General features: G+C 70.1%; 54 protein-coding genes and 1 riboswitch (2 of these 55 cut by a window edge). Of the genes, 33 read left to right on the top strand and 21 right to left on the bottom strand.

Going from position 1 to position 55740, the window contains the following annotated elements:
• Window positions 1–585, bottom strand: the 5' portion of a protein-coding gene (locus ACWD4J_RS04880; protein ID WP_451393865.1) for a M50 family metallopeptidase. 144 nt of this gene lie to the left of the window's left edge; 585 of the gene's 729 nt are visible here — the first part of the coding sequence; its start codon is at window positions 583–585; its stop codon lies beyond the left edge, outside the window.
• A gap of 75 nt (window positions 586–660) precedes the next feature.
• Here ACWD4J_RS04880 and ACWD4J_RS04875 point away from each other — a divergent pair, with 75 nt between their 5' ends.
• From ACWD4J_RS04875 to ACWD4J_RS04835, 9 genes are all read left to right on the top strand, one after another.
• A complete protein-coding gene (locus ACWD4J_RS04875) occupies window positions 661–1476 on the top strand; it encodes an SOS response-associated peptidase (protein ID WP_451393864.1) in 816 nt (271 codons plus the stop codon).
• A gap of 45 nt (window positions 1477–1521) precedes the next feature.
• Window positions 1522–2154 carry an alpha/beta hydrolase family protein gene (locus ACWD4J_RS04870; protein WP_451393863.1) on the top strand — a complete coding sequence of 211 codons (633 nt, stop codon included), beginning with the start codon at window positions 1522–1524 and terminating at the stop codon, window positions 2152–2154.
• 272 nt (window positions 2155–2426) lie between these two features.
• Window positions 2427–3098 carry an RNA polymerase sigma factor SigR gene (gene sigR / locus ACWD4J_RS04865; RefSeq protein WP_451393862.1) on the top strand — a complete coding sequence of 224 codons (672 nt, stop codon included), beginning with the start codon at window positions 2427–2429 and terminating at the stop codon, window positions 3096–3098.
• On the top strand, window positions 3095–3412 hold the full coding sequence (gene rsrA / locus ACWD4J_RS04860) for a mycothiol system anti-sigma-R factor (RefSeq protein WP_451393861.1): 318 nt from the start codon (window positions 3095–3097) through the stop codon (window positions 3410–3412). Before sigR ends, rsrA begins: the two co-directional genes overlap by 4 nt.
• 227 nt (window positions 3413–3639) lie before the next feature.
• Window positions 3640–5010 (top strand): HD-GYP domain-containing protein, encoded by a 1371-nt coding sequence (locus tag ACWD4J_RS04855; RefSeq protein WP_451393860.1) that lies wholly within the window; start codon window positions 3640–3642, stop codon window positions 5008–5010.
• A gap of 263 nt (window positions 5011–5273) precedes the next feature.
• Window positions 5274–6527 carry an HD-GYP domain-containing protein gene (locus ACWD4J_RS04850; RefSeq protein WP_451394018.1) on the top strand — a complete coding sequence of 418 codons (1254 nt, stop codon included), beginning with the start codon at window positions 5274–5276 and terminating at the stop codon, window positions 6525–6527.
• Between the two features lie 122 nt (window positions 6528–6649).
• Complete coding sequence (locus ACWD4J_RS04845; protein WP_451393859.1) at window positions 6650–7630, top strand: tetratricopeptide repeat protein; 981 nt, start codon at window positions 6650–6652, stop codon at window positions 7628–7630.
• 61 nt (window positions 7631–7691) lie between these two features.
• A complete protein-coding gene (def, locus tag ACWD4J_RS04840; protein WP_451393858.1) occupies window positions 7692–8351 on the top strand; it encodes a peptide deformylase in 660 nt (219 codons plus the stop codon).
• Window positions 8352–8841: 490 nt separating this feature from the next.
• Complete coding sequence (locus ACWD4J_RS04835) at window positions 8842–9894, top strand: terpene synthase family protein (protein ID WP_451393857.1); 1053 nt, start codon at window positions 8842–8844, stop codon at window positions 9892–9894.
• 63 nt (window positions 9895–9957) lie between these two features.
• Here the strand turns inward: ACWD4J_RS04835 and ACWD4J_RS04830 are convergent, their stop codons facing one another.
• Window positions 9958–10920, bottom strand: a complete 963-nt coding sequence (locus ACWD4J_RS04830; protein ID WP_451393856.1) for a helix-turn-helix domain-containing protein — start codon at window positions 10918–10920, stop codon at window positions 9958–9960.
• Window positions 10921–11013: 93 nt separating this feature from the next.
• Here ACWD4J_RS04830 and ACWD4J_RS04825 point away from each other — a divergent pair, with 93 nt between their 5' ends.
• Together ACWD4J_RS04825 and ACWD4J_RS04820 are read left to right on the top strand one after the other, a co-directional pair.
• Entirely contained in the window at window positions 11014–11208 is a 195-nt protein-coding gene (locus tag ACWD4J_RS04825; protein WP_451393855.1) for a hypothetical protein, read from the top strand.
• Between the two features lie 110 nt (window positions 11209–11318).
• Window positions 11319–12116 (top strand): hypothetical protein, encoded by a 798-nt coding sequence (locus tag ACWD4J_RS04820; protein WP_451393854.1) that lies wholly within the window; start codon window positions 11319–11321, stop codon window positions 12114–12116.
• Window positions 12117–12191: 75 nt separating this feature from the next.
• Here the strand turns inward: ACWD4J_RS04820 and ACWD4J_RS04815 are convergent, their stop codons facing one another.
• From ACWD4J_RS04815 to ACWD4J_RS04790, 6 genes are all read right to left on the bottom strand, one after another.
• Window positions 12192–13211, bottom strand: coding sequence for a ribonucleotide-diphosphate reductase subunit beta (locus ACWD4J_RS04815; RefSeq protein ID WP_451393853.1), 1020 nt, complete (start codon window positions 13209–13211; stop codon window positions 12192–12194).
• Window positions 13211–15610 (bottom strand): ribonucleoside-diphosphate reductase subunit alpha, encoded by a 2400-nt coding sequence (locus ACWD4J_RS04810; protein ID WP_451393852.1) that lies wholly within the window; start codon window positions 15608–15610, stop codon window positions 13211–13213. The genes ACWD4J_RS04815 and ACWD4J_RS04810 overlap by 1 nt, the downstream gene beginning before the upstream one ends.
• A gap of 133 nt (window positions 15611–15743) precedes the next feature.
• Window positions 15744–15901: riboswitch (cobalamin riboswitch) on the bottom strand.
• Entirely contained in the window at window positions 15896–16435 is a 540-nt protein-coding gene (locus ACWD4J_RS04805) for a GNAT family N-acetyltransferase (RefSeq protein WP_451393851.1), read from the bottom strand. (Overlaps the previous riboswitch by 6 nt.)
• An 87-nt stretch (window positions 16436–16522) precedes the next feature.
• Window positions 16523–18151 (bottom strand): monocarboxylate uptake permease MctP, encoded by a 1629-nt coding sequence (gene mctP, locus ACWD4J_RS04800; RefSeq protein ID WP_451393850.1) that lies wholly within the window; start codon window positions 18149–18151, stop codon window positions 16523–16525.
• Window positions 18148–18414, bottom strand: coding sequence for a DUF3311 domain-containing protein (locus ACWD4J_RS04795; RefSeq protein WP_451393849.1), 267 nt, complete (start codon window positions 18412–18414; stop codon window positions 18148–18150). Before ACWD4J_RS04795 ends, mctP begins: the two co-directional genes overlap by 4 nt.
• 166 nt (window positions 18415–18580) lie before the next feature.
• Window positions 18581–19369 (bottom strand): GntR family transcriptional regulator, encoded by a 789-nt coding sequence (locus tag ACWD4J_RS04790; RefSeq protein ID WP_451394017.1) that lies wholly within the window; start codon window positions 19367–19369, stop codon window positions 18581–18583.
• A 324-nt stretch (window positions 19370–19693) separates the two neighbouring features.
• Between ACWD4J_RS04790 and ACWD4J_RS04785 the strand changes: the two genes are divergently transcribed.
• From ACWD4J_RS04785 to ACWD4J_RS04760, 6 genes are all read left to right on the top strand, one after another.
• Window positions 19694–20995, top strand: coding sequence for a sugar ABC transporter substrate-binding protein (locus tag ACWD4J_RS04785; protein WP_451393848.1), 1302 nt, complete (start codon window positions 19694–19696; stop codon window positions 20993–20995).
• Window positions 20996–21137: 142 nt separating this feature from the next.
• Window positions 21138–22151 (top strand): carbohydrate ABC transporter permease, encoded by a 1014-nt coding sequence (locus ACWD4J_RS04780; protein WP_451393847.1) that lies wholly within the window; start codon window positions 21138–21140, stop codon window positions 22149–22151.
• A complete protein-coding gene (locus tag ACWD4J_RS04775; RefSeq protein ID WP_451393846.1) occupies window positions 22148–23026 on the top strand; it encodes a carbohydrate ABC transporter permease in 879 nt (292 codons plus the stop codon). Before ACWD4J_RS04780 ends, ACWD4J_RS04775 begins: the two co-directional genes overlap by 4 nt.
• Before the next feature lie 7 nt (window positions 23027–23033).
• Window positions 23034–24506, top strand: a complete 1473-nt coding sequence (locus ACWD4J_RS04770) for a glycoside hydrolase family 3 protein (protein WP_451393845.1) — start codon at window positions 23034–23036, stop codon at window positions 24504–24506.
• A gap of 427 nt (window positions 24507–24933) precedes the next feature.
• Window positions 24934–26007 carry an SIS domain-containing protein gene (locus ACWD4J_RS04765; protein ID WP_451393844.1) on the top strand — a complete coding sequence of 358 codons (1074 nt, stop codon included), beginning with the start codon at window positions 24934–24936 and terminating at the stop codon, window positions 26005–26007.
• Between the two features lie 390 nt (window positions 26008–26397).
• A complete protein-coding gene (locus ACWD4J_RS04760) occupies window positions 26398–27906 on the top strand; it encodes a sensor histidine kinase (RefSeq protein WP_451393843.1) in 1509 nt (502 codons plus the stop codon).
• 219 nt (window positions 27907–28125) lie between these two features.
• Here the strand turns inward: ACWD4J_RS04760 and ACWD4J_RS04755 are convergent, their stop codons facing one another.
• Both ACWD4J_RS04755 and ACWD4J_RS04750 read right to left on the bottom strand, forming a co-directional pair.
• Window positions 28126–28383, bottom strand: coding sequence for a WhiB family transcriptional regulator (locus ACWD4J_RS04755; protein WP_040248489.1), 258 nt, complete (start codon window positions 28381–28383; stop codon window positions 28126–28128).
• A 315-nt stretch (window positions 28384–28698) separates the two neighbouring features.
• The gene (locus ACWD4J_RS04750) at window positions 28699–29667 is read right to left on the bottom strand and encodes a diacylglycerol/lipid kinase family protein (protein ID WP_451393842.1); all 969 of its coding nucleotides are present in this window, start codon (window positions 29665–29667) and stop codon (window positions 28699–28701) included.
• A 93-nt stretch (window positions 29668–29760) separates the two neighbouring features.
• Here ACWD4J_RS04750 and ACWD4J_RS04745 point away from each other — a divergent pair, with 93 nt between their 5' ends.
• Window positions 29761–30228: a hypothetical protein gene (locus tag ACWD4J_RS04745; protein WP_451393841.1), complete on the top strand. Its 468-nt coding sequence runs from the start codon at window positions 29761–29763 to the stop codon at window positions 30226–30228.
• An 83-nt stretch (window positions 30229–30311) separates the two neighbouring features.
• Here the strand turns inward: ACWD4J_RS04745 and ACWD4J_RS04740 are convergent, their stop codons facing one another.
• The 3 genes from ACWD4J_RS04740 to ACWD4J_RS04730 form a co-directional block, all read right to left on the bottom strand.
• Window positions 30312–31478, bottom strand: coding sequence for an RNA polymerase sigma factor SigF (locus ACWD4J_RS04740; protein ID WP_451393840.1), 1167 nt, complete (start codon window positions 31476–31478; stop codon window positions 30312–30314).
• A complete protein-coding gene (locus ACWD4J_RS04735) occupies window positions 31475–31888 on the bottom strand; it encodes an anti-sigma regulatory factor (protein ID WP_451393839.1) in 414 nt (137 codons plus the stop codon). The genes ACWD4J_RS04740 and ACWD4J_RS04735 overlap by 4 nt, the downstream gene beginning before the upstream one ends.
• Before the next feature lie 482 nt (window positions 31889–32370).
• Entirely contained in the window at window positions 32371–33393 is a 1023-nt protein-coding gene (locus ACWD4J_RS04730; RefSeq protein WP_451393838.1) for a 1-aminocyclopropane-1-carboxylate deaminase/D-cysteine desulfhydrase, read from the bottom strand.
• A gap of 203 nt (window positions 33394–33596) precedes the next feature.
• Here ACWD4J_RS04730 and ACWD4J_RS04725 point away from each other — a divergent pair, with 203 nt between their 5' ends.
• Both ACWD4J_RS04725 and ACWD4J_RS04720 read left to right on the top strand, forming a co-directional pair.
• The gene (locus ACWD4J_RS04725) at window positions 33597–35000 is read left to right on the top strand and encodes a family 2B encapsulin nanocompartment shell protein (RefSeq protein WP_451393837.1); all 1404 of its coding nucleotides are present in this window, start codon (window positions 33597–33599) and stop codon (window positions 34998–35000) included.
• A 175-nt stretch (window positions 35001–35175) separates the two neighbouring features.
• Entirely contained in the window at window positions 35176–35793 is a 618-nt protein-coding gene (locus tag ACWD4J_RS04720; protein ID WP_451393836.1) for a GNAT family N-acetyltransferase, read from the top strand.
• 646 nt (window positions 35794–36439) lie between these two features.
• On the opposite strand, the gene sodN is transcribed toward ACWD4J_RS04720, so the two are convergent.
• Entirely contained in the window at window positions 36440–36835 is a 396-nt protein-coding gene (sodN, locus tag ACWD4J_RS04715; protein ID WP_181655426.1) for a superoxide dismutase, Ni, read from the bottom strand.
• Between the two features lie 176 nt (window positions 36836–37011).
• Here sodN and sodX point away from each other — a divergent pair, with 176 nt between their 5' ends.
• Complete coding sequence (gene sodX / locus ACWD4J_RS04710) at window positions 37012–37455, top strand: nickel-type superoxide dismutase maturation protease (RefSeq protein ID WP_451393835.1); 444 nt, start codon at window positions 37012–37014, stop codon at window positions 37453–37455.
• Here sodX and ACWD4J_RS04705 read toward each other — a convergent pair.
• Window positions 37359–37988 carry a CGNR zinc finger domain-containing protein gene (locus tag ACWD4J_RS04705; RefSeq protein ID WP_451393834.1) on the bottom strand — a complete coding sequence of 210 codons (630 nt, stop codon included), beginning with the start codon at window positions 37986–37988 and terminating at the stop codon, window positions 37359–37361. The two genes, sodX and ACWD4J_RS04705, sit on opposite strands and share 97 nt — an antisense overlap.
• 90 nt (window positions 37989–38078) lie before the next feature.
• Between ACWD4J_RS04705 and ACWD4J_RS04700 the strand changes: the two genes are divergently transcribed.
• The 3 genes from ACWD4J_RS04700 to ACWD4J_RS04690 all read left to right on the top strand — a co-directional run bounded on the left by ACWD4J_RS04700 (window position 38079) and on the right by ACWD4J_RS04690 (window position 40213).
• Window positions 38079–38840 (top strand): class I SAM-dependent methyltransferase, encoded by a 762-nt coding sequence (locus ACWD4J_RS04700; RefSeq protein ID WP_451393833.1) that lies wholly within the window; start codon window positions 38079–38081, stop codon window positions 38838–38840.
• A 138-nt stretch (window positions 38841–38978) separates the two neighbouring features.
• Window positions 38979–39467: a SigE family RNA polymerase sigma factor gene (locus ACWD4J_RS04695; RefSeq protein ID WP_451393832.1), complete on the top strand. Its 489-nt coding sequence runs from the start codon at window positions 38979–38981 to the stop codon at window positions 39465–39467.
• Complete coding sequence (locus ACWD4J_RS04690; protein ID WP_451393831.1) at window positions 39464–40213, top strand: hypothetical protein; 750 nt, start codon at window positions 39464–39466, stop codon at window positions 40211–40213. Before ACWD4J_RS04695 ends, ACWD4J_RS04690 begins: the two co-directional genes overlap by 4 nt.
• 76 nt (window positions 40214–40289) lie before the next feature.
• Here the strand turns inward: ACWD4J_RS04690 and ACWD4J_RS04685 are convergent, their stop codons facing one another.
• From ACWD4J_RS04685 to ACWD4J_RS04675, 3 genes are read right to left on the bottom strand one after another with little or no spacing between them, the layout of a single operon-like run.
• Window positions 40290–41051 (bottom strand): amino acid ABC transporter ATP-binding protein, encoded by a 762-nt coding sequence (locus ACWD4J_RS04685; RefSeq protein WP_451393830.1) that lies wholly within the window; start codon window positions 41049–41051, stop codon window positions 40290–40292.
• The gene (locus tag ACWD4J_RS04680) at window positions 41048–41995 is read right to left on the bottom strand and encodes an amino acid ABC transporter permease (protein ID WP_451393829.1); all 948 of its coding nucleotides are present in this window, start codon (window positions 41993–41995) and stop codon (window positions 41048–41050) included. The genes ACWD4J_RS04685 and ACWD4J_RS04680 overlap by 4 nt, the downstream gene beginning before the upstream one ends.
• 32 nt (window positions 41996–42027) lie before the next feature.
• Window positions 42028–42990: an ABC transporter substrate-binding protein gene (locus tag ACWD4J_RS04675; protein ID WP_451393828.1), complete on the bottom strand. Its 963-nt coding sequence runs from the start codon at window positions 42988–42990 to the stop codon at window positions 42028–42030.
• Window positions 42991–43516: 526 nt separating this feature from the next.
• On the opposite strand from ACWD4J_RS04675, the gene ACWD4J_RS04670 reads away from it, so the two are divergent.
• The 4 genes from ACWD4J_RS04670 to ACWD4J_RS04655 all read left to right on the top strand — a co-directional run bounded on the left by ACWD4J_RS04670 (window position 43517) and on the right by ACWD4J_RS04655 (window position 46838).
• A complete protein-coding gene (locus ACWD4J_RS04670) occupies window positions 43517–44740 on the top strand; it encodes an NAD(P)-dependent malic enzyme (protein WP_451393827.1) in 1224 nt (407 codons plus the stop codon).
• Window positions 44741–44934: 194 nt separating this feature from the next.
• Window positions 44935–45897 (top strand): zinc-binding dehydrogenase, encoded by a 963-nt coding sequence (locus ACWD4J_RS04665; protein ID WP_451393826.1) that lies wholly within the window; start codon window positions 44935–44937, stop codon window positions 45895–45897.
• A 153-nt stretch (window positions 45898–46050) separates the two neighbouring features.
• Entirely contained in the window at window positions 46051–46260 is a 210-nt protein-coding gene (locus ACWD4J_RS04660) for a helix-turn-helix domain-containing protein (protein ID WP_003997975.1), read from the top strand.
• The gene (locus ACWD4J_RS04655; protein ID WP_451393825.1) at window positions 46260–46838 is read left to right on the top strand and encodes a Clp protease N-terminal domain-containing protein; all 579 of its coding nucleotides are present in this window, start codon (window positions 46260–46262) and stop codon (window positions 46836–46838) included. The genes ACWD4J_RS04660 and ACWD4J_RS04655 overlap by 1 nt, the downstream gene beginning before the upstream one ends.
• A 282-nt stretch (window positions 46839–47120) precedes the next feature.
• Here ACWD4J_RS04655 and ACWD4J_RS04650 read toward each other — a convergent pair whose 3' ends face one another.
• Window positions 47121–48197, bottom strand: coding sequence for a helix-turn-helix transcriptional regulator (locus ACWD4J_RS04650; protein WP_451393824.1), 1077 nt, complete (start codon window positions 48195–48197; stop codon window positions 47121–47123).
• Between the two features lies 1 nt (window position 48198).
• Entirely contained in the window at window positions 48199–49143 is a 945-nt protein-coding gene (locus tag ACWD4J_RS04645) for a DUF4097 family beta strand repeat-containing protein (RefSeq protein ID WP_451393823.1), read from the bottom strand.
• A gap of 222 nt (window positions 49144–49365) precedes the next feature.
• On the opposite strand from ACWD4J_RS04645, the gene ACWD4J_RS04640 reads away from it, so the two are divergent.
• Window positions 49366–50211, top strand: a complete 846-nt coding sequence (locus tag ACWD4J_RS04640; protein ID WP_451393822.1) for a hypothetical protein — start codon at window positions 49366–49368, stop codon at window positions 50209–50211.
• 106 nt (window positions 50212–50317) lie between these two features.
• On the opposite strand, the gene ACWD4J_RS04635 is transcribed toward ACWD4J_RS04640, so the two are convergent.
• Window positions 50318–50497, bottom strand: a complete 180-nt coding sequence (locus tag ACWD4J_RS04635) for a DUF6104 family protein (protein ID WP_028420339.1) — start codon at window positions 50495–50497, stop codon at window positions 50318–50320.
• Between the two features lie 184 nt (window positions 50498–50681).
• On the opposite strand from ACWD4J_RS04635, the gene ACWD4J_RS04630 reads away from it, so the two are divergent.
• The 4 genes from ACWD4J_RS04630 to ACWD4J_RS04615 all read left to right on the top strand — a co-directional run.
• Window positions 50682–51038: a CU044_2847 family protein gene (locus ACWD4J_RS04630; protein WP_451393821.1), complete on the top strand. Its 357-nt coding sequence runs from the start codon at window positions 50682–50684 to the stop codon at window positions 51036–51038.
• Window positions 51031–53025, top strand: coding sequence for a VMAP-C domain-containing protein (locus ACWD4J_RS04625; RefSeq protein ID WP_451393820.1), 1995 nt, complete (start codon window positions 51031–51033; stop codon window positions 53023–53025). Before ACWD4J_RS04630 ends, ACWD4J_RS04625 begins: the two co-directional genes overlap by 8 nt.
• Window positions 53026–53178: 153 nt before the next feature.
• Window positions 53179–54189 carry an AAA family ATPase gene (locus ACWD4J_RS04620; RefSeq protein WP_451393819.1) on the top strand — a complete coding sequence of 337 codons (1011 nt, stop codon included), beginning with the start codon at window positions 53179–53181 and terminating at the stop codon, window positions 54187–54189.
• 7 nt (window positions 54190–54196) lie between these two features.
• A protein-coding gene (locus tag ACWD4J_RS04615) for an SAV_2336 N-terminal domain-related protein (protein WP_451393818.1) crosses the window boundary here: on the top strand, window positions 54197–55740 show its beginning. 1843 nt of this gene lie beyond the right edge of the window; the window shows 1544 of its 3387 coding nt (coding positions 1–1544); its start codon is at window positions 54197–54199; the stop codon falls past the right edge of the window.

The raw sequence follows: 55740 nt of genomic DNA, 5'->3' as shown, positions 1-55740 counted from the left end.
CCTGCGCCGCTTGGCCTGCAGTTCGAAAGCCGGCCGTACGCCGCCGAGCAGCAGGAACCACACCACGACATACGCGAAGGCCGCCTGCACCTGCGGACCCGTGAGCCAGGAGACGAGCAGGAACGCGCCGCCGGTGACGATCACCGTCAGGGCGCCGTACGCGTTGCGGATCATCACCAGCATCGCGACGAGCAGGGCGGTGGCGAGCCACAGCAGGGCGGTGATGTGGCCCGCGGCGAGGAGCGCGGCGCCACCGAGGCCGAGCAGCGGGGGAGCGGTGTAGCCCGCGGCGGCGGTGAGGATCATGCCGAGGCCGGTGGGCCTGCCGCGGCTGACCGTGAGGCCGCTGGTGTCGGAGTGCAGACGTATGCCGTCCAGGCGGCGGCCGGTGAGCAGGGCGACCAGGCCGTGACCGCCCTCGTGGGCGATGGTGATCGCGTTGCGGGCGAGCCGCCACGGGCGGTACGGCACGACCACGGCGAGCGCGACGGCCGCTGTGGCGATCACCACCCACTGGTCGGGGTCCGGCTGGGTGCCGAAGACGCGGTCCCAGAGGGAGGTGAGGGATGCACTCGCGGTGCTCATTGCGCTCTCCATGTTTCGGGCGGGCTCCTCTCTCGGTCCTGGTGGGAGACGGACGGGGCTGGCAGTGTGGCACGTATGTGCGGACGGTATGCATCGAGTCGTAGGCCCGAGGATCTCGCAGGAATCTTTGAGATCGAGAAGTGGGACGCCAAGGAGGCGCTGGCGCCCGACTACAACGTGGCTCCCACCAAGGACGTCTACGCCGTGCTGGACCGCCCTCTGAAAGACGCCGACAGCCCCCGACCGGTTCGCCAGCTGCGCACGCTTACGTGGGGCCTCGTACCGTCGTGGGCGAAGTCACCCGAGGGCGGGGCGCGGATGATCAACGCCCGTGCGGAGACGGTGCACGAGAAGCCCTCGTACCGGCGCGCCTTCGCGTCGCGGCGCTGCATCATCCCCGCCGATGGCTACTACGAGTGGGTGACCGGGGTCGCCGAGCGTGATCTGGAAGTCCAGGGCAAGAAGAAGCGGCCGCGCAAGCAGCCGTACTTCGTGACGCCCGCGGACGGGTCCGTCTTCGCGATGGCCGGGCTTTACGAGTTCTGGCGGGACCGGACGCTGCCGGACGATCATCCGCGGGCGTGGTGGGTGACGTGTTCCGTCATCACGACCGAGGCGGAGACGGGGCCGCTGGCCGTCGCGCCGGCGGAGGGGCCGGGGTCGCTTGCGGAGATTCATCCGCGGATGCCGTTGATGCTGACGCCTGATCGGTGGGATGCGTGGCTCGATCCGTCCCGGACGGATCCTGACGATGTGCGGGGGCTGCTTGCCCCGCCCCCCGAGGGGCTCATGCGGGCGTATCCCGTTTCCACGGCGGTGAGCGATGTGCGGAACAACGGGCCTGAGCTGGTGAAGGAGCTGGAGGGGCCTGAGGTGGGGACGCTGTTCTGACCGGGGCACCCTCCCCCCTGGCAGTAGCGGCAGTATGGGGCTGTGATGCGTACTGAGGACGTCGAGACCGATGCCGGGGTTGCCCGGATCAGCTGGTTTCCCGCCGCGGTGAAGGCGCGGGTCGTGGTCGCTCTCGGGCATGGGGCCGGGGGCGGGATCGAGGCGCGGGATCTGCGGGCGCTGGCCGGGGTGCTGCCGGCGCACGGGGTGACCGTCGCGCTCGTCGAGCAGCCCTGGCGGGTGGCAGGGAAGAAGGTGGCGCCCGCGCCGAAGACGCTGGACGTCGGGTGGCGGGGGGTGTGGCCCGCGCTCGAGAAGCCCGGGCTGCCGGTCGTCTCCGGTGGCCGCAGCGCCGGGGCCCGGGTCGCCTGCCGTACGGCGTCCGAGCTGGGCGCCCACGCCGTGCTCGCCCTCAGCTTTCCGCTGCACCCGCCCGGCAAGCCGGAGAAGTCCCGCGCCGGCGAGCTGCTCGGCGCCGGCGTGCCCACGCTGGTCGTCCAGGGCGGCAACGACCCCTTCGGGAAGCCGGAGGAGTTCCCGGAGGGTGACTACCGGCTTGTCGAGGTGGCGTACGGCGATCATGGGTTCGCCGTGCCGAAGAGGGGGGAGATCGGCCAGGAGGAGGCGCTGGAGATCATCACCGGCGGTGTCGTGGAGTGGCTTGTGTCACTCGAATGACGCCACTGTTGCCTGCCGGGAATGTTCGAGGCTCGAACCACTGTTGTGGCGGACAGACGGTACCGACATCGGGTACCGGACCGTTCGTAGGAGAGGAAGTCCGCCGCATGGGTTCGACCATCTGCCCGAGCCGCCGCAGCGCCACTGACCTGGACTGGACGGTGCTGAGCGCGGTCAAAAACGCCCCCATTAGGGCGGCGGGCGGACCGGATCGTCGTCTATCCTCCGATTCGAGTGGGGTCCGACCCGGCCCCGCTGCAGCTCCGGAGGAGGTGGGTCCGGTCACTGGGACCGACGCAGGGACCGACAACGGCCAGGCGGATCAGCCCAAGGGCGCGGAGACGGCTGCCGAGCGCAGCGCGCGCTTCGAGAGGGATGCCCTGGAGTTCCTCGACCAGATGTACTCGGCCGCGCTGCGTATGACGCGCAACCCCGCCGACGCCGAGGACCTGGTGCAGGAGACGTATGCCAAGGCGTATGCGTCGTTCCACCAGTTCCGCGAGGGCACCAACCTCAAGGCGTGGCTGTACCGCATCCTCACGAACACGTTCATCAACAGCTACCGCAAGAAGCAGCGCGAGCCGCAGCGCAGTGCCGCCGAGGAGATCGAGGACTGGCAGCTGGCGCGCGCCGAGTCGCACATGTCGACGGGTCTGCGCTCCGCCGAGTCGCAGGCGCTCGACCACCTGCCCGACTCGGATGTGAAGGCCGCGCTGCAGACGATCCCCGAAGAGTTCCGTATCGCCGTGTATCTCGCGGACGTTGAGGGCTTTGCGTACAAGGAGATCGCGGACATCATGGGTACCCCCATCGGTACTGTGATGTCGCGGCTTCACCGGGGCCGCCGCCAGCTGAGGGGCATGCTGGAGGACTACGCCCGTGACCGCGGCCTCGTCCCGGCCGGCGCCGGAGAGTCGGACGAAGCGAAAGGGTCGGGCTCATGAGCTGCGGAAAGCCGCACGAGACTGACTGCAGTGAGGTACTCGACCACCTCTACGAGTATCTGGACCACGAGATGCCGGACGCCGACTGCAGCAAGTTCGAGCACCACTTCGAGGAGTGCTCGCCGTGCCTGGAGAAGTACGGTCTGGAGCAGGCCGTGAAGAAGCTGGTCAAGCGGTGCTGCGGCCATGACGACGTACCCGCCGGGCTGCGGGCGAAGGTCATGGGACGCATCGAACTGATCCGGTCCGGCCAGGCGGTTCCCGACCATGACGTGACGGTCTCGGATCTGCCGGCGGGAGCCCAGGAGGGCTGACACACCAGGCCCCACACGGCCCGGCACGCACACACGAACAGGCCGCGACGTTTCGTCGCGGCCTGTTCTGCTCTGTACGCAAGAGCGTCACCCGAATGTGCTAATCCGTGGCCGTGGCGCCACGGGAATCACCCATTGCCGCCCCCCTGCCCTGCCCGCCGATCTATTCTCCGGAGCCTTGACGGGCTTGCCCGGCCACACGGCCCGGGCCACGCGAGGGGAGCGCCATGCGGTCGGTTCCGCCGTGTGCCCGCGTCTTCATCGCCTGCGTCGCCGTGGGCGCCGCCGCCTGTGTGGCTCCCGCTCTGACGTCGCGCACCCCGTGGCTCGCGGTCGCGCTGCTCGCACTGCTGTACGCCGGGTGTGAGCAGGCGCCGCGGTTGCGTATCGCAGGGCGCCGAGCTCCCGAGGGTATGGGCACCTTCTTCCCGGTCCTGCTTGCCGGAGCCTTTCTGCTGCCGCCCGCGGCCGCCGCGCTGGTCGCCCTCCCGGGTGGCCTGCTCGCCCACGTCGAGCAGCGGCCCCAGTGGTTGCGCCGGGTCTGGCGCGCTGCCCAGCTCGCCCTGAGCGCCTCGGCGGCGGCCGCGGTGCACGCGGCACTGGGCGGGCGCGACGCCGTGACGGCCGCGGACTTCCCGTACGTCCTCGTGCCCGTCGGGGCCGCCGTGCTGGCGTTCTGCTGTGTGCTGTCCTACCTGGACAGCGGCATCCTCGCGGCGGCGCGGGGAGTGCCTCCCGTGCCCTTCAGGCGGAGGGGAGGGGCGGCGGCGCCGGCCGGGTGGCGGGGGCTGCTTCTGCGCTCGCTCGCGCCCGTGGGGGTGCACGGGCTCGCCGGGCTGATGATGGCCGTCCTGTGGCGCAGCCCGTACGGGCCGCTCGCCGCGCTGCTTGTACTGCTGCCGATGTACGTCTCCTGCTGGGTGTTCGCGCAGTACCACCACGAGCGCACAGCCCACCGGGCCACCATCCGGGCCCTGGTGCAGGCGGTCGACATCAAGGACGAGTACACGCGGGGGCACAGCGAGCGTGTCGGACAGGCGTCGATGATGATCGCGCGGGAGCTGGGGATGGACGACGAGCGGGTGGAGGTGCTGCGGTTCGCCGGCATCCTGCACGACGTCGGGAAACTCGGCGTACCGACACGGCTGCTCAGGAAGGACGGGCCGCTGACCCCTCAGGAGCGGCGCGTCATCGAACTGCATCCGGAGTACGGCCACGAGATGGTGCGCGGGATCGGGTTCCTCGGGGAGGCGCGGACGGCGATCCTGCACCACCACGAGCGGCTGGACGGCAGCGGCTATCCGTACGGGCTCGTGGGCTCCCAGATCCCCGAGTGCGCGCGGGTGGTGGCGGTCGCGGACGCCTTCGACGCGATGACGTCGACGCGGTCGTACCGGAGGGCACGGCCGGTGGCGGTCGCGGTGGAGGAGCTGGAGCGGTGCGCGGGAGCCCAGTTCGACCCGCAGATGGTACGGGCACTGGTGCGCGCCCTCGACCGCCACGGCTGGCACCCGGCGGTCACGGCGGACGAGCCCGGCCCCGGTGGGGCGGTGCCGGCCACGCGTCGGGCACCCGTCCGTGCGGACAACGCGTCGTGACCGGGCGCGGGATCCCGGACCCGGAGGCTTCGGGCCGCTCCGCGGCAAAGGCTCCGCGCCGCTCCACACCGAAGATCTCCGACGGCCCTGCGTCGAGGGCCTTGCCCGACTCCGCGCCGACGGCCCCACACCGCTCCACCCCACACCGCTCCACCCCACACCGCTCCACCCCACGCAAACCCCGTCACGCCGGCCCGCAGAAACCCCGTCACTCCGCGTCCGCACCGAGCCGAGGCCGCATCGCCACCGGCGTCCCCCGCCGCATCCCCACCGGCATCCCCGCCCTCGTCCACTTCTCCGCCGCCCTGGTCGTCCTCGGCGCGCTCGTCTGGACCCTCTGGCACGGGCTCGACGGCCGTGGGACCGCTCTGGCGTTCGGGGTGCTCATCCTCGTCGGGGAGCTGGCGCGGTGGAGCGGTGGTGGGGCCGCCGTCGACCGGGAGCCCGCGCCGCTCGCGACCGCCGGGGCGCTGGCGTACGCGCTGCTCGGCGACACCGCGGGGGAGCCCACGCACCACGGTGTCCACCAGGTGGTCACCGTCGCCGTCGCGGCCGCGCTCGTCGGGTGCGTGCCGCATGTGGCGCTGGGCCGCGGGCCCTCGCTCGACGACATGGCGCGGCGCGTGCTGACGGTCGTCTTCGCCGCGGTCTGCGTCCAGCCGCTGTACAACTCGGGGAAGCTCCAGGAGTGGGTGGGCAGCGGGCCGTACCACGCGCTGTGGGTCGTCGGCGTCCTCGCGCTCACTGCGCTCTGCGACGCCGTGCTCGCCGCGGCCATGGCGCACGCCCGCACCGGCTGGCCGTTCGGGCCCCTGCTGCGGGACGAACTGCGCGCCATGCTCGGCATCGGCTCCGCGGTCTGCGCGACGGGAGCGGTGATGTCGCTGGCGGTCGCCGTCGCCGGACTGTGGGCACTGCCGGTCTTCTCGCTGCCCCTGCTGCTCACGCAGCTCGCCTACCGCCGCTATGCCGCGGTGCGCACCACCTACCGGCAGACCATCGCCTCGCTCGCCCGGGCCACCGAGATCGCCGGGTACACGCCGGCCGGCCACGCCCGGCGCGTCGCCGCGATCAGCCGTGCGGTGGGCCGCGAGCTGGGCCTGTCCGAACCGGACCTCACCGTCCTCGAGTACGCGGCCCTGATGCACGACATCGGGCAGCTGTCGCTGGTCGACCCCGTCCCGGCCGGGGCCACCGCGGTGCTGCCTTCCGAGGAGCAGCGGCGCATCGCCCTGCTCGGCGGCGCCGTGGTGCGCCAGACCGGGGTGCCCGCCGAGGTCGCCGTCGTCGTGGAGCGGCAGGCCGATCCGTACCGCGACCAGCCCTTGCCGGCCCGCATCGTGCGGGCGGCGAACGCGTATGACGAACTGGTGCGGGAGGAGGGCCCCGGCGGGTCGCTCACCGCGCTGGAGCGGCTGCGGCTGGCCACCGGCCACGACTATGCGCCGGAGGTGGTGGAATCGCTCGTCCGGGTGCTGTCGCGGGGGACCTCGGTCCTGTGGCAGCGGGCCGTCTGACCATGCCCTAGGCCGGGTAACCGATGGGTAATGAGCGCCCGTCCGACCGTACGTGGTTGGATGCGAACAACAGGGGCAGGTCGGAGGCTGCACTGTCTTCTCAACACTGGCAGGCGGGAATCGTGAGGATCTTCGGCAAGGGACGGCATCGGCCCTCCGCCTCATGGCGGCAGGCCACCGACCGGGCATTCACGCTCATCGGGGACGGCAGGTACGAGGACGCGGGCGCGCTCCTGACGCGCGCGGCGGACCTGGAGCCGTGGCTGTCCGAGTCCTGGTTCAACCTCGCCCTTCTCCACAAGTTCCGGCACGACTGGGAGCAGGCGCGGGCCGCGGGGCTGCGCGCGGTGGCCCTGCTGGACCGGGACGCGGGCGCCCCGGACTGGTGGAACGTCGGCATCGCGGCGACCGCCCTGCAGGACTGGCCGCTGGCGCGGCGGGCCTGGCAGGCGTACGGGCTGCGGGTGCCGGGCGGCGCGGCGGCCGGCGGCCGGCCCACCGGTATGGAGCTCGGCAGCGCGGCCGTGCGGCTCTCGCCGGAGGGCGAGGCGGAGGTCGTGTGGGGCCGCAGGCTCGACCCGGCGCGGATAGAGGTGCTCTCCGTGCCGCTGCCGTCGTCGGGCCGCCGCTGGGGCGAGGTCGTGCTGCACGACGGCGTCCCGCACGGCGAGCGGACGACGTCCACCGGCCACTCGTACCCCGTCTTCGACGAGATCGAGCTCTGGGCCCCCTCGCCCGTGCCCACCTGGGTCGTGCTCCTGGAGGCCGACACCGAGGCCGACCGGGACGCCCTGGAGCGGCTCGCGGCCGACGCTGGCTTCGCCGCGGAGGACTGGTCCTCGTCCGTGCGGCTGCTGTGCCGCATGTGCTCGGAGAGCCGCATGCCGAGCGACGAGGGCGATGGCGACCACCTCGACCCGCACGACCACAGCGAGCCCGGCCACCCCGGGCCGCTCGGCCACCGCACCGACGGGCAGCTGTGGGTGCCCGAGCGGGAGTGCGGCATAGCCGCGCCCGCGTCCCTGGTACGCGGGCTGCTGGACGGCTGGGTGGCCGACAGCCCCGACTCCCGGGACTGGCGGGATCTCGAAGAAGTCTGCTGACTCCTCCCCGTAGGCTGTACCCGCATCACATCGGAGTTTCCACGGAAGGCGTACGGCGGAGATGGCGCAGCAGGACACTGAGCAGGAGCGGGCCGGGAGCTCGGCGGTTCTCCCCGTGGACGACGAGGGTTTCGTCATCGACACCGAGGACTGCGAGGCGCGTGAGACGGCCTACCGCGAGCGCGGGACGTCCCGGCCGATCACGGTCGTCGGCAACCCGGTGCTGCACAAGGAGTGCAAGGACGTCACCGAGTTCGACGACAAGCTGGCGCAGCTCGTCGACGACATGTTCGCGAGCCAGCGCACCGCCGAGGGCGTGGGTCTCGCCGCGAACCAGATCGGTGTCGATCTGAAGGTCTTCGTCTACGACTGCGGGGACGACGAGGGCGTGCGCCACGTGGGCGTCGTCTGCAATCCCGTCCTGCAGGAGCTGCCGGCCGACGAGCGCCGCCTCGACGACTCCAACGAGGGCTGCCTCTCCGTCCCGACGGCCTACGCCTCGCTCGCCCGCCCCGACTACGCGGTGGTGACGGGCCAGGACGAGAAGGGCAACCCCATCACGGTGCGCGGCACGGGCTACTTCGCCCGGTGCCTGCAGCACGAGACGGACCATCTCTACGGGTACCTGTACATCGACCGCCTCTCCAAGCGGGACCGCAAGGACGCCCTGCGGCAGATGGCGGAGGGCACGCCGCGCTACCCGGTCGTCCCGAACGACTGACCCGTACCGCTTCCTCTCAACTCGTATGAATCCAGGTCCTGTTGAGGGCGCTGGGCCCTTGATCGGCGCCTGTCCGGGAATCCCGGGCAGGCGCCGATCTGCGTGCTGTACTTGACCGAATCTGCACGGTCAGATCCGGTCGCGAATGATTCAACTTCGGCCTGTCAAGAGTGCCTTCTCGGCCATTGTTGGAGCGGCGAAGAGTGCAGAAACGTTCCGCAGACGGTTGGTTGTGCGCTCAATGAATGGGCGCGCGGGATATTCAACGGTGCACGTGCCCGGTAGGACGGGGAGGGTGTGGTGTCACCGGCGACCGACAGGGGTGATCCCTTGATGCAGAACAGGACGTACGGTGCATGCGTCATGAGCGTGCACACGTCAAGAGGTTGCTGTCTGTGCCCTGGCAAGGGCCACGACTACGGACAAGGGTTTCTCGCAGGCGAGGCATAGCCGTTACGCCCGCTTTTCGCGGGCAGATGAGGAAAATGCCATGACAACCGAGGTAGCTACTCCTTTCTCCCGGCCGGACAGCTCTGTCGAGTTCCCTGCGGTGACCTTGCCGGGGCCGAAGGCATTCCGGGAAGAGCTCCGGCTCTGGCCGTTCGATCTGCCTTTCCCGTACCGGATCGCTCACGAAGGCGACCGTGTGGCCGTACACAGTCGTGAGTGGGCCCAGCGGATGGGGCTGGTCTCCGAAGAGGCGGAACTACGGCGCCATGACCGTCATGGCATGGCTCTTTTCGCTTGCCTGAGCTACCCCGACGCTCCTGCTGAGGGTCTGAATCTGGTGAGCGACTGGGTTTCCTGGTGGGCGATCTGGAACGACTTTCCCGACGACCCGGATTTCGTTCGGGAGCCGGGCCGCCCGGAACGGTTCTTCGCGTCGCTGGCCGCGGTCGTCACCCCCTCACCCCAACCTCTGACGCCGGTGTCGAGCGATCCCCACGTCAACGCTTTCACCGATATATGGCGGCGCTGGTGCCAGGGGATGTCGCCTCGATTCATCGCGCGTACGAGGAAGAACTGGCTGGGCTGGTTCGCCTCCTGCCGCACACGCTGCGAGCACCGCCGCGACAGCCGCACCCTGGAGGTCGAGGAATACCTCACGCTTCGCGATATGACGGGAGCGGTGCTGCTGGAGATGGATGTCACTGAGCGGGTCGGCGGCTACGAGGTGCAGCCCGAGTTCCTCGAGAGCTCTCCCCTCAAGATGATGCGCCGGATCACCATGCGGGTCATCAACATCACCCAGGACGTGCAGTCCCTCGCGAAGGAAGAGGCAGCAGGCGATCAGCACAACATGGTGATCGTTCTTGAGCGACGGCAGAATCTCACACGGGAGAAAGCCCTCCGGCGTATTCACGAACGAATCCGTGGGTACACCGACTCCTTCCTCAGGTACGAGGCTGAGATCCCCCAATTTCTGGACACGCTCATGGTGCCCGTCGAGGAGCGGACGTCGGTCTACCGTCACGCCGCCGATCTGCGCTCGCTGATGCGTGGCTGTGTCGACTTCTGTGCGGCGTCCGGGCGCTACCAATAGGCCCGGCTCGAGCGGCTGCTCCTGGGCCGCGTCGCGTGACGCGGCGAGTCGTCCGGCGTGTGTTCAGGCGGCCCTCGGGCCCCTGAACGTACGCCGGTACGCGTTCGGGGTCGTCCCCAGCGCCCGCAGGAACTGGTGACGCATCGCTGCCGCATTGCCGAAACCGGCGCGCCCTGCGATCGCGTCCACGGTCTCGTCCGAACGCTCCAGCAACTCCTGGGCGAGCAGCACGCGTTGGCGCAGCAGCCAGCGGTAGGGCGTGGTGCCCGTCTCCTGCTGGAAGCGGCGGGCGAACGTCCGCTGCGACATATGGGCCCGCGCCGCCAGCCCCTCCACGGTGATCTCCTCGTCGAGGTGCTCCTCCATCCACGCCAGTACGCCGCCGACGGTGTCGCAGGGGCTGTGGGGCAGCGGACGCTCGACGTACTGGGCCTGGCCGCCGTCGCGGTGCGGCGGCACCACCATGCGCCGCGCGATGGCGTTGGCGACCTCCACGCCGTGCTCCTCGCGGACGATGTGCAGACACGCGTCGATGCCGGCGGCGGTGCCCGCCGAGGTGATCACGGCGCCCTCGTCGACGTACAGCACATCGGGTTCGACACGGGTCCGCGGGTGGCGCACGGCCAGTTCGGCGGCGTGCCGCCAGTGGACGGCGCAGCGGCGGCCGTCCAGCAGCCCCGCCGCGCCGAGCACGAAGACGCCGGAACACACGGACAGGACGCGGGCGCCGCGCTCCGTGGCGCGGCGCAGGGCGGCGAGCAGTTCCTCGGGATAGGTGCGGTTCATATACGAATTGCCGGCCGGCACGGCGATCAGGTCGGCCTCCTCCAGGCGCTCGAGGCCGTGCTGCGTCTGTACGGAGAACCCGGCGGGCGTGCTCAGCACCGGGCCCTCGGCGGACGCCACCGCGAAGTCGTACACGGGCAGCCCTTCGTCGCTGCGGTCGAGGCCGAACACCTCGCAGACCACGCCGAGTTCGAAGGGATGCACACCGTCGAGCAGCACTGCGGCCACGTTCTTCAGCATGTCTGTCAGTGTGCCGCAGGCGTGGCAGTAATTCGAGGGTTGATGACGGTTCTGCCACTGACGCCGCCGTCCGGCGCGCGCGAGAGTAGCGACATGAACGCATTCCTGGACTACCTGACCGTCCTGTCCCTCTTCCTCCTCCTCGCTGCCCCGGCACTCGTCGGCCACGCCTACGAACGCCGCATCGACCGGCAGTTGCGTGCGGCCGAGCGCCGCACCGCCACCGCTGCCCCGACCCGACGCATCCGCCGCGGCCTCACTACGGACCACGTCGCCAAGGCGGCGTGACCCACACGAGAAATGGCTGGCCGTCAACTCATGTGTAGCCTCTCCTGACCGCGCCGCGATCTTCGCCTTCCGGCGGACGCGGCGCAGCAGGGACAAGACAGGGGAGGAACATGAGGGGCAGAACGCGCGGCGCGCGGAGAAAGGGCTGGGCAGCGGCCGGCGGTGCGGCGGCGGCCCTGGTGCTTCTGACGGCGACGGGCGCCCAGGCCGAAGGTGAGGGCGACATCCGTGTCGTCGGCACCGTCGTCGACAACGGCACCAATGTCATCATCGGCACGTCGAAGACCATCACCTACCCGATCGCCATCACCATCACGGACGACTCGGGCGTGAAGGGGCTCACGGACTTGAGCGTCTTCAACAAGTCCAACGGCTACGGCTTCGGGGACTGGACCGGCACCTCGTGCGTGAAGAAGAGCTCCACGAAGTCGGTGTGCACTGCCACGATCACGGTCGATCCTGCCTGGATCCGCGACAGCGATGACATCGACAGCAACAAGGTCGCCGGTGTCTGGCAGGTCAACGCCACGGTGAAGGCGAACGACGGCGACTACTGGATCTCCGACCACATCGCCGAGTACAAGGTCAAGCGCGCCTCGAAGCTGACGACGAACGCCTCGCCGGAACCGGTCGCCAAGGGCGCCAAGCTCACCGTCACCGGGAAGCTGAGCCGGGCGAACTGGGAGGACCTCGAGTACCACGGCTACTCCGGCCAGGAGGTCAAACTCCAGTTCAAGAAGGCCGGTACGTCGTCGTACAGCACGGTCAAGACCGTGACGACGAACAGCACCGGGGGCCTCAGCACCACCGTGACCGCGAGCGCGGCGGGCACCTGGCGCTGGTACTTCCCCGGGACGACGACGACCGCGAGGGTCATATCGAGTGGGGACAGTGTCTCCCTGAAGTAGCGGTACGGCCAAGGTGATCCGCAGGCGGGTGTGGTTGTGCTCCGGTGCACACCGGAACACAACCACACCTAGTGATCAGAAGTCGTCGTCGAACGAGACCGAGCCCTCCACCGCCACCTGGTACGCCGACGGGCGGCGCTCGAAGAAGTTCGTCAGCTCCTGGACGCCCTGCAGCTCCATGAAGGCGAACGGGTTCTCGGAGCCGTACACCGGTGCGAAGCCGAGCCGCTGCAGCCGCTGGTCGGCGACGCACTCCAGGTACTGCCGCATCGACTCCGTGTTCATGCCGGGGAGGCCGTCACCGCACAGGTCGCGCGCGAACTGCAGCTCGGCCTCGACGGCCTCCTTCAGCATGTCGGTGACCTGCTGCTGCAGCTCGTCGTCGAAGAGCTCCGGCTCCTCCTTGCGGACGGTGTCCACGACGTCGAAGGCGAACGACATGTGCATCGTCTCGTCGCGGAAGACCCAGTTGGTGCCGGTGGCGAGGCCGTGCAGCAGACCGCGGCTGCGGAACCAGTAGACGTAGGCGAAGGCACCGTAGAAGAACAGGCCCTCGATGCACGCCGCGAAGCAGATCAGGTTCAGCAGGAAGCGGCGGCGGTCCGCCTTGGTCTCCAGGCGGTCGATCTTCTCCACCGAGTCCATCCACTTGAAGCAGAACTCGGCCTTCTCACGGATGGAGGGGATGCTCTCGACCGCCGCGAAGGCGGCCGCGCGGTCCTCAGGGTCGGGCAGGTACGTGTCGAGCAGCGTCAAGTAGAACTGGACGTGGACCGCTTCCTCGAAGAGCTGCCGCGAGAGGTACAGCCGCGCCTCGGGGGAGTTGATGTGCTTGTACAGCGTCAGGACCAGGTTGTTCGCGACGATCGAGTCGCCCGTCGCGAAGAACGCGACCAGCCGGCCGATGAGGTGCTGTTCGCCCGGCGTGAGTTTCGCGAGGTCGGCGACGTCCGAGTGGAGGTCGACCTCCTCCACGGTCCAGGTGTTCTTGATGGCGTCCCGGTAGCGCTCGTAGAAGTCCGGGTAGCGCATGGGGCGGAGAGTCAGTTCGAAGCCTGGGTCGAGCAGGTTCTTCTCGGTCGCGGCGGTGGACATCACTGGCAGGCCTCGCAGGACTCGGGGTTCTCAAGGGAGCAGGCGACGGCGTCGGGGTCGGCGACCTGCTGTACGGGGATGGGCTTCTGGGCCTGCGCCTGGCCCTGTGCGGCACGGGCGATCCGGGTCGCCGGGCGCGAGCGCAGGTAGTACGTCGTCTTCAGGCCCTGCTTCCAGGCGTATGCGTACATCGAGGAGAGCTTGCCGATGGTCGGCGTCTCCAGGAAGAGGTTCAGGGACTGCGACTGGTCCAGGAACGGGGTGCGGGCGGCCGCCATGTCGATCAGGCCGCGCTGCGGGATCTCCCACGCCGTGCGGTACAGGGCGCGTACGTCATCAGGGATCCAGGCGAAGCCCTGCACCGAGCCGTTCGAGTCGCGCAGGGCCTCGCGGGTGCGGGCGTCCCACACGCCGAGCTGCTTCAGGTCGTTCACCAGGTACGAGTTGACCTGGAGGAACTCGCCGCTGAGCGTCTCGCGCTTGAAGAGGTTCGAGACCTGCGGCTCGATGCACTCGTAGACGCCCGCGATCGAGGCGATCGTGGCGGTGGGTGCGATCGCGAGGAGCAGGGAGTTGCGCATGCCCGTCGTGGCGACGCGCTCCCGCAGGGCCGCCCACCGCTCCGGCCAGGTCGGCTCCACGCCGAAGTGGTCGGGGTGCAGAACGCCGCGGGCCGTACGGGTCTTCTCCCAGGCCGGGAGCGGGCCGTTCCGCTCGGCGAGGTCGGCCGACGCCTCGTACGCGGCGAGCATGATCCGCTCGGCGATCCGCGTGGACAGCGCCCTCGCCTCGGCCGAGTCGAAGGGCAGCCGCAGCTTGAAGAACACGTCCTGCAGGCCCATCGCGCCCAGGCCCACCGGGCGCCACTTGGCGTTGGAGCGGCCCGCCTGCTCGGTCGGGTAGAAGTTGATGTCGACGACGCGGTCGAGGAACGTCACGGCCGTACGGACCGTCGCGTCCAGCCGCTCCCAGTCGATGCCGTCGCCGGAGCCGGTGACGAACGCGCCGAGGTTGACCGACCCCAGGTTGCAGACCGCCGTCTCCCCGTCGTCCGTGACCTCCAGGATCTCGGTGCACAGGTTGGAGGAGTGGACCGTGTGGCCCGGCTCCGCCGTCTGGTTGGCGGTGCGGTTGGCGGCGTCCTTGAAGGTCATCCAGCCGTTGCCGGTCTGCGCGAGGGTACGCATCATGCGGCCGTAGAGATCGCGGGCCGGGATGGTCTTGCGCGCCAGACCCGCCGCCTCCGCCTTGCGGTACGCGGCGTCGAACTCGTCGCCCCACAGGTCGACCAGCTCGGGCACGTCGGCGGGGGAGAACAGGGACCACTGCTCGTCGGCGTCGACCCGGCGCATGAACTCGTCCGGGATCCAGTGCGCGAGGTTCAGATTGTGCGTACGCCGCGCGTCCTCACCGGTGTTGTCGCGCAGCTCCAGGAACTCCTCGATGTCGGAGTGCCAGGTCTCCAGGTAGACCGCGGCCGCGCCCTTGCGCCGGCCGCCCTGGTTCACCGCGGCCACCGAGGCGTCGAGGGTCTTCAGGAACGGCACGATGCCGTTGGAGTGCCCGTTCGTGCCGCGGATCAGCGAACCGCGAGAGCGGATACGGGAGTACGACAGGCCGATGCCGCCCGCGTGCTTCGAGAGGCGGGCCACCTGGTGGTACCGGTCGTAGATCGAGTCGAGCTCGTCCAGCGGCGAGTCCAGCAGATAGCAGGAGGACATCTGCGGGTGACGCGTACCGGAGTTGAAGAGCGTGGGGGAGGACGGCAGGTAGTCGAGGCGGCTCATCAGGCCGTACAGGGAGGCCACTTCGTCCACGGAGCGCGGGGTGTCGTCCTCCGCGAGGCCGGCGGCGACGCGCAGCATGAAGTGCTGCGGGGTCTCGATGACGTGCCGGGTGATCGGGTGCCGCAGCAGATAGCGGCTGTGCAGCGTGCGCAGCCCGAAGTAGCCGAACCGGTCGTCGGCGCCCTCCGCGAGCGAGGCGTCCACCAGCGCGTCCAGCCGGGCCGCGTGCAGCTGTACGAACTCCTGCGTACGGTCGGCGATCAGGCCCTCGCGGTGCCCGACCGCGACCGACTCGGAGAAGGACCGGACGCCCTGGGACGCGGCCTCCACGGCGATGCTGATCGTCAGCAGCCGCGCCGCCAGCTTCGAGTACGCCGGGTCCTCCGCGATCAGCCCCGCGGCGGCCTCGGTGGCCAGCTCGCGCAGCTCGGCCTCGTCCGCGGCCGCCGACCGGCCGCGCAGCGCGGCGGCCGCGACCCGGCCGGGGTCCGCGTCGGGGAGGTCGGCGGTGAGGTCGGTCAGGGTGCGCAGCAGTGCGGCACCGGGACCGCCCGACTCGCTCTCGGCCTCTGTCCGGGACGCTGAAGCCGGATCGGCTGGCGCGATGGTCACGTGGAGCTCTCCCTCGCTGGCTCGGGGCCTCTGGGAGGGAAGCGGGCGCACGGGCACACACGCAGGGCAGCGCGGGCCGCGTCCACCGGCCCAACTCCGCGAGGCCCGGACGTCGTCGGCACCCGGAACGGACGGACCGGGTGCACCGTCGGCAGGTCCTCGGACTCACGGGTACACGAACGCGCACCAGTACACCGTTGCGGGACAGTTCCGGACTTGCACCGGATTCCCCTGCAGCGACAGCGAGCATGAGCATACATCTTGTGCCGGGCCGCGGTGGCACCCCTACATGTTGTGTCGCGATGCCTCCGGTGCCTGGCGGAGCGTCAACTCGTAGGTGAGCAGCGTGACGTCGGCGAGGTGCGGGATGGGGTTCCAGTCGCGCTCGGGGGTCCGGGTGAAGCCGAGGCGCTCGTATATGCGGTGGGCGGTGTGCATCGCGCTCTGCGTGGACAGGACGACGCCTACGCAGCCGTCGACCGCCCGTGCGCGCTCGATGCAGGCGCGGACGAGGGCCTCTCCGGCACCTCTGCCGCGCGCCTCGGGCGAGACCGCGAGCATCCGGATCTCGGCCTCGCCCTCGCGCGCGATGTCCGCCATCGGGCCGCCCTGCGGCACAAACGTGACGCCTCCGATGACCATTTCGTTCGCCAGGGCGACCAGCACCTGTGCCGCCGCTGCCCGCTTCGCCACGTCCCGCAGCACGCCGAGATACTCGTCGTTCTCCCCGAAGGTCAGCAGCCCGTCCCCGAGATACGCCCGCGCGGTGATCTCGCCCAGCTCCGCGTACTCCCCGGGCTCCGCCCGCCTGATCACGATGTCCATGCGGTGCAGTCTGCCGCAGGGGTACGACAACGGGCCGCCGGATTTCCCGGCGGCCCGTGTCACTTGCGCAAAGGACTCAGAAAGGGCTCAGTGCGCGCTTCCCGCCGTCGCCGGCGGCAGCTCCGTCTGGACGCCCGGGTCGCCCGCCTCGCCCGTGTAGTCCTCCGGCGATGTCTCGTCGACACCGTCCGGGGCCTTCAGTGCGCGCAGCACGAAGGTGAGGACCACCGTCACCACCAGGTTCAGCACGATCGCCGTGAGGCCGATGTAGCCGATCTTGCCGATGCCGGGGATCTCCGCCGAGGAGCCGGCGAAGTGGGCCTGGGTGGGGCTGGACACGTTGAACGCGGCGAGCGTTCCGTAGACCATGCCGACCGCCCAGCCCGCAAGCAGCGCCCAGCGGTGGAACCAGCGCGTGAACAGGCCGCCCACCAGTGCCGGGAAGGTCTGCAGGATCCAGATGCCGCCGAGCAGCTGGAAGTTGATCGCGACCGTCTTGTCCATGCCGAGGACGAAGATCAGCGCGCCCACCTTCACCAGGAGCGACACCAGCTTGGAGACCTTGGTCTCCTGCTCGGGCGTCGCGTCGGGCTTCAGGAAGTCCTTGTAGATGTTCCGGGTGAAGAGGTTGGCCGCCGCGATCGACATGATCGCGGCCGGGACGAGTGCGCCGATGCCGATGGCGGCGAAGGCCACGCCCGTGAACCAGTCGGGGAACATGTCCTCGAAGAGCTGCGGGATCGCCAGCTGCCCGTTCTGCACCTTGACGCCGGCCGCGATGGCCATGAAGCCGAGCAGGCCGAGGAAGCCGAGCATCAGCGAGTACAGCGGCAGGATCGTGGAGTTGCGGCGGATCACGTCACGGCTGCGGCTGGACAGCACGGCCGTCACCGAGTGCGGGTACATGAACAGGGCGAGCGCCGAGCCCAGCGCCAGCGTGGCGTAGGTCCACTGTGTGGCCTCGGCCGGGGCCAGGGCGCCTCTCGGCTTCTGGGTCGCCGGGTTGATCTGCGAGAAGGCGTCGCCCGCCTTGGCGAAGATGTCGTCGAACCCGCCCAGCTTCATGGGGATGTAGATGACCGCGACCGCGATGACGATGTAGATCAGCGCGTCCTTCACGAAGGCGATCAGCGCCGGCGCCCGCAGACCGGACGAGTAGGTGTACGCGGCCAGCACACCGAAGGCGATCAGCAGCGGCAGGTCCTTGACGAACCAGTTCGTGCCCTCGCCGCCGCCGACGCCCATGACGTCGAGCACCGCCTGGATGCCGACCAGCTGGAGCGCGATGTAGGGCATCGTGGCGAGGATGCCGGTGACCGCGACGGCCAGCGACAGACCCTTGGAGCCGAAGCGCCCGCGGACGAAGTCCGAGGTGGTGACGTACCCGTGCTTGTGCGAGACCGACCACAGACGCGGCAGGAAGACGAACATCATCGGGTAGATGAGGATCGTGTACGGCACCGCGAAGAAGCCCGAGGCGCCCGCCGCGTAGATCGCGGCCGGCACGGCCACGAAGGTGTATGCGGTGTAGAGGTCGCCGCCGAGCAGGAACCAGGTGATCCAGGTGCCGAACGACCGGCCGCCGAGGCCCCATTCGTCGAGGCTGTTCTCGTTCTCGGCCTTGCGCCAGCGCGCGGCCATGAAGCCCATGACCGTGACGGCCACGAAGAAGAGGATGAAGACGGTGAGTGCCACGCCGTTCACGTCGTTCTTCACTTCGAAGCACCTCCCTCACGCGAGGCGCGACGAGTGGCCTGGTCCCGCTGCCACAGCTTGTACGCGATCACCGTCAGCACGGACGATATGAGCACCCAGAGCATCTGGTACCAGTAGAAGAACGGGACGCCGATGAAGGCCGGGTCGGTCTTCGCGTAGGAGCCCACCCACAGCATCGCGACGAACGGCGCGAACAGGCAGAGGGCTATCACCACCCGCACCGGTGTGACGACCGGTCCTCTCACTTCAGGTTGTTGTGGCATGTGGCGGCTCCGTCCCCTCACTGACCCCGTTGATCGCTAGGTAATGCGGAGGCAATCTAGGGGACAGGTCCGAGGTATGGAACCCCCGTCCGAATATCGGACGGCATGTTCGGAACCGGTCGGTAGCAACCGGACGTTTCGCTCTGCGGCCCGTCGGCGGCCGCCCTTACACCGCAGGCCGCTTGAGCCGCGCCACGAACTTGTACCGGTCCCCGCGGTACACCGACCGCACCCACTCCACCGGCTTCCCCTCGCCGTCCAGTGAGTGGCGCGACAGCAGCAGCATCGGCAGGCCCACATCGGTGCCGAGCAGGGCCGCCTCGCGCGGGGTCGCCAGCGAGGTCTCGATGGTCTCCTCGGCCTCGGCGAGATGCACGTCGTACACCTCGGCCAGGGCCGTGTACAGAGACGTGTACTTCACGAGCGAACGCCGCAGCGCGGGGAAGCGCTTGGCGGACAGATGGGTCGTCTCGATCGCCATCGGCTCGCCGCTCGCCAGCCGCAGCCGCTCGATCCGCAGCACCCGGCCGCCGGTGCTTATGTCGAGCAGCTCGGCGAGCCTGTCGTCCGCGGTGACGTAGCCGATGTCGAGGAGCTGCGAGGTGGGCTCGAGGCCCTGGGCCCGCATGTCCTCGGTGTACGACGTGAGTTGGAGGGCCTGCGAGACCTTCGGCTTGGCGACGAATGTGCCCTTGCCCTGGATGCGTTCCAGCCGGCCCTCGACGACCAGCTCCTGGAGGGCCTGGCGGACGGTCGTGCGCGAGGTGTCGAACTCGGTGGCCAGGGTCCGCTCGGGCGGCACCGGAGTGCCGGGCGGCATCGTCTCCGTCATGTCGAGCAAGTGCTTCTTGAGGCGGTAGTACTTCGGTACGCGCGCGGTGCGGCCCGCGTTCGCCGTCTCCGCCGGAGCGGACGTGCCCATCTCGGTCCCCGTGCTGCCCGCCTGGCTGCCCATCGTCCGCCTTTCCGGCCCCTGTGCTGCTGTTGTCGCCGTCACCGGCTCCTCCGTCTGTTGCGGCTCACATCGTGGCACGACCTGGCCCGAGGGGGCCGCGCTCCCTCAGATGTCGGTCCGATAACGGACGTGAGCGCCTTTCTTATACACCCTTGACACCCCTAAAGGTCTAGGCCAAGCTCCACCTACTGGTCTACACCATTAAAGACCAGTCCCAGCCCCACGGGCAGTCGTTCCTGCGCACCTTTCTCGTATGGCCCTTCGTGTACGGCGCAGTCCCGGGCGGTGATGGGGGGAGACTCTTGCAGCCCTGAGGAGGGTGGCGTGAAGCGCAAGCTGATAGCTGCGGTTGGCGCAGCGACGATGATGGCCTCGGTTGCGGCGTGCGGTGGGTCGGGCGGTGACGCCGCGAAGGACCCGAAGGATCGCAAGGGCGATCTGACCGTCTGGCTCATGACGGACGCGCAGAGCACCTGGCCCGAGCTGGTCAAGCAGGCCAACACGGAATTCAACAAGAAGTACCCGGGCGTCAATGTCAAGATCCAGTACCAGCAGTGGTCGGACAAGACCAAGAAGCTCGACGCGGCCCTGGCCGGCGACAAGTTCCCGGACGTGGTCGAGCTCGGCAACACCGAGACCATGACGTACATCCTCAACGGTGCTCTCGGCGATATCGATGCCAAGAAGTACGACAACTCCGACACCTGGATCAAGGGCCTCAAGGACACCTGTACCTATGAGGGCAAGCTCTACTGCGTTCCTTACTACGCCGGTGCGCGCGTTGCGATCTACAACAAGTCGATGTTCAAGGCCGCGACCGGCAGCGACACGCTCCCGACGACCGAGGACGACCTGACGAAGGCGCTCGACAAGGTCCAGGCGAAGTACGGCAAGAAGGACAAGGCGTTCTCCTCGCTCTACCTGCCCGGCCGCTACTGGTACGCCGCGATGTCGTACGTCGCCGCGTACGGCGGCAAGATCGCCGAGTACGACGAGTCCTCCAAGAAGTGGAAGGCCACGCTCGAGTCTCCCGAGGCCCAGGAAGGCATCAAGCACTTCATCGACCTGGTCAAGAAGTACAACCACGGCGACCAGACGAAGGACGAGCAGGACCACGCCAACGTCATGGCCAACGAGAAGGCGGCCCTGATCTACGGCAACGGCTGGGAGGCCGGCAGCGTCATCGACGGCAACGCCAACGGCAACCCCAAGCTGAAGGACAAGATCGCCACCGCGGGCATGCCCGGCCCGAACGGCAAGGCCCTTCCGTCCTTCATCGGCGGTTCCGACCTGGCCACCATCTCCAAGTCCAAGAACCAGGACCTGGCGCAGTACTGGATCTCCCTCTTCACCAGCGAGAAGTCGGAGGCGGCCCTCGCGGCCAAGGACATCCTGCCGAACAACACCAAGCAGCTGGAGCCGCTGAAGACGAAGGCGTCGACGGCGCCGATCGCCAACGCCGTGCCGGACGCCTGGTTCACGCCCATCGCGCCGGGCTGGGCCGCGGTCGAGAAGAAGGAAACGATCGAGCTGATGCTGCTCGACATCCTCAAGGGCAAGTCGGTCGAGGACGCCACCAAGGCCGCGGACGCGGACATCGACAAGCTGATCAACGAGGCTTCCTGACCCCTGGCGAGGCCCCCTCCCCGGCCTCGCCCGACCTCCTGATCAGCCCTGTCGGGGGCGGCGGGTCCGCCACGGACACCGCCGCCCCCGCCTCCCGGTTCACCGGTTCGAACGGAAGGCCAGCACAGTGAGTGCCGCCGACATGAAAGCAGCCGAGCCCCCGGTTCCCGGCCTTCGGCAGCCCGGGGAACGGCCCGCGCAGGGGACATCCCGCCCCGGCGCCGCCACGCCGAGCCCCGCGGGCGCCGCGACGCTGAGGAAGAGAAAAACCGGGGCACTCCTGCCCTACCTGCTGATAGCCCCCGCCTTCGTCTCGATCGCCGCCGTGTTCGTCTGGCCGCTGATCAAGACGGTGATCATGTCCTTCCAGGACGTCGGCCGGCGCGAACTGTGGACCGGGGACCCGGCGCCCTGGGTCGGCTTCGAGCAGTTCACCAACATCCTCGGAGACGGCGAGTTCTGGCACGTCGTCTGGCGCACCCTGCTGTTCATGGTGGCCTGCGTCGTGGCCACCATGGGGATCGGCCTCTTCCTCGCCCAGGCCATGCAGCGCATGACGAACTGGGTGCGGCTCGCCCTCACCGGCGCGCTCGTCGCCGCCTGGTCCCTGCCCCTGCTGGTGGCCACGTCGATCTTCCGCTGGTTCGCGGACTCCGACTACGGCGTGGTCAACATGGTGCTGACGAAGTACGTGGGCCTCGACTTCCGCGGCCACAACTGGTGGCTCGACCCCAAGCAGGGCTTCGTCATGATCGGCGCGGTCGTCGTCTGGGGAGCCGTCCCGTTCGTCGCCGTCACGCTGTACGCCGCGCTCACCCAGGTCCCCAGGGAACTGGAGGAGGCGGCCTCCCTCGACGGGGCCGGCGCCATCGGCGTCTTCCGCTTCGTCACCTGGCCGGTCATCAAGCCCGTCTTCCAGATGGTCGCCACGCTCTCGGTGATCTGGGATTTCAACGTCTTCGGCCAGGTCTTCCTGATGCGCGCCAACAAGCCGGAGCCGGAGTACAACCTGCTCGGCCTCTACTCGTACGAGAAGGCCTTCGAGTCCAACTCCTTCAGCCAGGGCGCCGCCATCTCCCTCATCACGGTCCTTCTGCTGTCCGGCGTGGCCGTGTACTACCTGCGCCAGCTCCTCAAGATCGGAGAGGTCGAGTGAGCGTCACCGCCCCCACGCGCCCGGGCCTGACCCCCGCGTACCGCGCCGACCGCAAGAAGAAGAGCCGGCACGTCTACAACCTCGTCGGCCTGGTGGCCTTCGTCGTGATGGCCTTCCCGGTCTACTGGCTGGTGGTCAGCGCACTGCGGCCCAACCAGGAGATCCGCAGCTACGACCAGACGCTGTGGCCCGACTCGATCACGTTCGACAACTTCCGGCGTGCGATCAACGCGCCGAACTTCGGTACGGCGATCGAGTCGAGCCTGATCATCTGCGTCACCGCGGTGGTCGGCGCGATGCTGATGTCGACGATCGCAGCCTTCGCGATCGGCCGCTTCCAGTTCGCGGGCCGCAAGGCCTTCATGATCGTGCTCCTCGTGGTGCAGCTGCTGCCGCCCACCGCGCTCCTGATCCCCCTCTACCTCCAGCTCAACGAGCTCGGCGGGCTCAACGAGTACTGGGGCGTCATCGTCGTCTACCTGGTCTCCACGCTGCCCTTCGCCACCTGGATGATCCGCGGCTTCGTGATCAACGTGCCCAAGGAGCTGGAGGAGTCCGCGATGGTGGACGGCTGTAGCCGGATGGGCGCCTTCTGGCGGGTGATCTTCCCGCTGCTCGCGCCCGGTCTCGCGGCCGCCTCGATCTTCGCGCTCATCAACGCGTGGAACGAGTACCTGCTCGCGTACGTCGTGCTCCAGGACAACGACAAGTACACGCTCAACGTGTGGCTGATGAACTTCACCACCTCGCGCGGCACCGACTACGGCGCGCTGATGGCCGCCTCCACGCTCATCGCCATCCCGGTCGTCGTCTTCTTCATGCTCGTCCAGAAGAAGATGGCCGCGGGCCTGACCTCCGGCGCAGTAAAGGGATAACTCCGCCATGACGACACTCGCCCGCAGCACGGACACCCTGACCCGTGACGCGCTCACCGTCCTCCAGCCCGGCTTCGTCGGCACCAGCGCCCCCGACTGGCTGCTGCGCAGACTCGGCGAAGGACTGGCCTCGGTCGGGCTGTTCGGCCGCAACATCGCCTCGCCCGAGCAGCTCGGCCGGCTCACGGCCCAGCTGCGGGCCGAGCGGGACGACCTCCTCGTCGCCATCGACGAGGAGGGCGGCGACGTCACCCGGCTCGAGGTGCGTACCGGCTCCTCGTTCCCCGGCAACCACGCGCTCGGCGCCGTGGACGACGTCCGGTTGACCCGCGACGTGGCCGCCGAACTCGGCCGCCGCCTCTCCGCCTGCGGCGTCAACCTCAACTGGGCGCCGTCCGCCGACATCAACTCCAATCCGGCCAACCCCGTCATCGGCGTACGCTCCTTCGGCGCCGACGCGGCACTCACTGCCCGGCACACCGCCGCGTACGTCGAAGGGCTGCAGTCCGCCGGAGTCGCCGCCTGCACCAAGCACTTCCCGGGGCACGGCGACACCGCGGTCGACTCGCACCACGCGCTGCCGCGCATCGACGCCGACCTCGACACGCTGCACGCGCGCGAACTCGCCCCGTTCCGGGCCGCGATCGCCGCAGGCACGCGCGCGGTGATGAGCGCCCACATCCTCGTGCCGGCCCTCGACCCCGACCGGCCCGCGACCCTCTCGCGCCGCATCCTCACCGGCCTGCTGCGCGAGGAGCTCGGCTACGACGGGCTCATCGTCACCGACGGCATCGAGATGCAGGCCATCGCCTCGGCGTACGGCATCGAGCGAGGCAGCGTCCTCGCCATCGCCGCCGGCGCCGACGCCATCTGCGTGGGCGGTGGCCTCTCGGACGACGACACGGTGCTGCGGTTGCGCGACGCGCTCGTCGACGCGGTACGCGCGGGGGAGCTGCCCGAGGAACGCCTCGCGGACGCGGCCGTGCGCGTGCGGGAGCTGGCCCGGTGGACGGAGGCAGGGTCCCGCGCGGACCGGGAGATCGGCCTGGTCGCGGCCCGCCGCGCGCTCACGCTGACGCGGTCCGACTCGTACACGCCGGTCGCCTCGGCTCCGTACGTCGCCGCGCTCACCCCCGTTGCGAACTTCGCTGTCGGGGACGAGACGCCGTGGGGTGTGGGCGCCGAACTGGCGCGGCTGCTGCCCGGTACGGAGACGGGGAGCTGGTCCGCTCCCGGTGCCGGGGAGGGGGTGCTGCGGGCCGCGGGCGGACGCCAGATCGTCGCGGTCGTGCGCGACGAGCACCGGCACGCGTGGATGTCGGCCGTCCTCGACACGCTGCTGGCCGCCCGGCCCGACACCATCGTGGTCGAGATGGGCGTACCCCAGGCGCCGCCCCGGGGCGCCCTCCACATTGCCACGTACGGGGCTGCGCGGGTGTGCGGGCGGGCGGCGGCGGAGGTCATCGCGTCGGGGGTGTGAGCGGTCCGGCTCCGGCCGGTGGGCGGTTCGCCTTCTGCGGGTGGGTGGGTCGGGGCCGCGGCGGGATGTACTCCCCCAGTGCCTTAAGGGCCTGGGAGGTACCCCCAGCGGGCGCACATCCCGCCACGTCCCCTTCGGCACGCTCGCGACTACCGGCCGGTGGGGGCGACCGTCACTGTTGTGGGCAATCGTTCCTCCCCCAGCTACCGCTGGGGGGTGCCCCCAGGCGATGGGGGTACCTCCCATGCCCTTAAGGCACTGGGGGAGGGTGGGCGCAACCCACGACGGCGGGCGCCCCTCGCCGTACCTGTGCGCACCAGGGGCGCGCGCAAACCACGAGCGGCGGCGCAGTCACACGCCTGGTACCATGAAGTGGTATAGACCAATTCATGGATGAGGTAAGCGACACCGCCCCTGGAGGCCCCGCATGACCGCCAAGACCGCCGCCGGCCCGCAGAGCGAGCAGCCAGGCCGGATCATGTCCCGTGAGATGGCCGAGCAGCCCGAGATGCTGCGCCGCATCCTCGAGTCCGGCGCCCCGAAGATCCGCGAGGTCGCCGAGCAGGTCGCAGCCAAGAAGCCCCGCTTCGTCCTGCTCACTGCCCGCGGCACCTCGGACAACGCCGCGCTGTACGCCAAGTACCTGCTGGAGATCCGGCTCGGCATCCCCTGCGGTCTGACCTCCATGTCCACGACGACCGCCTACGGCGCGCAGCCGGACCTGACCGACGTCCTGGTCCTCACCGTCAGCCAGTCCGGCGGTTCCCCGGACCTCGTGGCCTCCACGAAGGCCGCCCGCGAGGCCGGTGCCATCACGGTCGCCGTCACCAACAACCCCGACTCGGCGCTGGCCGCGGTGTCCGAGTACCACATCGACATCATGGCCGGCCCGGAGAAGGCGCTCCCCGCGACCAAGACCTACACGGCCTCGCTGCTCGCCCTCTACCTCTTCGTGGAGGGTCTGCGCGGCGGCGACGGCTCGGCGGCCGAGCCCCTGCCCGACCTCGCGCAGAAGCTGCTGGCGCGCCAGGACGAGGTGAAGGCCCTCGCCTCTCGCTACCGGTTCGCCGAGCGCATGGTGATCACGTCCCGCGGCTACGGCTATCCGACGGCGAAGGAAGCCGCGCTCAAGCTGATGGAGACGAGCTACATCCCGGCCCTGTCCTACTCCGGAGCCGACCTCCTGCACGGCCCGCTCGCCATGGTCGACAACATCTCCCCGGTCATCGCGGTGGTGACCGACGGCAAGGGCGGCGAAGCCCTCCAGCCCGTCCTGGACCGGCTGCGCGGCCGCGGCGCCGACCTCGTCGTGATCGGCCCGAAGGCCCAGGTCGAGCAGGCGTCGGCGGGCTTCGTCCTGCCGACCGAGGGCGTGGCCGAGGAGGTCCAGCCGATCCTCGAGATCATCCCCCTGCAGCTCCTCGCGTACGAGGTGACGATCGCCCGAGGCCAGGACCCGGACGCCCCGCGCGCCCTGGCGAAGGTGACCGAGACCCGCTGAGCCAGGTCATATGAACCGAGCGGCACCGGCGCCCGTGCAGTGTGTGAGGGTGTCGGGGAAGCCCGCGCGGCATGTTCGGGAAATCCACACCAACTGACATTCCCCAACGCATGGACATCCGATTGTGGTCTAGTCCAGAATGCGCATTGAACCTCCGCCCTCCCCGCACAGGATGGCGGACCGAGGAACCGGGCTCTCTGCCCTGACTGCTCCGGCTCCTCATCCTCGGCCGTCCGGGACCGCACACCCGCCGGCCGGTATTGCTCCGGGCTGCGGTGCCGGGAGGGTTGAGGGTCCCTTCCAGCGCCGCGGCCCGCGGGTGTATCCGGGCCCGCCGGGCGCGGGTCCTGGGCGCCCGACCGGCCAGGTACGCTCGCAGACGTGCCCTCCATGAACGAGCTTGTACGCCAGCACACAGCCCTCTCCGACACGGATCTCGAGTGGCTGCATCTGCTGGTCTCGGAGTGGCAGCTGCTCTCCGACCTCTCCTTCGCCGACCTCGTCCTGTGGGTGCCCACCCGGGACGGCACCCGCTATGTGTCGGTGGCCCAGATGCGGCCCAACACGGGCCCCACGTCCTACCAGGACGACATGGTCGGCCACCTGGTCCCGCGCGGCCGCCGCCCCCTGCTGGACGCCGCTCTCGACGAGGGCCGCATCGTCCGCGAGGGCGACCCGGAGTGGCGCGAGGAGGTGCCGGTACGGGTCGAGTCCATCCCCGTACGCCGGGAGGGCCGCGTCCTCGGCGTCATCGCCCGCAACACCAACCTGCTCACGGTCCGCACCCCGTCCCGCCTCGAACTCACCTACCTCCAGAGCGCATCCGACCTGGCCCAGATGATCGCCGCCGGGACCTTCCCGTTCCCCGACCAGCAGGTCGACATGGACGCCTCGCCGCGCGTGGGCGACGGCCTCATCCGGCTCGACGCGGACGGCATCGTCCAGTACGCCTCGCCGAACGCCCTGTCCGCGTACCACCGCCTCGGTCTCGCCGTCGACCTCGTCGGCCACCACCTCGGCACGACCACCGCCGAACTCGCCCCGTCCCGCCGCCCCGTGGACGAGGCCCTGTCCAAGGTCGCCAGCGGCTGGGCGCCCCGCGAGTTCGAGATCGAGGGCAACGACGGCGTCATCCAGGTCCGGGCCATCCCGCTCAAGCCCAAGGGCACCCGCATCGGCTCGCTGGTCCTGCTCCGCGACGTCACCGAACTGCGCCGCCGCGAGCGCGAGCTGATGACCAAGGACGCGACCATCCGGGAGATCCACCATCGGGTGAAGAACAACCTGCAGACCGTCGCAGCCCTGCTGCGCCTGCAGGCCCGCCGCATCGAGTCCGAGCGGGGCCGCGAGGCACTGGAGGAGGCTGTGCGCAGGGTCGGCTCCATCGCCATCGTCCACGAGACCCTCTCCCAGAACCTCGACGAGCGCGTGGAGTTCGACGAGATCGCCGACCGTGTGCTGGCGATGGTCGCGGAGATCTCACCCGGCAAGGTCACCGGCCGCCGTACCGGCCGCTTCGGGATCCTGGACGCCGAGGTCGCGACCCCGCTGTCCATGGTCCTCACCGAGGTCCTGCAGAACGCCCTGGAGCACGGGTTCCGTCCGGGCGATCACGGCACGGTCGAGGTCTCGGCGGTACGCGGCGGCACCGCACGCGAGTCCCGGCTGCTGATCACCGTCCAGGACAACGGCGTGGGGCTGCCCGAGGGCTTCGATCCGCAGCGGTCCGGAAACCTGGGGCTGCAGATCGTCCGCACCCTGGTCGAGGGGGAGCTCGGCGGGACCTTCGACATGGTCCCCGCCCCCGACTGCGGCACTCAGGTGATCCTGGACATCCCGGTCCGCGCGAGAAGCAGCCGTGCTGAGCCGAACAGGGCGGGCAGCCGCGACGAGAAGTAGCCGGGCCGGCCCGGGAAACAACCGGACCGGAGCCGCTCGCGCCAGTACACAGCAGTGAGCCCCGGACCGAATCGGTCCGGGGCTCACTTCACGCTGCTTCGGGGCACCACCCGGGCGGGGCCTGGGGGGAGCGGTGATACTGCGCGCTGCGGCTCGGGGGCGGGAGATGCGTACTCGCTGTACGCGCCGCCGGGCCGAGGCTCGTACGGGGCGTGGGCGTCAGGCGCTGGCCTGGCGCGCCCGGTTGCGAGCGGCGCGGCGCTTCATAGCGCGACGCTCGTCCTCGCTGAGGCCACCCCAGACGCCGGAGTCCTGGCCGGACTCGAGCGCCCACTGCAGGCACTGCTCCACAACGGGGCAGCGACGGCAGACGGCCTTGGCTTCCTCGATCTGCAGCAGCGCAGGACCGGTGTTGCCGATGGGGAAGAACAGCTCGGGGTCTTCCTCGCGGCAAACGGCGTTGTGACGCCAGTCCATGGCTGCTACCTCTCTTGGTATTACGTGCAGGTTGCTTGTGAATGTGAACGCTTTCACGAATCCCTCAACAAGTGAAGGGCCTACCGCCAGGTTCCTGGCGTGGTCCTGTTGATTGAGGAGGGGTTCGGGCTCTCTGTGGGGCCTGTGGTGCGACCGTCTCGAGCGCCATGTAGAGATTCGCAAACCTCGGCGGCGGATACAACCCCCTACGAGAAGTTTTTTTTGATTCCTTGGTGTCGACTAGATCACAGCCGTACTTCCATGGGGTGGATCGCTGCCTAAACGTTCGAGTGAAAGGACTTTAGGCCCTTCCGCTCACACAATCACACGCAGTGCACGGCGTACGCCTGTGAACGTCACGCTCGTGCGCAGTCCCAGGTGGTCGCCGTCCATCTGGAGGGGCAGTGGGACCTTCGAATGCAAGGTGAAGTCCGTCAGGTCGTGGAGCGTGACCGCGTGCTTGCCCTGGGGTCCGCGCTCGGGGGACGAAGTAAGCAATTGCGTGGCATACCGGGCGACCGCGCCTGTGGAGAGCTTGCTCAGTCCGAGTACGTCCAGACCGGTGTCGAACGAAGCTTTCGGTGAGGCGTAGACCGGGCGGTTGCCCAGATACGTCCATGGCGAGGTGTTGCAGACTATCGACAGCACAAGATCCGTCACCGGGTCCTCGCCGGGCCGCTCCAGCGTGATCATGCCGTGCCGGCGGTGCGGCTCGTCGAGGAACTGGCGCACCACCTGGCGCAGATACAGGGCATGGGTCGAGCGCCTGCCCGCTTCCCGCTGCTGCTCCACCCTGCCGATCACGCTCGCGTCGAAGCCGAGACCCGCGCAGAACGTGAACCAGCGGCCGGGGACGGCCTCGTCCGGGGTCCCGGGAGTGCCCGCCGCAAGGCCCAGGCCCACCGTGCGCTCGCTGCCCTCGCGCAGCGCGTCGAGCAGCGCGCCGGTGGCCTCCACGGCGTCGTTCGGCAGGCCCAGGGCGCGCGCGAAGACGTTGGTGGATCCGCCGGGCACGACGGCGAGGCGGGGGAGGCGGTCCGGGTCGGGGCCGTGGTGCAGCAGTCCGTTGACGACCTCGTTGACCGTGCCGTCGCCGCCGAGGGCGACGACCAGGTCGATGTCCGTGCTCTCCGCGGCCTGCCGGCCGACGTCCCGGGCGTGCCCGCGGTACTCCGTGGTGACCGCCTCGAGCTTCATCTCGCTCGCCAGTGCGTGGATCAGCACATCACGTGTCCGTGCACTGGTGGTTGTTGCCGCCGGATTGACCACGAGGAGTGCACGCATGCGAAAGAGAGTACCTACCGGGTGGTACTGAAACCCAGACCGGTGCCCGGTACCGGGGGCCGGGCCATCGGCGCGCGGAGCTAACCTGCTGGGGTGAGCTCAGGACAGACCCCCACTCCCGACGTCACCGAGGCAGGGCCCCGCCCGGGACGGCTGACCGCCGCGGCGGTGCTGGCCGCACTGGAGGGCGTGGCGCTCGTCGCCGCCGGTGCGTATCTGCTCGTCAGGGGGTTCGCGGGTGACGCGGACAGTGTCGAGCAGGCGGTGACCGGCGGGGTCACGCTCATCGTCCTCGCGCTGCTGCCGCTGCTCGCGGCGCGCGGGCTGCTGCGCCAGCGCAGCTGGAGCCGGGGGCCGGCGATCATCACACAGATCATGGCGCTGCCCGTGGCATGGACGCTGCTGCAGGCCGACAGCCTGGCGATCCCCGCCGGGATCGCGCTCGGCGTCGTGGCGGTGACCGCCCTGGTCCTGCTGGTGAACCCGGCGACGACCCGGGCGCTCGGCATCCGGGGGCCCGGCCGCGGGCAGGAGCCGAAGCAGCCGGAGAAGGAGAAGTAGGCGAGCCGTCGGCCGGGGGTTCGGGAACGGTCCCCGCAAGGCCCGCCCGATCCCCGGCCTGCTCGCCTGCTCGGCTACTCCGCCTACTCCTCCACGAGCAGCTTCTCCCGCAGCTGAGCCAGCGTGCGGGCCAGCAGCCGCGACACGTGCATCTGGGAGATGCCGACCTCCTGCGCGATCTGCGACTGGGTCATGTTGCCGAAGAAGCGCAGCAGCAGGATCCGCTTCTCGCGGGGCGGCAGGTCCTCCAGGAGCGGCTTGAGCGACTCGCGGTATTCGACGCCCTCCAGCGCCTCGTCCTCCGCGCCCAGCGTGTCGGCGACCGCGGGAGACTCGTCGTCGGTGTCCGGGACGTCCAGCGACAGCGTGGAGTACGCGTTGGCCGACTCCAGGCCCTCCAGCACCTCCTCCTCGGAGATGGCCAGCTTCTCGGCGAGCTCGTGCACCGTGGGGGAGCGGCCGTGCAGCTGGGAGAGCTCGGCGGTGGCCGTCGTCAGCGACAGCCGCAGCTCCTGCAGCCGCCTCGGGACCCGTACCGCCCAGCCCTTGTCGCGGAAGTGCCGCTTGATCTCGCCCACGACCGTGGGGGTCGCATACGTGGAGAACTCCACGCCGCGCTCCGGGTCGAAGCGGTCCACGGACTTGATCAGGCCGATCGTGGCGACCTGGGTGAGGTCGTCCAGCGGTTCGCCGCGGTTGCGGAAGCGGCGGGCGAGGTGCTCGACGAGCGGCAGGTGCATGCGGACCAGCTGGTTGCGCAGTTCCGCGTACTCGGGCGAGCCCTCGGGGAGCTTGCGCAGCTCGACGAACATCACCCGCGCTCCGCTGCGGTCGTGCGGATCGTGCCGGATGTGCGCTGTGCCCTGCGCGCCCCGCGCGGCCTCGTGCCCGTGCTCGCTCATGTGACCTGCCCTCCCCCGGCTGCCGCCGGGAGGTACCCCCGTCCCGCCGTCCCGGCCGGAGAGCGCCTCGCGCTCGTCCTCGTCGATGGGCTCCACCCGCTCCGACGCGCCCGCCGCGGTATCCACCGCCGCGGGGAAGCCGTCCGCCGGCGTGCCGTCGGCGAAGGAGTCGTCCTCGGGATGCGGCCGGGCCTGCTGCTCGGGGATGCCGGTCCCCGGTGCGCGCGCCGGCTCCGCCGGTACCGCTCGCTCCTCGGCCGGCTTCCTGCCCCGGCTGCCGGTGTCGTCGCCCGGAAGGCCCCGGATGCCGCGCTCTTCGTCCCGCACCGGTCCGTCCCCGTTCCTCACGCCGGCCCGGGTCCCGCGCCGCGCTGTTTGTAGAGGCTGATCGCAACGGTCTTGTCGTCGGAGACCGAGGAGTCGACCTTCCCGGCCAGGGCCGACAGCACCGTCCAGGCGAAGGTGTCCCGCTCGGGGGCCCGTCCGTCGGTGGTCGGAGCGGAGACCGTCACCTCGAGCGAGTCGTCCACGAGCCGGAAGACGCAGCTGAGCACGGAGCCGGGCACGGCCTGCTGCAGCAGGATCGCGCAGGCCTCGTCGACCGCGATGCGGAGGTCCTCGATCTCGTCCAGGGTGAAGTCCAAGCGCGCCGCGAGGCCGGCCGTGGCCGTCCGCAGCACCGACAGGTAGGCACCCGCAGCCGGCAGCCGGACTTCCACGAAGTCCTGGGTTGCGGGCTCGCCTGCGATCTGGGACACCCTCACCTCCAAGGTGATTCCAAGCTTTCCGGGGGCCGAGGGTGGCCCCCCGGAGTAACGCGGTACATGGTTCAGCGGTGACGCTACCGCGCCTCCAAGTTCCCTGTCCCGATGACCTCCTCCCCTGCTGTCACTCATAGTAAGCCCATGAGTACGGACAGTGGCTAGGGGTCTGCGGGCCCAATTGGGAACAGCGCGCGCCGGGTTGACGTACCCAGGCCCTGGACGGTCGAACCGTCCTGATCCACTTCAGGCGAGCACCCCGTCCGTAGCGCGCCGGCGTCGGCTTTCACCGGGCTCGAGGGGACGCGTCGGCAGCGCCGCCGGCTCGGGAGGCGGGAGCTCTGCGACGTGCAGGTGCTCGTTCATGGTGGCAAGGTTACGACGCTCGCGCGGAAAGCAACGGGGAAGCGGAGGGACCTGCCCGGCGGGGCGGGATCCGCGCGGGGACGGCTGCGCCGCGCCGTGCTGTCGTCGCTCGGTCACGGGCTGTTCGCGGGTCTTGTCGTGGCCGCGTCGCGGATCCGGTCGGGGAAAGGGCGGCCGGTGATGACGGCGGCCAGCGTGGTGCCCGGAGCGAAGGCTCCCTCTTCGGCGAGGGCCAGGAATCCGTACAGCATCTTGGCGACGTAGAGGCGTTCGACGGGCGCTCCGTGGCGGTCCTCGAAGTCACGGGCGAAGGCTTCGAGTTCGGGGGCGGTGCGGGCGTAACCGCCGAAGTGGAAACGGTCGTCGAGCGACCAGTCGCCGCGCGGGCCGCCGAAGGCCTGTTCCTGCAGCGCGCGTATCTCCTCCGCCAGGAATCCGCCCTTGAGTACGGGGATGCCCAGCGCGCGCTGTCCGGATCCGAGTCCGGCGGCCAGCCCGGCGAGGGTGCCCCCGGTGCCGCAGGCGACGGCGACCACGTCGGCGTGGCCGCGAAGTTCCCGGCCGAGGGCCGTGCAGCTGCGCACGGCGAGGGAGTTGCTTCCTCCCTCGGGGACGACGTACGCGGTCTCGGCGCCGACGTCGCCGGTGCCGTTGCCGGCGTGGACGCCGATGCCGTGCAGGATCCCGGCCAGGACGTCCGGTTCGTTCTTGCGCCGGTACGTCGATCTGTCGACGAAATGCAGACGCATGCCGTCGGCCGCGCACTGGGCCAGGGACGGATTGAGGGGCCGGCCGGCCAGTTCGTGCCCCCGGACCACGCCGATCGTGGGCAGGTCCAGCAGTCGGCCTGCCGCGGCGGTGGCACGGAGGTGGTTGGAGTAGGCGCCGCCGAAGGTCACGATCGTCCGGGCCGCGGCCGCGCTCAGGCTCGGCTCCAGCTTGCGCCACTTGTTGCCGATCAGGTCCGGGTGGATCAGGTCGTCCCGCTTGAGGAGCAGCCGCAGCCCGCGGCGCGTGAGGCGTTCGTCGTCGATCGCCTGCAGTGGCGACGGCAGCAGCGGCTGCAGGGCCGCGGGGTCCGCTGCGGCCGCGCCGCGTGCGGCGGCGCCTGCGGCGGCACTGTCGGGGCTGGTCACCGGACCATTGTCCGCCGACCCACGCGAGAAGCACGTCCCCCGGCTGTCGCACTCGAAGCCCGGGCCGGCGGAAGCGACCAGCGTGCCCCGTTCACGGTGATCCATTCCCGCTCTTTTGTGTAATGGTAGCGATACGCTCCGTGATGAAAGCCTGGTGTGCGCAGGTCAGTGCAGGTCGGCGCACCCTCGGGAGGGCACAAGTCATGTCGGTAGGCGAAGAGGTCGTGGGGCAGACCAGGTCGCAGCAGAGTCTCGGCACGGCGGCCGCGCGGAACCTGGCCACCACCACCAAGTCCGCACCGCAGATGCAGGAGATCAGCTCGCGCTGGCTGCTGCGCATGCTGCCGTGGGTGAACGTGCAGGGTGGTACGTACCGTGTGAACCGCCGGCTGAGCTACTCCGTCGGCGACGGCCGGGTGACGTTCGTGAAGACCGGTGACCGCGTGCAGGTCATCCCCGCAGAGCTCGGCGAGCTCCCCGTCCTGCGGGCGTACGAGGACCTGGAGGGGCTCGGCGAGCTCGCCCGGCGATGCAGGCAGCGGGAGTTCGCCCCGGGAGAGGTCCTTGCCTCCTTCGGCAGCGCGACCGACGAGGTGTTCCTGCTGGCGCACGGCAAGGTCGAGAAGATCGGCACCGGTCCTTACGGCGACGACGCCGTCCTCGGCGTCCTCGCCGACGGGGCATACTTCGGGGAGCAGGCGCTCCTCGCACCCGACGCGATGTGGGAGTACACGGCCCGCGCGGTGACGGCGTGCACTGTGCTGACCCTGTCCCGTCAGGAGCTCGAGCAGGTCGCCGAGCGCACCGACTCGCTGCGGGAGCACCTCCGGCGGCTCCGCTCCCTGCCGCGGCAGCGCACCAACAAGTACGGAGAGGCGTCCATCGACCTCTCCGCGGGCCACGAGGGCGAGGCGGTGCTGCCCGGCACGTACGTCGACTACGAACCGGCGCCGCGGGAGTACGAACTGAGTGTCGCGCAGACCGTGCTGCGCATTCACACGCGTGTGGCCGATCTCTACAACCAGCCGATGAACCAGACGGAGCAGCAGCTGCGGCTGACCGTCGAGGCGCTGAAGGAGCGCCAGGAGCACGAACTCATCAACCACCGGGAGTTCGGCCTGCTCCACAACTGCGAGTACGACCAGCGGCTGCAGCCGCACGACGGTGTGCCCAGCCCGGACGACATGGACGAACTGCTCAGCCGCAGGCGCGGATCCAGATTCTTCCTCGCCCACCCGCGCGCGATCGCGGCGTTCGGCCGCGAGTGCAACAAGCGCGGCCTGGTGCCCGAGAGCGTCGACGTCGGTGGCAACCGGATCCCCACCTGGCGCGGTGTGCCGATCTTCCCCTGCAACAAGATCCCGGTGACCGAGGCCAGGACGACCTCGATCATCTGCATGCGTACGGGCGAGGATGAGCAGGGCGTCATCGGTCTGTATCAGCCGGGCATTCCGGATGAGATCGAGCCCAGTCTGTCCGTGCGGTTCATGGGCATCAGCGAGCAGGCGATCATCTCCTACCTGGTCACGACGTACTACTCGGCGGCCGTGCTGGTGCCCGACGCCCTGGGCGTCCTCGAGAACGTGGAGATCGGCCGCTGGCGGTGACGTCCCGTGCGGACGGGCCCTGTGTACGGCGTGATCCAGCCGGTGTACGGGGCACGGCCATGCGCATGAACTGCATCGCCTAGGCTGCAACCGGCCTTGTGCGAAGGCGTGTTGAGGGTGGCTCCGACGGGCCGGAGTGACTGCCGTGAGGACGAGACGAAGGGCGGGTCGGGGCATGGGCGTGGCGATCCGGAGGGCCGTCGGGAGCGACCGGGAGGCCGTGATCCGGCTGCTGGACGAGGCGTTCCAGGACGACCCGGTCAGCTGCTGGGTCTTCCCCGACGCGGACCATCGCCGCCGCACCCACCACAAGCTGATGGCCGCCTTTCTCGACCTCGTGCTGAGCGAGGGGCGCGTCGACCTCACCGAGGACGGCAGGGCCGCCGCGCTGTGGCTCTCCGTGCCCGCGGGCGAACCCGGGGACCACGAGGACGACGAAGACGGTCCCGCGCAGATGCGGGAGGCCGTCGACCCGGACAACGGACGGGTCGAACTGGTCGGCAGGCTGACCGGGGCCGTTCACCCGACCGGCCGCAGCCACGAGTATCTCTTGCTGATAGCGGTGAAGCCCGAGCACCAGGGTGAAGGGCACGGCACCGCGCTCATCGAGTCCGTCCTCGAAGCCTGCGACCGTGAGGGGCTCCCCGCCTACCTGGAGGCGAGCAACGCCCGCAGCCGCCGGCTGTACGAGCGCCTGGGTTTCACGTTCACCGGGCGCCCGGTCGAGCTGCCGGACGGCCCGCACATGTGGCCGATGTGGCGCGAGCCGCAGACGGCGCCCGTGGTGGGCTGACGCCCGCTATGGGGTCCGGGACTTTCGGGCTTCGGACCTGATCGCTTCCCGGGCCGGGCCGTGCGGACCGCCCTATGGTGGAGGCATGGGCATCGAAGGGCGCCGGTCCGGCCGCCGCCCGCGGGACGAGGCGTATGTGTGCCCCGTCTGCGGACAGCCCGTCGGCACGGTCATTCACAGACGAAAGACTCTGGGCATTTTCGCCCCCGTGTGGGGGCCTGGACCGTGCCGTGATCCGGGCTGCCCGGCCTCCGGGAAGCCGGTGGAGGCGGTCTACGGCTCAGAGGCCCGGGGAGCGCACGGCAGCGACGTTCACACGCACGACCGGCCGGAGTCGGTGGGTCTGGGCGACATGGAAGGCCTGGCCGACCAGATGGGCGCCGTCCGCCCCCGCAGCGGGCGGGTCGGCCCGCGCGAGGACCGGACGGAGTGTCCTCCGCGCCAGCCGGGGAACGAGCCTGGGCAGCCGGGAGTGTGATCGTCGAGCTGAGCTGCCCGCACCGCAGCCAACTTCCCCGCGCGCGAGGGGTCCTCTACGGGACGTACGAAGGTCAGGAACGCCGACAGCACCCGGCTCCGCGCGGTCGCCGGGTGCTGTCGATGCGTGGCGGCAATGCTGCCGCCCGAGCAAGAGGGGGAGCGAAGGTCAGGCCTTCTTGGTCTCCCAGAAGATCTTGTCGATCTGGGCGATGTAGTCCAGCGCCTTCTGGCCGGTGGCCGGGTCCGTCGACGCCTTGGCGGCCGAGAGGGCCTTCAGGGCGTCGTTCACCAGCTGGTGCAGCTCCGGGTACTTCTCGAAGTGCGGGGGCTTGAAGTAGTCGCTCCACAGCACCGAGACGTGGTGCTTGGCCAGCTCGGCGCGCTGCTCCTTGATGACAGTGGCGCGGGCCTGGAAGTGCGGGTCGTCGTTCGCGGCCATCTTCTCCTGAACGGCCTTGACCGACTCCGCCTCGATGCGGGCCTGGGCCGGGTCGTAGACACCGCAGGGCAGGTCGCAGTGCGCACTGGCCTTCAGCTTGGGGGCAAACAGGCGGGAGAGCATGGATGCTGTCCTTCCTCGTGATCGTCTTCTCAGGTGGGACATTACTCCGTGGAAGACGGGATATCGCGAGTGCCCCCATGGGCTTAGGACAAAAGTCCGGGGCCAGACTGGGACTGGTGAACGATAGAACCGGAACGCAACGGGAACGTAAGCCGAGCGGGACCGGGAGGTTGCTGATGCCTGAGACGGCAGTGGAGGGGCGGGAGGCACGCGTGCCGTTCCAACTGATCGAGGTGGACGGGCCGTCGATGGTGCCCACACTCAACCCGGGGGACTGGATGCTGGTCCAGTACGGCGCCCGGGTACGGCCGGGCGCCGTGGTGATTCTGCGGCATCCGTTCCAGCAGGACCTGCTGGTCGTCAAGCGGGCGGTCGAGCGCCGCGACGACGGCTGGTGGGTGCTCGGCGACAACCCGTACTCGCCGGGCGGCGACAGCACGGTCTACGGGGCCGTGCCCGACGAGCTCGTCCTCGCGACGGTGCGCGCGCGCTTCCGGCCGCGCAGCCGGGAGCAGGGCGAGGGTCAGCGGTCCGTCGCCGCGGCGCTCTCGTGGGCCTTCTCCGCGCTGCGGCCCGTGCTGTCCGACCGGTCGGCCTCCAAGCGCTTGCGGGCGCGGTAGGCCGCCACATTGGCCCGGGTCGCGCAACGGTCCGAGCAGTAGCGCCGTGAGCGGTTCGTGGACGTGTCGAGGTAGGCGTTGCGGCACGGCGCCGCCTGGCACAGGCCGAGGCGGTCGACGCCGTACGACGTGAGGTGGAAGGCGAGCCCCATCGCGGCGATCGCCGCATAGCCGGCGGTCGCGTTCGACGGGTGGTCGGCGAGGTGCATGTGCCACAGGGGGCGGCCGTCGTCGTCCCGGTAGTCGTGCCCGGAGATCTGAGGGCTCACCGGGAACTCCAGGAGCAGCGAGTTCAGCAGGTCGACGGCCAGCGTCTCGTCGCCGCCGTCCGCCGCCTCGAAGACCGCCCGCAGCCGCGCCCGTACGGAGCGGAAGCGCGTCACGTCAGCGTCCGTGGTGCGCCGGGCCGCGGACGAGTTGACGCCGAAGAGGTCCCGGACGGCCTCCACAGAGGTCAGCGAGTCCTTGCCCCGAGCAGGCTCCTCGCTGTTGACCAGGCGCACGGCGTAGTCCGAGTAATAGGCGAGTTCCACTTGTAGTCCTTACGGGAGCATTCTATCTTCAGGAGCACGTGAGTAACAGCTGCGCATGCGTCGAGGGTATTACGCACGGGAGGGGCTGGGATGACGGAGACCACGGCCGGTGCCGACTGGCGTGCCTGGCAGGAGAGCTGGGACCGGCAGCAGGAGTGGTACATGCCGGACCGCGAGGAGCGGTTCCGGGTGATGCTGGACATGGTGGAGGCGACGGTCGGCCCCGAGCCGCGCGTACTGGACCTCGCATGCGGTACGGGGAGTATCACGAGCCGGCTCCTCGAGAGGTTCCCGAAGGCCGTCAGTACCGGCGTCGACCTCGACCCGGCGCTGCTCGCCATCGCCGAGGGCACCTTCGCGGGCGACGACCGCGTCTCCCTCGTCACCGCCGACCTCAAGGACCCGCAGTGGACGGCAAGCCTGCCGTACGCCGCATACGACGCGGTCCTCACCGCCACCGCCCTCCACTGGCTGCACAAGGAGCCCCTCGCCGCGCTCTACGGGCAGATCGCCGGCCTCGTCCGCGAGGGCGGCGTCTTCATGAACGCGGACCACATGATCGACGAGTCCACACCGCGGATCAACGCGGCGGAGCGCGCCCACCGGCATGCGCAGATGGACCGCGCCAAGGCAGCCGGCGCCCTCGACTGGACCGAATGGTGGGCGCTCGCCGCCCAGGACCCGGTGCTGGCCGGGCCGACCGCGAAGCGCTTCGAGATCTACGGTGAGCACGCCGACGGCGAGACACCCTCCGCGGACTGGCACGCGCGCGTGCTGCGCGAAAACGGCTTCGCGGAGGCACGCGCGGTGTGGCGCTCGCCTTCTGACGCGCTGGTGCTCGCGCTGAAGTAGGCACCCCGGGAACCCGGTTGAGGCGGTACGGAAAATTCGTACCGCCTCTTCTGCGTCCTGTGAGGCCCCCCACCGCACTGGAAGAGGTGAGACGGTCCGTTCCCGGAGGACCGGGGGAACCGGAGAGAGGGGCGTGGGATGACGCGGGGCGCTCAAGCGGCTCTGCACGTCTTCGTCGAGGGAAGGCGCACAGCGCTGTTCCGCAGTGCATATCTGCTGTGCGGCAACCGCGACGAGGCGGAGGACCTCGTCCAGACGACGCTGGTGAAGGTCGTCCTCGGCGCGCGCAGACACGGGCGGCTGGACAACCTCGAGGCCTATGCGCGCAAGACGCTGGTCAACACCTTCATTGCGACGCGCCGCCGGTTCTGGCGGCGCGAGCACGCGTACGGCGAACTGCCCGACGTGCCGGGGCAGGTGACGGACAGCGACACCGGGCTGATGGTGCGGGCCGCTCTCGCAGGGCTCCCGCCCAAGCAGCGGGCGGTGCTGGTGCTGCGTTACTGGGAGGACCTCAGCGTGGCCGCCACCGCCGAACTGCTCGGGATGCGGGAGGGCACGGTCAAGAGCCACACGGCCAGGGGACTCGCGGCGCTGAAGGCCGCGGTGCGGGAGGAACACGTATGACAGGCATGAACGACAACGACATCGCGCGGGAGCTGCTCGGCCGGGCCGTCGACGACGTGCCGGTGCCGGCCGGCCGCGGCAGCGAGGCCGTCTTCGCGCGGGCCGCGAGGCTGCGGTGGCGGCGGCGCGCGGCGGTGACCGGCGTGGTCGCGGCGGCGGCCGCGGGCGGTGTCCTGGGGTCCGGCGTGCTGCCGGGCGGCGAGCCGGCGGACGTGGCAGCGTCCCCGACCGCCGGCCGACTCGGCACCGACGCGTCCGGCTTCGAGAAGCTGCTGCCCGCGGGGGTCGGCACGGTCCGGCAGGTGTCCCTGGGGCAGATGATGAAGGGCACGAAGAAGCCCTTCGGGGCCAAGAAGGTCGGGCCCTTCGACGGGGAGTACACCATCGCGCGGGACGGGGGCGTCGGATTCGTCACCGTGCACGTGAACAAGAAGGTCCAGGACCTCGACCCCGACCCCTGCACCATCGGCAACGTCTCACCGCCAGTGCTGAAGTGCACCAACGAGAAGGTGAGCGGCGGCACCCTGCTGTCCATCTGGCAGACGCCGGGAGAGAAGGGGGCCCAGCCGGGGTACAGCGGAACCCAGCTGGAGGCGCGGGTGGTCTTCAAGGACGGCACGGTCCTCAACATCCGTGACTGGACGGGCTTCCTCGGCCAGGGCTCCCCGGGCCCGGTGCTGAAGACGTTCCCGCTGACGCGGGCGCAGCTGCGGGAGCTGGCGCTGGAGCCCGAGCTGCTGCCGTAGCACCGGATGGATGTGCGAAAGGGGCGGTACGAGGATCCCGTACCGCCCCTTGTCGTGTCTGCCGTCGGATCCGGTGTCAGAGCACCTTCGACAGGAACGACTGCGTCCGCTCGTGCTGCGGGTTCGTCAGGACGTCGCGCGGGTTGCCGGATTCCACGACCACGCCGCCGTCCATGAAGACGAGGCTGTCGCCGACCTCGCGCGCGAATCCCATCTCGTGCGTGACGACGACCATCGTCATGCCCGACTCGGCGAGATCGCGCATGACGTCGAGGACGTCGCCGACGAGCTCCGGGTCGAGCGCCGAGGTGGGCTCGTCGAAGAGCATCAGCTTCGGGTCCATCGCCAGCGCACGGGCGATGGCGACGCGCTGCTGCTGGCCGCCGGAGAGCTGGGACGGGTAGTTCCCGGACTTGTCGGCGAGGCCGACGCGGTCCAGGAGTTCCCTCGCACGCTCCCTGGCCTGGGCCTTGTTCAGGCCCTTGACCTGCACCGGCGCCTCGATGACGTTCTCGAGGGCCGTCATGTGCGGGAACAGGTTGAAGCGCTGGAAGACCATGCCGATGTCCCGGCGCTTCATGGCGACCTCGCGGTCGCGCAGCTCGTAGAGCTTGTCGCCCTGCTGGCGGTAGCCGACCAGCTCGCCGTCTACGTAGAGCCGGCCGGCGTTGATCTTCTCCAGGTGGTTGATGCACCGCAGGAAGGTCGACTTGCCGGAGCCCGACGGGCCGATGAGGCAGAACACCTCGCCGGTCTTCACCTCGAGGTCGATGCCCTTGAGGACCTCGACGTGGCCGAAGGACTTGTGGACGCCCTCGGCCTTCACCATGGCGGTCATGCGGTGACCCCCTTCCGGCTCGACAGGGAGAACACGTGGGCCTTCACCTTCTGCCACGGGGTGGGCGGCAGCTGGCGGCTGGAGCCGCGTGCGTAGTACCGCTCGATGTAGTACTGGCCGACGCTCAGGACGGAGGTCAGGATCAGGTACCAGGCGGCGGCGAGGAAGTACATCTCCACCGGCGCACCCGAGGTCTGGCCGATGTCCTGGGCATAGCGGAACAGCTCGGAGAACTGCACCACCGACACGAGCGAGGTCGTCTTCAGCATGTTGATGACCTCGTTGCCCGTGGGCGGCACGATCACGCGCATCGCCTGCGGGACCACGATCCGGCGCAGGGTCCTGCCGTGGCTCATGCCCAGCGCGTGCGCCGCCTCGGTCTGGCCCTCGTCGACAGAGAGCAGGCCCGCGCGGCAGATCTCCGCCATGTACGCGGCCTCGTTCAGGCCGAGGCCGAGCAACGCCGTGAGCAACGGCGTCATGAAGTCGGACCACTCGTTCTTGTAGACCGGCCCGAGGTTGATGTACTCGAACACCAGACCGAGGTTGAACCAGACCACGAGCTGGACCAGGACCGGGGTGCCGCGGAAGAACCAGATGTAGAACCACGCGATGGACGAGGTCACCGGGTTCTTCGACAGGCGCATCACCGCGAGCAGGATGCCCCCGACGATGCCGATCACCATCGACAGGACGGTCAGCAGCAGGGTCTGCCCGACGCCCTTGAGGATGCGGTCGTCGAAGAAGTAGTCGGGGATGGCGCCCCAGTTGATCTTGCCTTGCGCGAACGCGTAGATGATCGCGACGAGCAGTGCGATGGCGATGACCGCGGAGATCCACCGCCCGTAGTGGCGGACCGGAATGGCCTTGATGGCCTCCGGTCCGGCCGCCGGCGACGGAGGGGTGCCCTCCGGGCCTTCCGTCTTGCCGATGTCAACAGTCACGGGTGTTGCCTTTCAACGACGCGTCGTCGTGATCACTTGCCGCCGTTGACGGTGGCCTCGGTGACGGCGCCGTCCGTGACGCCCCACTTCGAGATGATCTTGTCGTACTCGCCGTTCTTGATGATCGCGTCGAGTGCCGCCTGCAGCGCGTCCCGCAGCTCGGTGTTGCCCTTGGCCACCGCGATGCCGTACGGAGCGGCCTCGACCTGCTCGCCGACGATCTCGAAGTCCTTGCCGCCGCCCGAGGTCTTCACCGCGTACGCGGCGACCGGGAAGTCCGAGGAGCCGGCGTCGGCGCCACCGGAGCGCAGACGGGTCTGGGCCTGCTGGTCGTTGTCGAAGGCCTCGATGGACAGCTTCTTGCCGGGCGGGCACTTCTTCGCCTGGGCCTTGGCCAGGTCGTGCGAGACGGTGCCGCGCTGGACGACGATCTTCTTGCCGCACAGGTCGTCCCAGGTCTTGATTCCCTGGGTCTTGCCCTTCGGGGTGTAGATCGAGACGCCCGCGTTGAAGTAGTCGACGAAGTCCACGCCCTCGCCGACCTTCTTGCCGGTGTCGGAGTCGACACCCTCCTGGCGGTCCTTGGTGTCGGTCATGGCCGACATGGCGATGTCGTACCGCTTGGAGCGCAGACCGGTGATCAGCGTGTCGAACGTGCCGTTCTCGAAGTCGAACTTCACGCCGAGCTGCTTGCCCATGGCGTCCGCGAGGTCGGGGTCGATGCCGACCGTCTTGCCGGAATCGTCCTTGAACTCGACCGGTGCGTAAGCGATGTCGGAACCGACCTTGATGACGCCCTTGTCCCGGATCTCCTTGGGGAGCTTGTCGGCCAGCGGGGCCGCGCTCGCCGAGGAGCTGCCCGAGTCGCTCTTCTCGGTCTGGTCACCACAGCCCGTCAGCAGCAGTACGCCTGCGACCGCGATCGCGCCGACCGCGGCGATCCGGGGCTTCGCGGACCTGGCAGCGGTCGTGCGACGGGTGAAGCTTGCGGTCATGGTTGGTTCCTCCGGGTGAAGGCGTTGCCGATCGGTCGACGGGCACGCGCCATCGAGTGTCGCGACCACGTGTGATTACGGCATCTTGCCATTTGGTACGGACCCCTCAGGGCGTCGCCCATGTCAAAATCAGATAACGGGTGAACTCCGAATCCCGTGAGGGCGGCACATCCTGGCCGGACCTTCTGCGGGATCGCCCCCTTCCGGCCGGAGGATCTTCGGCGCATCTCAGCATGTGGGCGCAACGTGGTGGCGAGCTTGAGGCCTACACGGATCTGTCATCGACTTGTCCAGAAAACCGGCTATGAGTCATGTCACCGCAACGATATGGACTCGTCGACGATGGGGTGCGTCAGGTAAGAAGGTTCTTTACACCCCTCATCCGGGGCCCAAGGGCGCGTGTGCGGCGCGCCCGTCGCGTATGTACCCCGTACGCATCGGTGAAATCGGGGCATACGTGGTGCCCGCCCACCCCTAACCAGGAGTGGTCACCCTCAACCCATGAAGACTTAAGGGGTAAAACAAAGTGGCAGCGGAGATCGTCAATCCTCGCAGCGACAGCAGTGCGGGTCAGGAAGGCGAGGGCGAGCCCCTCGATTCGTTCGACCCGGCGTTCGCGCTGCACCGTGGCGGCAAGATGGCCGTTCAGGCCACCGTGCCGGTCCGCGACAAGGACGACCTGTCCCTCGCGTACACGCCCGGCGTCGCCAAGGTGTGCAGCGCCATCGCGGAACAGCCGGACCTCGTCAACGACTACACGTGGAAGTCGAACGTCGTCGCCGTCGTGACGGACGGAACGGCCGTGCTGGGCCTCGGAGACATCGGCCCTGAGGCCTCCCTTCCCGTGATGGAGGGCAAGGCCATTCTGTTCAAGCAGTTCGGCGGCGTGGACGCGGTGCCCATCGCGCTCGCGACCACGGACACGGACGAGATCGTCGACACCGTGGTGCGGCTCGCCCCCTCCTTCGGCGGTGTCAACCTCGAGGACATCTCGGCGCCGCGCTGCTTCGAGATCGAGCGCAAGCTCCAGGAGCGGCTCGACATTCCGGTCTTCCACGACGACCAGCACGGCACGGCGGTCGTCACGCTCGCGGCCCTGCGGAACGCGGCGAAGCTGACCGGGCGGACGCTCGGTGATCTGCGCGCGGTGATCTCGGGGGCCGGTGCGGCAGGTGTCGCCATCGCGAAGATGCTCCTCGAGGCCGGCATCGGCGATGTCGCGGTCGCGGACCGCAAGGGCATCGTCAGCAGCGACCGCGACGACCTCACGCCGGTCAAGCGGGAGCTCGCCGAGATCACCAACAAGTCCGGGATCAGCGGCTCGCTGGAGGCCGCGCTGTCCGGCGCCGACGTGTTCATCGGCGTCTCCGGCGGTACGGTGCCGGAGCCGGCCGTGGCGTCGATGGCCGAGGGCGCGTTCGTGTTCGCCATGGCCAACCCGAACCCGGAGGTCCACCCGGACATCGCCCACAGGTACGCGGCGGTGGTCGCGACCGGGCGCTCCGACTTCCCGAACCAGATCAACAACGTGCTCGCGTTCCCGGGCATCTTCGCGGGTGCGCTGCAGGTCCGGGCGTCCCGGATCACCGAGGGCATGAAGCTCGCGGCCGCGGAGGCGCTGGCGGCGGTCGTCGGGGACGACCTTGCGGCCGACTACGTGATTCCGTCGCCGTTCGACGAGCGGGTTGCTCCGGCGGTCACTGCGGCGGTTGCCGCGGCTGCTCGTGCTGAAGGCGTTGCTCGCCGCTAGGCGAGTGCTCTGTGCTGAGCGGGACTACGGCCCCGCCCGGGTCGGCCTTCGGCCTTCCCCGGGCGGGCCGGTTGTTTCGCCCGCCCACCCACCCGCGCGGGCCGCACTCCGGCTGCGGGTCACAGCGTGCGCGCGGCGTGTGTCACACCCGCGTCCCGTATCGCAGCGCCCCGCTCCCCCCTATCGTCAAGGTCATGTTCGCTGCCTACGCCGCCCGCATTGACCGTGACCAGCCACTCGACGGCCTGGAGTTGGGGGAGCGCCCGGCCCCCGAGGCCCGGCCCGGCTGGACGACCGTGAACGTCAAGGCCGCCTCCCTCAACCACCATGACCTGTGGTCGCTGCGCGGGGTGGGTCTGAGCGAGGACAAACTGCCGATGATCCTCGGCTGTGACGCTGCCGGGATCGACGAGGACGGGAACGAGGTCGTCCTGCACTCCGTCATCGGCCAGACGGGCCACGGGGTCGGGCCGAAGGAGCCCCGGACCATCCTCACCGAGAAGTACCAGGGCACCTTCGCCGAACAGGTCACGGTGCCCGCCTGGAACGTACTTCCCAAGCCGAAGGAGCTGTCCTTCGAGGAGGCCGCCTGTCTGCCGACCGCATGGCTCACCGCGTACCGCATGCTCTTCACCAATGCCGGCGTACGCCCGGGTGACTCGGTCCTCGTCCAGGGCGCCGGAGGCGGCGTCGCGACGGCGGCGATCGCGCTCGGCAAGGCCGCGGGGCTGCGCGTCTTCGCCACCAGCCGGGACGAGGCCAAGCGCAAGCGCGCCCTGGAGCTGGGCGCCGTGGAGGCGGTCGAGTCGGGGGCGCGGCTGCCGGAGCGGGTGGACGCGGTGATCGAAACGGTCGGGGCGGCCACCTGGTCGCATTCCGTCAAGTCGCTGCGGCCGGGCGGCACGCTGGTCATCTCGGGCGCCACGAGCGGCGACCGCCCCTCGCATGCGGAGCTGACCCGCATCTTCTTCCTGGAACTCAAGGTCGTCGGCTCCACGATGGGGACGAAGGACGAGCTGGAGGATCTGCTCGCGTTCTGCGCTGCGACGGGTGTGCGGCCGGTGATCGACGAGGTGCTGCCGCTGGACCGGGCCCGGGAGGGCTTCGAGCGGATGGAGTCCGGTGGGCAGTTCGGGAAGATCGTCCTCACTGTGTGAGCGCGCTCGTCGAACACCGTCTCTTGACGGCCGGTCGGGTCCCCCCAGGGCAACTGCCCTGGGGGGACCCGACCTTTTTGAGGCGGCGACTGCACGTCGGCCTGATGTCAACTATGGTTGACAGGCCGGGTTTGTCAATGTAAGTTGACATGCATGACCGAAGCAACGGATCTCGCCGAGCGTGCAGGTGATCGCGATCCACGTGTCGGGCTGCGGGCCGTCGCCGCGTTGCGGCGGCTGCTGGAGCAGCTCGAAGCGGTTCAGGTGCGCAGTGCGCGCAATCAGGGCTGGTCGTGGCAGGAGATCGCCGCGGAGCTCGGCGTAAGCAGGCAGGCCGTGCACAAGAAGTACGGGAGGCGCTGATGTTCGAACGGTTTACAAAGGATGCCCGCGCTGTGGTGGCGGACGCGGTTCACCATGCCGAGCAGGTGGATGCGGGCTCTGTCGGCGAGGAGCATCTGCTGCTCGCCCTCCTCGACCGGGAGGGGAGCCGGGCCTCGTGCGCGCTCGCCTCGCTGGGTGTCGCGGGCCGCCGGGAGTCTGTCGAGCGTTCCCTGGCCGAGGCGCGGCGGCGCGGCGGACTGTCGCTGGCCGACGCGGACGCGCTTGCGGGGCTCGGGATCGACGTGACCGAGATCGTGTCCCGGGTGGAGGAAGCCCACGGGGTGGGTGCGCTGGCCGGCGACACGGACGGGAGGGCGCGACGGGACCGGGGCCGGCGGACGGGCCGCCGTCCCTTCAGCCCGGAGGCCAAGAGCACGCTGGAGAAGTCCCTGCGCATCGCTCTCGGGCGCCGTGACCGCTCCATCGGCGACGAACACATCCTGCTCGCCCTGATCGCCCGCCCCGGCATCGCCGCCGAGGTGCTCGCCGAACACGGCGTGACGTACGGGGCGGTGGAGCGGGTGCTGGGCGGCGGGGGAGAGGCCAAGGCGAGCTGAGGGGCCGGGCGGCGTCTTGTCCTTGGCCTGATGTCGGCCTGCCGGGTCTGGTTCGGCCCGCCGGTCTGACTCGGGCCTGTCGGCCCCGGTCCTGCCGGTCTGACTCGGGCCTCGGCCCTTGGCCCGCCCGTCTCACGCGGGCCTCGGTCCTTGGCCCTCGGGCCTCGGCCCTTGGCCTGCCGGGTCCCCGGAGTCCTGGACAGATGCCCGGGGCGCGGGGGAGCGTCCGCGTCCGCCGTAAGGCGGTCGGAGGTTCCCCCGCGACCCGCTTGACCCTCGGCTTCAGGCCTTCGGTGTGCGCAGCACCGCTCCGATATGGGCCGCCGCCGTCGACAAGTGGCGGCGAGCGTCACGGAGTTGTTCCTCCGTCACGCCATGGTCGCGGGCCGCGTCGCGGATGTCGTCGCGGAAGCGGTCCAGGAGGCGGTCCAGGTCGCGTGCCGGGTCGCCGGTCGAGGGCTCATGGGCCCAGCCCGGCTCCAGGTCGGCGGGGAAGCCCTCCTGCTCGCCCAGGAACTCGGGCTCCTCAGCGGCCGGACGCGGTTCCGCGGCGCCTGTGCGGTCCCCGGCGCCGACGTCCTTGGCGGACTCCCTCCCGACGTACTTGCCGAAGTCGCCGAACTCCTTGGCCAGTTCGGCGATACCCTCGCGTACCCCTGTCGGCCAGTCACCCCGCGAGAAGTGGTCCTGTACCTGGTCCTGTATGCGCTGGGCGACGCGCTGGAACTCCTCCGCAGCCTGTGCGTGTGCCTTCTCCTGGGCCTCCTTGGCCTGGCGGCGTGCCCGCTGGGCCTCCTCACGGGCCCGGCGGCTCTCGTCCTTCGCGCGCCGTGCCTGCTCCCTCCACTCCTGCTTGGCGCGCTTGAAGTCCTCCTTGGCCTGGCGCCACGCCTCCTTGTCGCCCCACGCCCCGTCGAAGTAGTCAGACGCCTCCGGGAACCCCTTCGCCCCCGTGCCGGCGCGCGACTTGCTGCGGGCCTCCTGTGCCGCCGCCCGTATGTCGCGTCGCAGGTCGCCCGCCGCTCCGCTCACATCGGCGCGGATCTCGGCGGCGAGCTCCGCCACCGACTCGCGGATCTCCAGCTCGAGGTCGGCCAGCTCGCCGCTGCGGTCGGCCAGTTCGTCCCGTCCCGCGTCGGTGATCGCGTAGACCTTGCGGCCGCCCTCCGTGGTGTGCGTGACCAGGCCCTCGGCCTCCAGCTTCGCCAGGCGCGGGTACACCGTGCCCGCCGAAGGCGCGTAGAGGCCCTGGAAGCGCTCCTCCAGGAGGCGGATCACCTCATAGCCGTGCCGGGGCGCCTCGTCCAGCAGCTTCAGCAGGTACAGGCGCAGGCGGCCGTGGGCGAAGACGGGAGGCATGTCAGAGCACCTTCTTGTCGGTCGGGCCGCTGGTCGGGCCGTTAACGGACGGGGACGGCACATCAGGGGACGGGGTGTCAGCGGGTGGACCGCCCAAGGGTCCGTCCGCCGGATCGTCCTCGACAGGTGGCCTGCGCAGCAGCGCGATCGAGCCCGACACCGTCGTCGCCTTCAGCTTCCCGTTGCCGGAGCCCAGCCGGCCGGTGATCTTCTTCGCGCCCCACTGGCCGGTGACCCGCAGGTCCTCGAAGGCGTTCGACAGCGTCCCGCTCGCCGTGTTCGCCTCGACCTCCGCGTCCGCCGGATGCGGCAGGCGGATCGCGATCTCGCCGGACACGCTCGTGAGGCTGACGTCCGTGGGGCCGTCCTTCGGGTCGAGGTCCACGATCATCGAGCCGCTGACCGAATCGGCTCGTACGCACGAACCCGCGCCCTCGACGACCGTCAGGTCGCCGGAGACGGAGTTGAAGCGGAGGTCGCCCCGGACGGCCTGGGCCTCGACGTTGCCCGAGACGGTGTCGGCCCGGGTGCTGCCGGAGAGCCCGAGCAACGTGGTGTCGCCGGTGACGCCCTTGACCTCCGTGCGTCCCTCGATCCCGGTGACGACCGCTCCGGCGCCGACGACGCCGACCTCGACGGCCGTCCCCGCCGGAACGGCCAGCGACACCACCGCGCTGCGCCGCCAGCCCTTGCGGTCGAGCCACTTGAGGAAGCCCTTCCACGGCAGGTCCTCGTACGCCACGGTGAGCGTGCCGCCCGACTGCGTGACGACCAGCGGCGGACCCTCTATCTCCGACACCTCGAGCCGAGCGCCGCCCTCGCGGTCCAGCACGGCTTCGTCGGTACCGACGACGTTCACCGTGCCGTTGACGATGCGCACGTGCAGCGCCGACACCGGGGCGTCGAACGTGAGCTTCTTGGGCTCTGCGACGGACCACTCGGGCATGGGACCGGCCTCCTCGGACGGAGCGACGTCGCCCCCGCGCCCAAGCGCTGAGGCGTGTGGCTACGGACGCGCCATATCGCGTCTACTCCGATACACGATATATCGCGGATACGGAAAGTCAAGACACTCATGGCACTCGTTCCGGGGAACCCGCTGCCCGCGGACCGATACCCGGCTCGGGTATGTGCACCGTTTGGCCGGTATGTGCCCTAGCGTGTGGGTATGTCGCCCGACCCCTCCGCTGCCTCCGACGCCGAACCCGCGCACGTCAGAGCCGCCGGAGCAGTACTGCTGTGCCGGGCCGGGCCCGCCGCCGTGGCACCGGGCGCCCAGCTGCTCAGGGAGCGGATGCTGCTCGCCCAGGCGGGGCCGGAGTGGAGCGTGCTCGTCCCGGAGGGCACACCGTGGCTGCACGGAGGTGAGCCCGTCGACCGGGTGGTGGGGGGCTGGGCCGCAGCCCTCGCCGTGGGGGCGCCCTGGCCGGCGCTCGCCCTGTGGTGGGACGACGACCGCAGCGGCTACACCCTCGCCTCGGGATTCCGCCGCACGGTCGGCTACGAGTGGCTGTCGAACGGCACACCGCTCGGCCAGGACGAGGCGATGCGCACCTTCGCGGCCCGGCTCGGCCTCGACCCGGTGCTGGACATGCAGTCCCTCGACGGACTGACCAGGACCGACACGGAGGCCGACGCGCGTGCCCGCATGCTCGGCCTGATCGCGGTCCTCACGCGCGCGGGGCTGACGCTTCCCGACGGACTCGTTCCCGGCGAGGCGGCACACCGCCTGCGAGAGGTCGCCCGCAGTCAGCCGGACGTTCAGCACATCGAATGGCCCGGCTGGCGCGATGCCGTCCGCGACCAGGTCGACGTGGTCGCCGACACCCGCATCGCCCCCTGGCTCCGGGGCCCGAAAGCCCGGGCACTCTCAGCCGCCCAGCTGGCCACAGGCCTGCCGCTCGCCCTCTGGGGCGTACGCCACCGCAGCGCCGGCTGGGTCGTCGCGGGATCGCTGCTCCTCGTCCACGGAGTGCTCGGACTCGCGTACGACCGGATGGACGCACGCGCTTGACCGATGCCGGGGCGCACGCGACTGGCCGACGCCGGGGCGCACGCGACTGGCTGACGCCCGGACCCACACGACCGACCGACGCCGGGCCCCCGTCGATGCCCGGAGGCTACTCGTCGTCCTCGTCGTCCAGCCGCGCCAGCCAGGTGGCCAGCCGTTCGACCGGGACCTCGAAGTCCGGGTTCAGATCGACGAACGTACGCAGCTGCTCGGCGAGCCACTCGAAGGTGATCTCCTCCTCGCCGCGCCGCTTCTCCAGTTCCTCGATGCCGCGGTCGGTGAAGTACAAGTCGTGCTCCTGATGCGGATGGGTTCCTCTCCCCCCAGGGTATGGGGTCGGCGAACCGCCCGGATTGCGGCGACCTGTGATATCGCCTGCAACCGTTCGGGACAGTAACCTCGTCCTTCCGGATCATCGAGGTCAACTCGCCCGACGGGAGGGTGAGTTGGTGAGCGGACGGGGGAGAGCCGTGGTGGACGGACGGATCCGCAGGATCGAGCTGGACGACGGCAAGATTGTGTACGCCCGTGTCAGCGCCGCCGAGGGGTACGGCGCCGGGGACCGGGATGTCGGTGTCGGAGACAGGGCCGCCGCCAAGCTGGAGCAGCTCACCGAGCTGATCCAGAGAGTCGGCAGCACGGTGCTGGACGCGGCGGCAGCGGCGAAGCCCCATGAAGCGACGGTCTCGTTCGGAGTGGAGCTGACGGCCAAGTCGGGCAAGGCCCTTGCCGTGCTGGCCGAGGGCGAGGCGAAGGCGTCGGTGCAGGTCACGCTCACGTGGCAGCTCGGCGGCGAGGACGCCGGGGCCTCCTCCGGTGCGAATGCCTGAGATACACCCGGACCTCGACGCACTCGCCCGCGCCGCCACCGTCCGCTTCCTTCCCGGCGACCCGTCGGATACGCGGATGTGGGGCAGCGGCTTCTTCGTGGCACCCGGCTGGGTCGTCACCTGCGCCCATGTGCTGCTGCCCTACCTCCGGGAGGACCAGGACCAGGTCTTCAGGGTGGCGGGATCGCCGATGTACCACGGAGTGGAGCCCGTCGAAGCGCGGCTGGAACGCTGGCTGGTCACCGACCCGTGGGCCGACGAGATCGCACCCTCCCGCGACATCGCCCTGGTCAGGCTGCTCGACGACTCCGTGGAGCACGAGTGCGTCTGGATCGGCGACCAGGCCGATCCGCCCATCGGCGACCGCAGGCACGTGTACGGCTTCCGGCCGGAGGACGACGAGCTCGCGCAGCCGTACGAGGTGTGGAAGGGCGACATCGTCAGCAATGTGGACGACGGCCGCTGCTCGGTGCGGTTCACCCCGACCGTGGACTTCCCGCCGGGTGTCTCGGGTGGTCCCGTCCTTGATCCCGTCTCCGGCGCCGTGGTGGCCGTCACCAAGTCCGGCCGGCTGGACCGCGACGGCGGCCGAGCCGTGTCCGCCGTCGCTCTTCGCGGCTTCGGCGCTCTGTACCACCGCGTCATGTCTGCACACGACCGCTGGCACGCCGACCGGCTCCGCTCCACTTCCGGCAGCTGGATCGCCCATCAGCAGCGGATGACGGCGCGCGAGTGGAGCGGCGACGTCTGGTCCCTCGAGGACCGGGTCGAGACGCTGCGGCTGCTCGCGGACCTCGACGGTCCGTCTTCTGCGGGTGCTGTCGAGCTGCTCGCACAGCAGGCCAGGAACCAGCAGTTGGCACGCGGCTATCCGCCGCCCGCCGCCTGGCGGGACGGGCACGGACTGCTCTACGCGTCGGGGAACCCGCTCCCCGCCATCGTGTTCCTGCACTATCTGCGGCTCGTGGTCCTGCTCACGAAGCCCACAGGGGGCGAGGCGGTCCGCCGGCTCGGCGAATGGGTCGGCGAACGGCTGATGAAGGTATCGCCGCACCTGCACGCCCTGGTGAAGGCGGCAACGCTCTCGGACGGCGTCGTGGACGCACGCGGTGAGCCCGCCGTCCCCGCAGGCCCGGACAGGGTCGTCATCCCCTACCCGGGGCCCGACGACGGCGTGCACATCGTCGTCGTCGAACTGGAGCCCCTGCCGTACGACACCGTCCACTGGCAGATACGGATCGACGACGGCAGCGGCGACGACGAGGTCTTCGAGGCGGAGAAGGACCCGCACGGCATCGATCCCCGTCGGCTCGTGGACCGCCTGCGGCAGCCGCTGGAGGAAGCCTTCGAGATCGCCGACGCCGCCAACGGGCATCCGGCCCCGTGTGAAGTCGTGCTCCCCGCCGACTACTTCGACATACCGGTGCACCGATGGGGGCTCGCGCAGATCGCACCCCTGGGGGACGAGGCGCATCTGCCGCTGGGAGTGCGCCGCCGGGTCGTCCTCCGCGCCCTCGAGCGCCGTGGAGTTCAGGACGACGACTGGCAGCGCCGCTGGGCGGCGGCGGCGTCCGCCGACCGGCTCTCCGCCGCCCGCACACCGCCCCAGCAGCCCCTCAAGCGTCATCACCTCAGCGACATGAAGCCCTCCGAGGTCCCGGTGCTGTGCCGGCGCATCAGTGGTGGCCAGGGGCGCAGGGCCGTCGACATGGCGATCGGCACGGGGCACGGGATCGCGCTCTGGCACATCGACGGCCATGCCTCCGGCGCCTGCGGTGACGGCTGTGACGACTTCCACCGGGGTGCGCGCGACCTGCTGGCGGGCGGCTCCGCGCGCGAGCTGCCCGACCGGCTGCGGCACATCAGGGAGGACATACACGAACAGCGTGACCGAGGGCACTGGGCCGAGGCCGTGGCGGTCATGTACGACGACCCGAGACGGCCGGTGCCCGCCGGTCCGGCAGGCCCGGTGAACTCGCCGCTATGAGAGACGCGAAATGCGCGACCACCACGGCGAGTTGGCTGGAAAACGGCCTTGGGCGCCCCCGAACCGGGTACGTTTTCAGGGGCCCGTTGTGGGTGTGGCCCGCCCTCGTCGGCCAGAACACGCGCACCACCGAACGCCGACGAGGAGCGAGTGATGAGTAACTGGCTGATTTACCGCGGTGAAGGGCAGCCGGACCCGTCGCGCATCCAACGGCTTCCGCCGCCCCCACCCTGGCGCGCGTTCAGCGGCGCGCCCCTGCCGGACACTCCTCCGCCCACCGACTCCAGCACCGCCCGGCGGCTGGGCCGCAGCGCACCGCTCCCGATCCAGGACGACGAGGCACTGCAACTCATCAACGCCGCCCTGTACCTGAGGCGCCCCCTCCTGGTGACCGGTGAGCCCGGATCCGGCAAGAGCACGCTGGCCCACGCGGTCGCGCACGAACTCGGCCTCGGGCGGGTTCTGCAGTGGCCGGTCGTCAGCCGCACCGAGCTGCGCGACGGGCTCTACACGTACGACGCCATCGGGCGGCTGCACGACGCGCAGCTCTCGCGCGAGCGAGGCGGCGGTGAGGACGACATCGGCCGCTACATCAGGCTGGGACCGCTCGGCACCGCGCTGCTGCCCGGTGAACGACCGCGCGTCCTGCTCATCGACGAGCTCGACAAGAGCGACATCGATCTCCCCAACGACCTGCTCAATGTGCTGGAGGAGGGCGAGTTCCCCATCCCCGAGCTGGAACGCATCGCGGACAGGGCGGACCTCGGCACCGTACAGGTCCTCGACGACGACGGCCGCAGAGTTGCCGTCACCCACGGCCGGGTGCGCTGCCACGCCTTCCCGTTCGTGGTGATGACGAGCAACGGCGAGCGTGACTTCCCGGCCCCGCTGCTGCGCCGCTGCATCCATCTCCATCTGGAACCGCCCCGTCACGAGCGCCTCGCCGCGCTGGTCCAGGCGCACTTCGGCGAAGGCTCCGACGAACTGCACCGCGACCTCCTGGAGAGTTTCGAGGAGGGCGACGACGACGGCCGGTTCCGCCCCACCGACCAGCTGCTCAACGCCATCTTCCTCACGCAGTACGCCGCGCGGGAGGACCACGTCCGCCGGGAGGACATCGCCGACCTGCTGATGCGCCCGCTCGAGCCACGCCGCCAGCGGTGACCGTGACGTGAACGCAGCCCCCGGCCTTGCCTCCGACGCCGTGCGTGACACGTTGACGGCGCTGGTGGCGCGCTTACGGGAGGCCGACCTGCCGGTCACCGCCGAAGGGGTCGCGGACGCGCTGTGGCTGGCGCGCTGGGTCTCACCGGCCGCACCGGGGACTGCACCGGCACAGCGCGGCGGCCAGGCCACGCCGCTGCCGCCCGCATCCCCTCACGCGGTCGCGGAGTCCGATGCGGAGGACGCGCCCCTGCCGCCCCGGCCGGATTCCCCGAAGGGCGCCGGCCCGGCGTCCTCCGAGGGACGCGCCGGGCTGTCGGCTCCCGGGGGCACCGGGGCCCCCGGCACGGGCGACGGCGAGAACGCACAGGTGTGGGTACCCACCGCCGCCACACTCCCGGATCCGCACGTGCTGCAACGCGCGTTACGTCCCCTGCAGCGGTTTCGAGCTCCCAGCGCGCCCGTCCGCGGCGTACTCGACGAAGTCGCCACCGCCGACCTGGCCGCGCGGACCGGCCTCAGCCTGCCGGTGCTGCGCCCCTCCCGGCGTCCCCAGGCGCGGATCCGGCTCCTCATGGACGTGTCGTCGTCGATGGTGGTGTGGGACCAGACGCTCGACGAGCTGCGGACCGTCTGCGAGCGCTCGGGCGCCTTCCGCGAAGTACGCACCGACTACCTCCACGAACAGGCGGACGGAACCCCGGGCGTCGCCGGCTCGCTGACCCGCGGATCAGCCCCCCTGCGCCCGCCGGGCCAGTTCGCCGACCCCACGGGCGTCCAGCTCACCGTGGTGCTCAGCGACTGCGCGGGACCCCTGTGGCGCAGCGGGCAGCTGCACCGGACACTGCACCGGTGGGCAGCCACCGCGCCCGTCGCCGTGCTGCAGCCGCTGCCCCTGCGCATGTGGCGCAACACGCATCTGCCCGCAGCGCCCGGGATGCTGCGCCGGCCCGAGGGACCGGCCGGGCGCATGGAGTTCCGGTCCGCCTCGCGGCCGCCCGGCCAGGCCACCCCTGTGCCCGTCCTCGCGCCCAGCGAGGTGGCCCTCAGCACCTGGGCACGGCTCCTGGCCGGCGCGGGCGAACTGTCCCTGCCGGCCGCCGCGGGCTGGGTCACGCCCGACCGGAGACCTGCGCGGATGCCCGTCGCCGCCGGCGAGCCGCCCGGGGCCGCAGAGCTGGTCAGCGCCTTCCGCCGCCATGCGTCACCGTCCGCGGTACGGCTGGCCGAATGCCTGTCCCTGGTGCCGCTGATCCTTCCGGTCATGCAGGTCGTGCAGCGAGCCATGCTGGTCGGCAGCGGCCCCGACGTGCTCGCCGAAGTGCTGCTCAGCGGCCTGCTCAGGCGCAGTACGGAGCCGTCCGAAGAGCCCGCCTACGAATTTGTGCAGGGCGTGCAGGAAGAGCTGTGGCAGCGCCTCGCTCCAGGCGATGTCCACCTCGTCCTGAAGAACTGCTCACAGTACCTCGAGCGGCGCTTCGGGCGGACGGCACGTAACTTCCCCGCGATGGCGGCCGCATACCTCGCCGGAACGGTGGACGCGCCCGGCGC

It is taken from the genome of Streptomyces sp. NPDC002577, assembly GCF_053594815.1.
This window is presented reverse-complemented; position numbering and strand designations above follow the sequence as displayed.

Excerpts from the sequence above, each read along its gene's own strand:
- ACWD4J_RS04875 (WP_451393864.1), top strand. The coding sequence starts at position 661 with ATGTGCGGACGGTATGCATCGAGTCGTAGGCCCGAGGATCTCGCAGGA.
- ACWD4J_RS04870 (WP_451393863.1), top strand. The coding sequence starts at position 1,522 with ATGCGTACTGAGGACGTCGAGACCGATGCCGGGGTTGCCCGGATCAGC.
- rsrA (WP_451393861.1), top strand. The coding sequence starts at position 3,095 with ATGAGCTGCGGAAAGCCGCACGAGACTGACTGCAGTGAGGTACTCGAC.
- ACWD4J_RS04855 (WP_451393860.1), top strand. The coding sequence starts at position 3,640 with ATGCGGTCGGTTCCGCCGTGTGCCCGCGTCTTCATCGCCTGCGTCGCC.
- def (WP_451393858.1), top strand. The coding sequence starts at position 7,692 with ATGGCGCAGCAGGACACTGAGCAGGAGCGGGCCGGGAGCTCGGCGGTT.
- ACWD4J_RS04835 (WP_451393857.1), top strand. The coding sequence starts at position 8,842 with ATGACAACCGAGGTAGCTACTCCTTTCTCCCGGCCGGACAGCTCTGTC.
- ACWD4J_RS04830 (WP_451393856.1), bottom strand. The coding sequence starts at position 10,920 with ATGCTGAAGAACGTGGCCGCAGTGCTGCTCGACGGTGTGCATCCCTTC.
- ACWD4J_RS04825 (WP_451393855.1), top strand. The coding sequence starts at position 11,014 with ATGAACGCATTCCTGGACTACCTGACCGTCCTGTCCCTCTTCCTCCTC.
- ACWD4J_RS04820 (WP_451393854.1), top strand. The coding sequence starts at position 11,319 with ATGAGGGGCAGAACGCGCGGCGCGCGGAGAAAGGGCTGGGCAGCGGCC.
- ACWD4J_RS04815 (WP_451393853.1), bottom strand. The coding sequence starts at position 13,211 with ATGTCCACCGCCGCGACCGAGAAGAACCTGCTCGACCCAGGCTTCGAA.
- ACWD4J_RS04805 (WP_451393851.1), bottom strand. The coding sequence starts at position 16,435 with ATGGACATCGTGATCAGGCGGGCGGAGCCCGGGGAGTACGCGGAGCTG.
- ACWD4J_RS04795 (WP_451393849.1), bottom strand. The coding sequence starts at position 18,414 with ATGCCACAACAACCTGAAGTGAGAGGACCGGTCGTCACACCGGTGCGG.
- ACWD4J_RS04790 (WP_451394017.1), bottom strand. The coding sequence starts at position 19,369 with ATGGGCAGCCAGGCGGGCAGCACGGGGACCGAGATGGGCACGTCCGCT.
- ACWD4J_RS04780 (WP_451393847.1), top strand. The coding sequence starts at position 21,138 with ATGAAAGCAGCCGAGCCCCCGGTTCCCGGCCTTCGGCAGCCCGGGGAA.
- ACWD4J_RS04770 (WP_451393845.1), top strand. The coding sequence starts at position 23,034 with ATGACGACACTCGCCCGCAGCACGGACACCCTGACCCGTGACGCGCTC.
- ACWD4J_RS04765 (WP_451393844.1), top strand. The coding sequence starts at position 24,934 with ATGACCGCCAAGACCGCCGCCGGCCCGCAGAGCGAGCAGCCAGGCCGG.
- ACWD4J_RS04760 (WP_451393843.1), top strand. The coding sequence starts at position 26,398 with ATGAACGAGCTTGTACGCCAGCACACAGCCCTCTCCGACACGGATCTC.
- ACWD4J_RS04755 (WP_040248489.1), bottom strand. The coding sequence starts at position 28,383 with ATGGACTGGCGTCACAACGCCGTTTGCCGCGAGGAAGACCCCGAGCTG.
- ACWD4J_RS04750 (WP_451393842.1), bottom strand. The coding sequence starts at position 29,667 with ATGCGTGCACTCCTCGTGGTCAATCCGGCGGCAACAACCACCAGTGCA.
- ACWD4J_RS04725 (WP_451393837.1), top strand. The coding sequence starts at position 33,597 with ATGTCGGTAGGCGAAGAGGTCGTGGGGCAGACCAGGTCGCAGCAGAGT.
- ACWD4J_RS04720 (WP_451393836.1), top strand. The coding sequence starts at position 35,176 with ATGGGCGTGGCGATCCGGAGGGCCGTCGGGAGCGACCGGGAGGCCGTG.
- sodN (WP_181655426.1), bottom strand. The coding sequence starts at position 36,835 with ATGCTCTCCCGCCTGTTTGCCCCCAAGCTGAAGGCCAGTGCGCACTGC.
- sodX (WP_451393835.1), top strand. The coding sequence starts at position 37,012 with ATGCCTGAGACGGCAGTGGAGGGGCGGGAGGCACGCGTGCCGTTCCAA.
- ACWD4J_RS04700 (WP_451393833.1), top strand. The coding sequence starts at position 38,079 with ATGACGGAGACCACGGCCGGTGCCGACTGGCGTGCCTGGCAGGAGAGC.
- ACWD4J_RS04695 (WP_451393832.1), top strand. The coding sequence starts at position 38,979 with ATGACGCGGGGCGCTCAAGCGGCTCTGCACGTCTTCGTCGAGGGAAGG.
- ACWD4J_RS04690 (WP_451393831.1), top strand. The coding sequence starts at position 39,464 with ATGACAGGCATGAACGACAACGACATCGCGCGGGAGCTGCTCGGCCGG.
- ACWD4J_RS04685 (WP_451393830.1), bottom strand. The coding sequence starts at position 41,051 with ATGACCGCCATGGTGAAGGCCGAGGGCGTCCACAAGTCCTTCGGCCAC.
- ACWD4J_RS04675 (WP_451393828.1), bottom strand. The coding sequence starts at position 42,990 with ATGACCGCAAGCTTCACCCGTCGCACGACCGCTGCCAGGTCCGCGAAG.
- ACWD4J_RS04665 (WP_451393826.1), top strand. The coding sequence starts at position 44,935 with ATGTTCGCTGCCTACGCCGCCCGCATTGACCGTGACCAGCCACTCGAC.
- ACWD4J_RS04660 (WP_003997975.1), top strand. The coding sequence starts at position 46,051 with ATGACCGAAGCAACGGATCTCGCCGAGCGTGCAGGTGATCGCGATCCA.
- ACWD4J_RS04655 (WP_451393825.1), top strand. The coding sequence starts at position 46,260 with ATGTTCGAACGGTTTACAAAGGATGCCCGCGCTGTGGTGGCGGACGCG.
- ACWD4J_RS04650 (WP_451393824.1), bottom strand. The coding sequence starts at position 48,197 with ATGCCTCCCGTCTTCGCCCACGGCCGCCTGCGCCTGTACCTGCTGAAG.
- ACWD4J_RS04645 (WP_451393823.1), bottom strand. The coding sequence starts at position 49,143 with ATGCCCGAGTGGTCCGTCGCAGAGCCCAAGAAGCTCACGTTCGACGCC.
- ACWD4J_RS04640 (WP_451393822.1), top strand. The coding sequence starts at position 49,366 with ATGTCGCCCGACCCCTCCGCTGCCTCCGACGCCGAACCCGCGCACGTC.
- ACWD4J_RS04625 (WP_451393820.1), top strand. The coding sequence starts at position 51,031 with ATGCCTGAGATACACCCGGACCTCGACGCACTCGCCCGCGCCGCCACC.
- ACWD4J_RS04620 (WP_451393819.1), top strand. The coding sequence starts at position 53,179 with ATGAGTAACTGGCTGATTTACCGCGGTGAAGGGCAGCCGGACCCGTCG.